This window comes from Streptococcus sp. SN3, assembly GCF_030439905.1.
In genome coordinates this window covers 804,064-852,688 of sequence record NZ_JAQFJF010000001.1, presented here as the reverse complement: position 1 = coordinate 852,688, position 48,625 = coordinate 804,064, and the positions used below count along the sequence as shown (strand labels likewise).

Genomic DNA, 48,625 nt, shown 5'->3' with positions numbered 1-48,625 from the left:
CTTATGTCCTGTGATTCGGAAATGGAAAGGAACGTAATTAGATAAAGTATATTATTTTTTATCATGATATGAATGAATATTTTTGATAATTCATTCAAAAAAACAGAAAGTGAAGAAAAGAATGAATTTACAAAATTATTCATTCACAAACAAAGGAGGTGATGTCTTATGTCCTGTGATTCGGAAATGGAAAGGAACGTAATTAGATAAAGTATATTATTTTTTATCATGATATGAATGAATATTTTTGATAATTCATTCAAAAAAACAGAAAGTGAAGAAAAGAATGAATAAGCAAGGAGGATTTGCCATGAGCGGAATGGCTATTTTAGGTATCTGTCTGGTGCTGATTGGTCTTTTGACCATTGGCTACGGCGGTGCGACAGTTGGTTTTAGTTTAAGTGTGGATTTTCAGTCATTTTTAGTCGGAGGTCTCATTGTTGTCCTAATCGGAGCAGCTTTAATTCCGGGCTTGCCGGCAGTTGCTAAGCTGACGGTACTGGCTTTGACAACTTTATCATTGCTGATGTACATTCACATGATGCCAGATTTAGAGTTCATGCTTATGCTCATCTCAGATGTCGTAGTTTTAGGCTTTGCAGCTTGGGTTGCTATCCTTTTTTTAAGAAAGTAGGTGAAGAAGATGATTGTAGTTTATGATTCAAATACTGGTATTGGAAAACGATTTGCAGAATCACTGGGTTATCCGACCCAGACCATCAAGGAGAAACTGGAAGAGCCTTGTATTCTCATTACTCGAAATGCTGGTGCTGGGAAAATTCCTTGGTCTACCAAACGCTTTATCAAGAAACATCCTGGGCTGATTAAAGGTTTTGTTAACAATGGCGACTCTGTTAAACACGGCCGGACCTTCTGCGGAGCGACTGTTTTGATTATCGAAAAATATGGGCTCCAGCATATCTGTGATATTGACCGAGGCGGTAGTCCAGAAGATGTCAAGACTGTGCAGGCATTTTTGGCGAAGTGCTAGTCTCATCAAGCTTCGCATAAATGGAGGACTCGTATGTCTAGGTTCAAGAACATTGGGAGCTTGTTTCTGTCTCTGATTTCTGTCTTTATCCTAACGGCCTGCGGGCATGTACAGAAAGAGCCTGACACTTCAGATAAGACGGAAAGAAATTCTTCCAAACAAGAAGAAACAAATCAGAATCAGGTAGATGCAACTTCCAGTGCGTCACAGAAAGATTGACTTTTTGTCAAAATAGAAGAGCTGAAGTTGTTCAATGATTTCAGCTTATCTGTTCATTATTTGGCCTGTTTTGCTTACCATAAAGGAGAGAGAAGACTAACATCTTCTTTCTCCTTTTTATGATATAACCCTCTGAGCATTCCTATAGTTTTTTAATAGTCAATATGGTACAATGAATTAGTATTGTCTTTCCAGTGTTTGTCAAAAAGGCAGAAGAACATGAAAAGAGCGTGTTCAACTGGCTTGTCAATACGCTGTACTTTTAAACAAATTTTACTTGTGAGAAAGGAAGATTGCATGAATAAAAAACTGAGAGTATGGTTTCAGCTCATCATTCTCTGTCTAGGCGTGTTCCTGCCTTTCCTAGCCGGAACCCTTAAGGCTCAGGCGGCGGAACTCAATGATGTCATCACTGAGATGCACCTCACCACTAACTCTGGTGAGCAGCTGACCAATGGTGTGGATATCTGGCAGACCTTCCGAGTCTATGCTAAGTTTGCCCTGCCGGACAACCAAGCCCATGCGGGTGATACAACAGTGATTCATTTGCCGAATGAGTTTACCTTTGGGAATTCTTCAGCTATTGAGCTTAAGGATGAAAACGGAGCCCTGGTGGCTAATGGAGTCCTGGATAGCGATGCCAAGACCATCACATTGACATACACAGACTATGTGGAGCAGAAATCTGGTGTCAGAGGCGAGTTTTTCTTCTATTCGCGGATTGACCACGAGGTTGTCACAGAGGAAAGAGATATTCCAGCTACTTTCACTGTAGGCAATAATAGGATTCCTGCCGGCAGCATTCACTATAATGGACCACCGAAAAAGTATGAGTCTCTGTTAGAAAAGAGTGCTTTTCAGTGGGATGCTGATGCTAAGAATGAAATCCGCTACAATGTAGCCATTAACCGTAACATGGGCAACTACAAAAATGTCTCTGTGACGGACAAGCTGGGTGATACAAACGCTAAGATTGTTCAAGACTCTGTACGAGTTTATAAGGTTTCTTGGCGCTGGAATAATGGTGATTGGGCGCGTGATTCGACTGAAGACGTAACAGCTGACTTCCAGTCTAAAATGACCTTCGGCGCTGAAGGTGATAGCTTGACAATCAACTTCGGAGATGTAGAAGGCTTCGGCTACCTAGTTGAGTACAAGACATTAGCCAACTATGATTTGGCTGATGGAGAGGTTGTAGGAAATAAGGCGACTATGAACTACAACAATACCGAGACAGTGTCTGTAACTAATGAATACTCTTATCAAATTGCTGGCGGAAAGTCAGAAGGCTATAACTTCAAGGTGAAGGTTCACAAAACAGATGAGTCTAATGCTTCTCTGAGCGGTGCAGTCTTTGAAGTGGTGCGGAAAGCGACCAATAAGGTGGTTGGCACAATCACGACAGATGCGGATGGGAATGCGGAAGTTGGTAATCTTCTGCGCGACACTTATATCCTACGTGAAACGACTGCTCCAGCTGGTTACGATCGCCTGACAGAGGATATTACCATCAGTCCGACGGATTTTGGTAAGACTTTGAACGTAGGCAATCCGGCATCTGGAGATTCTGGGGACAGCAGATTGGTTGCAGTCAATGTAGTCAATAAGCAAACGCAAACTCCAACAGACAAACAGGTTACTTTCAGCAAGGTCAATCTAGCTGGTGAGGAAATTGCTGGTGCGCAGATTCTGATTTTCAAGGGACAGGAAAGCAAGGGCAGTCCTGTCGCATCTTGGACTTCAGAAGCTGACCAATCCAAGGAAATTAACCTAGAGCCGGGTATTTACACCTTCCATGAAGAAGCGGCTCCGACAGGTTATCTGGCTGTGACAGATATTATCTTCCAAGTTAATGAAGATGGCACTGTAACAGTTCTAGACGCTAATAGCAATGCTGTAGAATATACAGATGGTAAGTTGTTCATTACTGACCAAGCGGCACCTGCTGAACCAAGCACACCGGATAAGTCGGTTCAAGGCGGTATTAAGCCAAATCCATCATCTGATTCTGATAAAGCAGCAGACGGTCAAGGAAAATCTAAAAAAGTTCTTCCTGCGACTGGCTCTGCTGAAAGCCTTGGACTAGTTCTTGCTGGTCTGGTAGTCCTGACTCTTTTAGGACTTTACCGTAAGACTCGACTGAGCAAATAAATAAAGAGAGGATAGAGCAGAATGCTTTATCTTCTTTTGTTTGCACATTTTTGGTCTAGCTTTATTGCAGCTTACTGAGCAATTTCTTCCAGTTACTCATGCAGGGCAGCCACTTACGGAAAAACTCTTGTTTTTAGCTCAGAATCCTCTATAATAAATGGCAAATAGAAAAAGGAGACAGAAGATATGACAGATACAAAAATACAAGAGAAGCTGAAGCCAGGATTGAAGTTAGAGGATCTTCAAAAAGACGGGGACATCTATCTGGCGCTGAATCCGGACTATGTCTCAGGGGACAATGCCAAGTATATGACCATGTACAATCGCTTGGCTCGCTGGTATGATTTTGGTGAGAAATGGATGGGGCCACTTCTCCATGGCAAAGCTATTGACAAGCTGAGAAAGGACCAGATGGCAGAAATAGAATGGCAGGATCATCTATCCGTCCTTTATGTCTCTATCGGGACTGGTCAAGACCTGCGCTACATTCCTGAGAATATTGACCTGAAAAGCCTAGACTTTGTCGGAGCGGATATTTCCATAGGCATGCTGAAAAAATGCCAGAAATCCTGCGCCAAGAAAACAAATCTGCAGCTCTTTCATGCTTGTGCAGAAGACCTGCCCTTTGAGGATAATAGCTTTGACATCGTCTATCATATCGGCGGGATTAATTTCTTTAGCGATAAGGCCAAGGCCATGCAGGAAATGCTGCGGGTAGCTAAGCCAGGGACTAAAATTATGATTTCAGACGAGACGGCAGACTATGTGGACCAGCAATATAAGAAGAATCACTTCAGCAAGAACTATTTTAAGGACGCTACTGTTGATTTAGGAGAAATTGAGGCCGCTATACCGGCAGGGGTTAAGGAGAAGGAGTTGAAACTCCTCTGGGATGGAAAATTTTATGCCCTAACCTTTAGGAAATAAATCAGAAGAACCGGACTTTGTTTTCGGTTTTTCTATGTTATTGAGGACATTGATTGTCAGACGCAATTGACCCTAGCAATAGTGGTCTGATTTGCAAACGAACCATGCAAATCGTCCACCTTTTCTAAATGACAAAAAGGTAAACAAATGTTAAAAAAATCTTCTTTTGTGTATAGCCATTTTTCTTATAGTATGATAAAATGTAGATGTAATGTATCTATAAATGTTCGCTTTCTAGAAAGCGGGCACTGACAAGATGGGGAAGCTCAGTTAGTATACAATTACATTGTACATTTAAAACTGAATATTGTGAGAAAGGAAAATTGCATGAACAAAAGGATTAGAGCATTGCTCCACCTTATTATTCTTTGTTTAGGAGTCATTTTGCCATCAGTAGCTCCTCTTACTCAGGTGCAAGCAGCTGAGTTTGGTGATGTTATCACTGAGATGAGCCTGAAGAATTCTTCAGGTGGTGATTTGACGCAGGGAATTGATATTTGGGAAACTTTTCGAGTTTACGCAAAGTTTGTCTTGCCGGATAACCAAGTACATCAAGGAGATACGACAAAAATTACCTTGCCTTCTGAGTATGCATTTGGGAACTCTTCAGCTATTGAGCTTAAAGACAGCTCGGATAATGTAGTGGCAAATGGATTTTTGGATTCAACCAACAAGACCATTACTTTGACCTATACAAATTATGTTGAGCAAAAGTCTGGTGTCCAAGGAGAATTCTTCTTCTATGCACGAGTTGACCATGATGTTGTGAGACAAGAAGGTGACTTGAATGGTGGATTTACCGTAGGAGGTCGGATGTTGTATCCGGGAATCGTCCATTATAATGGACCACCCAAAAGATATGACTCAAAAATTGAGAAGAGCTCTTATCAGGCAGCAGAAGACGGTAAGAATGAGGTTCATTACAATATTGCGATTAACCGCAATATGGAGCATTATACCGATGTAACGATAACTGACAAAATTACCTCGCCTAATTTTAAAATCATGAGAGACTCAATTCGGGTCTATAAAATTGCTTGGCGCTGGAATAATGGAGATTGGGTGCGGGATTCAACAGAAGACGTGACAGCTAATTTCCAATCAAAAATTACGGAAAATGCCGCTGGTGATGGATTCACGATTGATCTTGGCGACATGGATGGTTTCGGGTATTTGCTGGACTATAAGACAAAAGCAGATTACGATCTTGTTGATGGTGAGCGTGTTTCCAATAGTGCTACCATGACCTATAACGGTGGTCAAACAACGACATCAGCTGAAAATCGCTCTTATCAGATTGCCGGCGGTGTTGGAGAAGGCTATGTTTTCACTATTAAGCTTCATAAGGTTAATGAAAATGGTGAGAACCTGCAAGGTGCAGAATTTGAAGTTGTTCGTGATCGGAGCGGAGCAGTTGTCGGAAAATTAACCACAGATTCTAACGGGAATGCCAACTTGGGTGACTTGTTGCGCGATGATTATACCATCCGTGAAGTGACTCCTCCTACAGGATATGATAAATTAACTGAGGAAATTAAGATTGGTTCCCAGGATTTTGGAACAGACAAATCTGTATCACGCGAGATCGTCAATAAGAAGACGGTAACCGAGCAGGATGTAACTTTCAAAAAAGTAGATCCAAACGGGAAAGAAATTCCTGGTGCGCAACTGAAAATCTATAAAGGTGATCATGTTGACCAGGAAGAAGCTCCTGTTGCAGACTGGACTTCAGAAGAAAATACTTCTAAAGTGATAAAATTGTCTCCAGGAACCTATACACTGACTGAAGCGAATGCTCCTGCTGGTTATCAATATGTAGAAGACATCACATTTACAGTAGGTGCTAATGGCACTGTTGCTCTTGTGAAAAAAGGAGCAGAAGATACTGTTCAAGCAGCAGGCTCAATTCTGACGATTACCGACAAGGAGGACAATAGTCCTAAAGCTATTACCTTCAGTAAGGTTAACCTAGGCGGTACTGAGATTGCTGGTGCTCAAATTAAGATTTTCAAGGGCAACAAAGCGCAGGGTCAAGCTCTTGAAAGCTGGACTTCTGAAGCTAATCAGTCTAAGGACATCAACTTAGCACCCGGTACTTATACCTTCCATGAGGAAGCGGCTCCAACCGGTTACCTCAAAGTGACCGACATCACATTCCAAGTCAAACATGACGGCACAGTAGAAGTGACCAATGTCGGCGAGAAAGACTCCAAAGGAGAAAACAATAAGGTTGTGACTGACGGAGCAATCTTGAAGGTAACAGACAAGGATGACGACTCAGAACGAGATGTGACGATCAAGAAAGTAGATCCAAACGGGAAGGAAATTCCTGGTGCGAAATTGAAACTCTACAAAGGCAGTCAGATTCGTCCTGAAGCTAAGCCTCTTGCAGAGTGGACATCCGAAGCCAACGCATCTAAGGTAGTAAAATTAGCTCCAGGAACTTATTCTCTGAAAGAGAGCCTTGCTCCTGCTGGATTTGTAGCTGTAGAAGATATTAAATTCACAGTTCATTCTGATGGCACCATTACAGTTGATGCTAAAGGAGCAACAGATTCTGTTGAAGCAAATGGCTTGGTTCTTACTGTAACCGATAAAGAGGACAATAGTCTTAAGGCTATTACTTTCAGTAAGGTCAACTTAGGTGGTACTGAGATTGCTGGTGCAGAGATTAAGATCTACAAGGGAGACAAAGCTGAAGGCCAAGCAGTAGAAAGCTGGACATCTGAAGCTAATCAGTCTAAGGACATCAACTTGGCACCAGGTACTTATACCTTCCATGAGGAAGCAGCTCCAACGGGTTACCTTAAAGTTACTGATATCACCTTCCAAGTCAAAACAGATGGCACAGTGGAAGTGACTAATGTTGGCGAGAAAGACGCTAAGGGTGAATCTAACACCGTTGCAACTAATGGTTCAACTGTTACGGTGACTGACAAAGATGATGACCTACCGCGTAAGATTACCTTTAGTAAGGTTAACCTAGGTGGTACTGAAATTGCCGGTGCCGAGATCAAGATCTACAAGGGCGATAAGGCAGAAGGGCAAGCAGTCGAAAGCTGGACTTCTGAAGCTGGTAAGTCTAAAGAATTAAACTTGACTCCAGGTACTTATACTTTCCATGAGGAAGCCGCTCCAACAGGCTACCTCAAAGTGACCGACATCACCTTCCAAGTCAAGCATGATGGTACAGTGGAAGTGACCAATGTTGGCGAGAAAGACTCTAAGGGCGAAACTAACACCGTTGCGACAAATGGTTCGACTGTTACAGTAACCGATAAGGATGATGATCTCCCGCGTAAGGTGACTTTCAGTAAAGTAAACCTAGGCGGTACTGAGATTGCCGGTGCTCAAATCAAGATTTACAAGGGCGAAAAAGCTGAAGGCCAAGCAGTAGAAAGCTGGACATCCGAAGCTGGTAAGTCTAAGGACATCAACTTAGCACCCGGTACTTATACCTTCCATGAGGAAGCCGCTCCAACGGGCTACCTCAAAGTAACGGATATCACCTTCCAAGTCAAACATGACGGCACAGTGGAAGTGACCAATGTTGGTGAGAAGGACGCTAAGGGCCAAGCTAACACCGTAGCGACAAACGGTTCAACTGTTGCAGTGACTGACAAGGACGATGATCTCCCACGTAAGGTGACCTTCAGTAAGGTCAACCTTGGCGGTACTGAAATTGCCGGTGCTGAGATCAAGATTTACAAGGGCGAGAAAGCTGAAGGCGATGCAGTTGAAAGCTGGACATCCGAAGCTGGTAAGTCTAAAGACATCAACTTAGCACCTGGTACTTATACCTTCCATGAGGAAGCCGCTCCAACAGGCTACCTCAAAGTGACCGACATCACTTTCAAAGTGAAAACTGACGGAACAGTAGAAGTGACCAATGTCGGAGAGAAAGACTCTAAGGGTGAAGACAACCGTGTTGTAGCGAATGGTGCAACTCTAACTGTAACCGATAAAGACGATGACAGTCCCAAAGCGATTACTTTCAGTAAAGTAAACCTTGGTGGTACAGAAATCGCAGGAGCTCAAATCAAGATCTACAAGGGCAACAAGGTTAAAGGCACAGCAGTCGAAAGCTGGACTTCTGAAGCTGGTAAGTCTAAGGATATAAATTTAGTACCTGGCACTTACACCTTCCATGAGGAGGCAGCCCCAACCGGTTACCTTAAGGTTACCGACATCACATTCCAAGTCAAGTATGACGGTACAGTGGAAGTGACTAGCGTAGGAGAAAAAGACGCTAAGGGCGAAGCTAACACCGTTGCAACCAATGGTTCAACAGTAACTATTACCGACAAGGACGATGATCTCCCACGTAAGGTGACATTCAGCAAAGTCAACCTCGGTGGTGCTGAAATCGCCGGTGCTGAGATCAAGATTTACAAGGGCGAGAAAGCTGAAGGAAACGCAGTCGAAAGCTGGACATCCGAAGCAGGTAAGTCTAAGGACATCAACTTGGCACCTGGCACTTATACCTTCCATGAGGAAGCGGCTCCAACGGGTTACCTCAAAGTAACGGACATCACATTCCAAGTCAAACATGATGGAACGGTGGAAGTGACCAATGTCGGAGAGAAAGACTCCAAGGGTGAAGAGAACAAGGTCGTAACCAACGGCTCAACTGTTACAGTAACGGATAAAGACGATGATAGTCCCAAAGCGATTACTTTCAGTAAAGTAAACCTTGGTGGTACAGAAATCGCTGGTGCTCAGATCAAAATCTACAAGGGCAACAAAGCCGAAGGCCAAGCAGTCGAAAGCTGGACTTCCGAGTCTAATCAGTCTAAGGACATCAACTTGGCACCTGGCACTTATACCTTCCATGAGGAAGCCTCCCCAACGGGTTACCTTAAAGTGACCGACATCACATTCCAAGTCAAAACAGACGGTACAGTGGAAGTGACAAACGTTGGTGAGAAAGACTTCAAGGGTGAAGAGAACAAGGTCGTAACAAACGGCTCAACTGTTACAGTAACGGATAAAGACGATGATCTTCCACGTAAGGTGACCTTCAGTAAGGTCAACCTTGGCGGTACAGAAATCGCTGGTGCAGAGATTCAAATTTTCCAAGGCAAAGAGGCAACTGGCAATCCTGTAGCAAAATGGACTTCAGAAGCAAATACATCGCACGAGCTTGAATTAGCTCCTGGAGTATATACCTTCCATGAAGCTGCAGCCCCAACCGGTTATCTAGCTGTTACCGACATTGTGTTCCAAGTGAATCTCGATGGCACAGTAACAGTTGTAAATGCCGATGGAAATACAGTAGAATACAAGGATGGGACGTTAGTCGTAACTGACCAAACGAAACCGACTGGCCCAGAAAAGGATCCGTCTAAAAAAACAGATGAACCAGATCCGAAAAAATCAAATCAAGATAAACCTGGAGATAAGGGGAAGACGAAGAAAATTCTGCCTTTCACAGGTACAGAAATCAGCTTTACGCTACTTGCTTTCGGTTTGATTCTGATAGTTGGTTGTGGGGTTTATTTCGGGATCCGTTTCAAAAAATAAAACAGAAAACAAGTGTCAATGAACATTGACGCTTGTTTTTTTATGTGCTTGATGAAAGAAGCCGATAGGTATCGGTGAATTTAGGCCTATTGACGCAGTTTAAGGGAAATCGAAAACTATTTTTCTAAGTGACAAAAATGTAAGTTTAAAGGCTAAAATGAAAGGTTATCTTATGGCAGCTAGTCTGGGAATTCGGTATCCTATAAGTGTAAAGAAAAAGAAGATAAACGTCTTCCAAACTAATAATCAGATTTCAAGAAGGAGGCTCGCTATGAAAATCAATCTTTTTAACCATCGCCAAAGTAAACCCAAAGCTCAAAAGATTTCCAAGCAAGAAATCGAGAAGACTCGCCTAGGCTGTGCTTCCAGTCAATATTATTTCTGGCTGCAGTACAGTCACTGAGAGATTCTAGTATTCAAGGATAAGAGAAAGGTCAGTTGACTTTTCTCTTTATCCGACTTGGAGCACAAGATGACAAAAATGTAAGATTGGCAGGCAAAATGAAAGATTAGGTTATGGAAACTTGTCTGTCTTTCCGGTATGATAGTAGTATCAAGTTAAATAAAGAAGAGGTTTGAGTATGACATTATTAGACGTACAGCACGTGAAAAAGATTTATAAAACCCGCTTTCAGGGCAGCCAAGTGGAGGCACTGAAGGACATTCACTTTACGGTAGAAAACGGCGAATATGTCGCCATCATGGGGGAGTCAGGCTCTGGGAAATCCACCCTGCTCAACATCCTAGCCATGCTGGACAAGCCAACAGAGGGCCGCGTCTTTCTCAACGGAACTGACACGGCAACCATCAAAAACAGCCAGGCTTCCAGCTTCCGTCGGGAGAAATTAGGCTTTGTCTTTCAGGACTTCAATCTGTTGGATACCCTGTCGGTCAAGGATAATATTCTCCTGCCTCTGGTCCTCTCTCGTCGCCCCATTACCGAGATGATGCAAAAGCTGGTTACTACCTGCAACGAGCTGGGGATTAACAAGCTGCAAGAGAAGTTTCCTTATGAGATTTCTGGAGGCCAGAAGCAGCGGGTCGCAGTGGCTCGGGCCATCATCACAGACCCTGAGATTCTGCTGGCGGATGAGCCGACAGGAGCCTTGGATTCCAAGTCTTCAGCGGCGTTGCTGGATGTCTTTGACGACATCAATGCACGAGGCCAAACTATTCTCATGGTGACCCACTCAACTGCAGCGGCTAGCCGCGCCAAGCGGGTGCTCTTTATCAAGGATGGGATTCTCTACAATCAAATCTTCCGAGGCGACAAGACCGAGCGGCAGATGTTCCAAGAGATTTCTGATACTCTGACAGTTATGGCAAGTGAGGTGAAAGACTAGTGTTTCGATTAGCAGCAAAATTGGCGGTATCCAATCTGATTAAGAACCGCCGTCTCTATTATCCTTTTGCACTGGCTACCTGTGTGGCTGTAGCCATTTCTTATATTTTCAACTCCTTGGCTTTTAATCCCAATCTATCCAAAATGACAGGTGCCAGCTCTGTTATCCTCGTTTTGGTCCTAGGGGTTGTTATTGTAAACATCACAGCTGGAATTATTGTCTTTTATGCCAATCAATTTGTTATGAAGAATCGCTCCAAGGAGCTAGGGCTTTATGGTATGCTAGGTCTTAATAAGAGTCATCTCTTTGTTATGACCTTTATTGAGCTACTAATCTTCGGGCTAGTGGCTGTAAGCTTGGGGCTGACTATAGGTCTTCTCTTTGACCAGTTGATTTATGCCTTTTTGCTCAAGCTCATGGGTACCAAGGTGGTTCTAGTTTCGACATTTCAACCTTTTGTATTGGTATTGATTATCATTTTCTATGCTTTTGTATTTTTCTGTTTGCTAATTAAAAACGGCTTTTACTTAAGAAAGTTTGATGCTCTGCAATTAGTCAAAGAAAAAAATAGCGGGGAGAAAAAGAGTCGCTTTTTACTCTTGCAAACTATTATTGGTATGTCTTCTCTCGCTTTTGGCTATTATCTTGCTTTAGGTGTATCTAATCCGATGGCAGCCATTATCATTTTCTTCGTAGCTGTACTTTTTGTTATTCTAGGGACTTATCTACTTTTCAATGCAGGAACAACTGTTTTCTTGCAATTTTTGAAAAAGAAGAAGACGTTTTATTATCAGCCTGATAACATGATTTCAGTATCTAATCTAATTTTTCGAATGAAGAAAAATGCAATCGGTTTAGCGACGATTTCTATTTTGTCGACAATGGTTCTGGTTACTTTATCTGGTGGAGCCAACATTTATGCTGGTGGTGATTATATGCAGAATGCCATGTTCCCGCATGATTTCAGTATTCAAGGAAAAGAAATAACAGGTGAGGTGCTGGACCAAGCTTTGACAGAGTTTGTTCAAGAGCAGCAGCTACAGATTAGTAAAAAAGTTATTTACCAGTATTATACGATAGGGGTTAGCAGCCGAGCTGGTAATCAGCTAGATATTTATTCTAAGGGACAGAAATCATTCACTCCAAATCTTTATATTTTGGCCATTTCTGAGAGTGATTATCAAGGAATGACGGGTCAAAGTCTTCAGCTTAAAGATGATGAAATAGCCATATTTGAGCAAGGACTGGAACTAGACAGCAAAAAAGATTTACAGCTAGCTGATAAAAATTTAAAAATCAAGAAAAAATTAAAAGAAGATTTCGTTTTCGGTAATCTACCCGATCCGATGAATATGATAGTGCCTGAAAAAATCTATATGGTAGCTAAAAATCCGAGTCAAATCTTTTCTTCATTGATGAACGATTACGCTGTCAATGTTAACTATTATGGAGGATTAAATCTCAAGCTTCCAAAAGAAGAACAGAGAAAACTCAAAGAAGCATACCAAGAAAAGCTAAGCAGTTTTAATACCACCTTACCTGAAAATCAAGGTATTTATGGTTCGGTGACAGCCTTCGATAAGCAAGAAATAAAAGGAATGCTAGGTGGTATGTTCTTTATTGGAATTTTCTTATCAATCGTTTTTATGCTTGGAACTGTTCTTATCATCTACTACAAGCAGATTTCTGAAGGCTATGAAGATCGAGAAGGCTTTGTTATTTTACAAAAGGTTGGATTGGACGAAAAACAAATTAAGAAAACGATTCGTAGGCAAATTCTGATAGTCTTTTTCCTACCACTAATCTTTGCTTTTCTTCATTTGGCATTTGCCTATCACATGTTGAGCTTGATTTTATCTGCTTTAGGGGTGCTGAATGCCACACTCATGTTAGTGATGACTCTGGGTGTTTGTGCTTTGTTTATTGCAGTATATGTTGGTGTTTTTCTCATTACATCTCGCAGCTATCGTAAAATTGTGGCCATGTGATAGCAGAGACAGGCATCATATACCTTTCATCTATTTTAAAGACTTAGGCTGAGATTTCTCTCAGCCTTTCTTTTCGGTAAATTTCTGAGAAGGATTCCTAAAAGGGAGGAAATATGATAAAATAGGGCGTTAATGCAATTAGGAGAGTAAAAATAGATGAATATTTTTAGAAAAAAAGATGCCAGCAAGGATAGAACGGGCATGCGCCGTCATTTGAAAATTCCTGATCTGATTTTGCTTGGTATTGGTGCCATGGTAGGAACTGGGATTTTTACCATCACAGGGACTGGAGCGGCCAAATATGCTGGGCCTGCTCTGACAGTTTCGATTGTCATTTCAGCTCTTTGTGTGAGTATTTCAGCTCTTTTTTACGCTGAGTTTGCTTCACGGATCCCGGCCAATGGCGGAGCCTATAGTTATATTTATGCGGTTCTGGGAGAATTTCCTGCTTGGCTGGCTGGCTGGCTGACCATCATGGAGTTCATGACCGCTATTTCAGGTGTTGCCTCTGGCTGGGGTTCTTATCTGAAGGGCTTGCTGAGCGGCTTTGGCATCCAACTGCCGGCAGCTCTGAATGGCACCTTCAATCCCAAAGCAGGTACTTATGTGGACTTGCTGCCCATTCTGGTCTTGGCCTTTGTTACGGGAGTTGTCCTTCTGAACTCCAAGGCAGCCCTGCGCTTCAACTCAGCTTTGGTGGTCTTGAAATTCTCAGCCTTGGCACTTTTTATCATTGCAGGATTTTTCTTCATCAAACCAGAAAATTGGTCTAACTTTGCACCTTTTGGCTTTGGAGAAATTTATGGCGGCAAGATCGGCATCATGGCTGGGGCTTCACTCATGTTCTTTGCTTTTCTGGGCTTTGAGTCCATTTCCATGGCGGTCGATGAAATCAAAGAGCCTCAAAAGAATGTTCCGCGTGGGATTGTCTTATCCTTGAGCATCGTGACCATTCTCTATATTTTGGTGACCTTGGTCTTGACTGGGGTTGTCCACTATAGCAAGCTGGATGTCTCAGATGCGGTGGCCTTTGCCCTGCGCAGCATCGGACTTGGCTGGGCAGCCAACTATATCTCTGTCGTCGCTATTTTGACTCTGATTACGGTCTGTATCTCCATGACCTATGCTCTGTCGCGGATGATTTACAGTATTGCGCGTGATGGTCTCTTGCCCCGCTCTTTCAAGAAATTGACAGAGAACAGTCGGGTGCCAAAGAATGCCACGATTTTAGTAGGGATTGCCTCAGCTGTTTGTGCAGGTATTTTCCCCTTGGCTAGCATCGCCTCTTTCCTCAATATCTGTACCTTGGCCTATCTGATTTTATTGGCACTTGCTGTCTTGAAATTGCGGAAAGATCAGGGAATGCCAAAAGCTGGAGAATTCAAAACGCCTCTGGTACCTCTGACACCGATTTTGTCCATTATCATCTGCCTGTCCTTCATGACCCAGTATACCAAGGAAACCTGGCAAGCCTTTGGAATTGCCCTAGCGCTGGGAAGTCTCATCTATGCCTTCTATGGCTATAGAAACTCAGAAATCGCTGTAAAAGAGAAGTAGCGAAGAGATTAGTTGAGAAGATGTAATGTAGAAACTTGGTAACTATAAACAAAGCAGAAAGAGTTTTATGAAGAAAAATTGTATAAAAGGACGATGCTATAATATCTCTTTGAATGGTAAGAAAGCTTTTCTCGGATGGTTCTTAATAATTTCTGATAATGGACAAGAATATCTCGTGGAGAGAAATGGAACAATGTCCTGTGGCTGTTTTAGAAAGGTTTATCAAACAGACTATTCTTTCATACCGCATACTGAATTTTTAAACAAATCAAATAATCTACCTGCTATTGCAGGAACTTCCATAGGTCTTATCTTGGCTAGAATGCTGAGAAAAATAATTCCGCTAAATTTTTTCTTTGGGCCAATAAATCGACCAATGAATATCGGAACTGGTCTTGTAAATATTGGTGTGGCAATAGGATCGATGGTTCTTGCTATGTTTCTTGTAAAATATTATAGAAAGAAACGACTTGAATCTTTTCTAAATAAAAAAGGTTGCAAACTTAGCTTGATTGGAAAAGTAAGAACAAAAGAGCCTATTAAAAAATTGGCCAATGGAATAGAGGTGTGGTAAATGAAACGGTTTAGCATTCGCCAATTATTGGTAATAGGCATTTTGTCAAGTGTAGTATTATTTGTTATGTTTTTTACTCAGCCCAGATTCTTTCTCTTAATACCTATTTTTATTGGAATAGTCTTGTTTTTCAGAGGTATAGAAGTTAGTGGAGACAAAGAGATAGAATTTGAACTAATAGAAGGAGAAAAGAATGAAAAAACTTAACCTAAGCCAAAAGAAGAAAATCTGGCTCTTTGTCCTTGCTTTTATCGCCCTGATCTTACTGGCGATTGTGATCAATATCCAACTGAACCAGCCTGAAGATATGCATGCTGATTATGTTCGGCTTTGGAAGACAACTTGGCATGAGGAAAATAAAGACTGGCTCTATCCACTGAAAAATATCTGTCTTGTTATTCTAGCAGTTCTAGCTGGGTCTGGTTTAATGATTGCATTCTCTAAGAGTGAGAGATGGAAATAAACAACTGTAGATTTAAATGAAATCATCTTACAAAAATGTAAGATTAGCTATGATAAATGTAAGGTAGAGACATGGAAAACGTGTCTCTATTTTGCTATAATCAGCTCAGAAATCCTAACAAGAAAGGTTGTGCAATTATGAAAAAAGTCCTTTTAGGTTGCTTGGGAACAGTACTGGTTTTGCTTGCTCTTTTAATAGGTTTTCTGGCCTACTTTGGTCCAGACTATGGAATTTTTCTTTTTCCACCTAGTCCGCAGGACTACGCCCGCTCGGTTGTGAAAAAGCTTGATTTCGGTCTTTATACGGGCAAAGACTGGGAAAATGAGAAGAAGAAAGCCTTAGAGAAGCTTGAATCTGCCAAGACTTATCAAGATACCTATCCTGTCTTGGAAAAATTAACCAAAGAGGCTGGCGGGAAACATTCTTATTTTTTAAGTCCACAGGATAATCCCGAAAATAGTCCGGAAAGCAAAAATCAGCCTGAAGTGCAGAATCGGGAGGGGATTCTCTATTTAAAAGTTCCTGCTTTCACTGGTGACGCACAGGCAGCGAAGGCTTATGCCAACAAGCTATCAGCAGCTCTTAAAAAGGGTGACTATCAGGCGGTTGTAGTGGATTTGATAGATAATACCGGCGGGAATATGTATCCGATGATTGCGGGCCTGTCCTCTCTTTTGCCTGATGAAGATCTCTTCCAATTCGTTGAAAAAAATGGAAGCAAGAGCGCGGTTTCTCGATCAGATATTCTGAAGCAGTTTGGTCTGGAGCAGACTGATGAGAAAGCAAAGAAAGTGCCAATAGCCGTCCTTACCAATGAACGTACAGGAAGCTCAGGAGAAATGACTGTTTTAGCTTTTAAGGGACTGGAAAACGTTAAAATATTTGGTCAGCCAACGGCAAGCTATACTACGGGAAATAATTATTATCAACTGTATGATGGAGCGGTTTTGCTCTTGACTACCTCGAGTATCCTAGATCGCACGGGCAAGCTTTATGAGAATGAGGCAATTCAGCCCGATGTCCTAACAGACCAGCCTTTAGAAGAGGCGGAGTCTTGGTTGAAGGGACAGATAGGAGAATAGTTCATTGAAAGCAGTCAAAGAGACTGCTTTTCTGCTATAATAAAGAGAAGAACGAGGTGACAAATGATTCGTAAAGTAAAACTAAGTGACGCCGCAGCCATTCAGCGGCTCAATGCTGAGTGTCTGGGCTATGACTTCGATAGGGAAGCGACGGAGGCTCAACTGAAGAGGCTGCTAGAGAATGACCAGCATTTGATTTTGGTAGTTGAAGAAGACGGTCAGGTCATAGGCTACGCTCATGCTGCTAGCTACGACTGTCTCTATTTTCCGTCCTTGCTCAATCTCTTGGCTTTGGCCGTCGCTCAGGATTTTCAAGGGCAGGGACATGGCAGAGCGCTGATGCAAGCTTTGCGTGAAGAGGGAAAAGCAGCAGGCTACACAGGAATTCGGATTAATTCAGGCATTTCCCGCTCATCAGCCCATGAATTTTACCACAGCCTTGGTTGCAGTGAAAAAGCAGACCAGAAACGATTTTATTGGGAATTTTAGAGAATTTAAGGAGAAAAAAATAGACGGTCATGAGAAAAAAGAAGATAGTGTATGTTTTATTGAGTATTCTTTTGTTGGGAGCTTTAGGTCTGCTCACCTTATGGGTTATTAGAATAAATACTAAAGTTTATGTCAATAGACAAGAAACAAAATTCAAAAGCATTCAGCTTTTCGATAATAATAAGTTTGTATTGGTTGCTGTAGGGGAGAAAGATAATTATGGTCATATTTACTATGGACAAAATTATGTTTCAACCATAGCTGTCCATTCACTTGATGTAAAATCAGGTCAAGAATCTCCGCCAATTGAAAAAGATGAATTTTATAAAATCATTAGCTATGATTTAAACAGTACTGAGCTAGATAAAAAGGAAATAGATTTATATTCTTTTATTAATCCCTCTGAGGGATATCGTAATGACGAAGTGCTGACTGACTACTATGGGAACGGGAAAGATTATTTTTCTAGAGAATTAAGGAGTTATCAAAATCATAGTTATAGTGAGAAAGAATTTTGGTTTGATGTAGAGAAAGAAAAACTAAGTACGGAAGATATAGAGGCGAAAATAATTTCTACGATAAAAGATGATCCATATAGAAATGAAGTGAGTTTTCTTCCAGGTGGTCTTTCTGATAGTCTGGAAAATCAGCTAGCTAAGCACCATCTTTGGGAAAGTGATGGAGCTATTATGCCAGATGATTATCATTATCGAAATAAAATTGATATTTCTGATACCAATTTTGCTCAGCTATATCCAGAAGTAGCTAAGAATATGAAGGATATGACTCAACTTTATTTCCGGCCTGAGCAGTATAATCAGAAAGAATGGTTTGACAACCTTTTGCATTGGTTTGCACCTAAGGGACAGGATGTTATGGAGGTGTATGCGACAGATTCTGCAACAGGTGAGAAAACACAAATTAAATCATTTGATGATTATTTGGCATGGCGAGAAGCCCACCCTGAGGAGGTGAAAAAATATGAGCAATAAAATTGAACCACTAACCCAGCAGCATGCTTTAGAAATTGCCAATGATTGGCACTATGAGGCGCCTTATGATTTTTATGATATGAAAAATGACCTGGAGGATTATGAAGAAATGGTTTCTCCTGAAGCGCGTGGGGACCGTTATTATCAAGTTATGCGCGATGGGGAACTCTATGGATTTTTCTGCTTGGAGCAGAAAGGAGAGCGCACTTTGGAGCTTGGTTTGGGGATGAAGCCGGTGCACTGTGGAAAAGGTCAGGGCGCTGCATTTCTGCAGGGAATTCTGGACTTTATCATGGAAAAATTTGCGCCCCGAGTCATAATTCTATCCGTGGCTGACTTCAATCACCGAGCCCAGCAGCTTTATATCAACATGGGCTTTGAAGTGGTGAGGCGCATCCCGCAGGAAAGCAATGGTGATATTCATCTCTTTGTGGAGATGGAGAAAAACACCTAATTTTAGACTTTGTTGCAAAGCAACAGAAAAACTTGTTGACAGTCAAGAAAAAGTCGTCCAATATACTTATGACTGCTGGTGGCTAGCAGGGAATTTGTCAAAGATTACCAATAAACAAAGGAGAAAACCATGACATTTGAAGAAATTTTACCGGGCCTTAAGGCCAAGAAAAAATATGTGCGTACAGGCTGGGGTGGGGCAGAGAACTACGTCCAGCTCTTTGACACGATTGAGCAGAATGGAGTGGCTCTTGAAGTGACACCTTATTTCCTTATCAATGTTTCTGGTGAGGGGGAGGGCTTCTCCATGTGGAGTCCGACTCCTTGTGATGTCCTCGCGACAGATTGGGTGGAAGTAGATGACTAAGACGGTGCTGGTGACGGGAGCTAGCTCTGGCATCGGCCGAGCTCAGGCTCTGACCTTTTTGGAAAATGGCTATCGGGTTTACGGGGTGGACAAGGATGAAAACCCTGGCTTTCTCAATGAGCTTCGTTTTGTCAAGATGGATTTGACAGGTGATTTGACACCACTCTTCACTAGCTTTCCTGAGGTGGACATTCTCTGTAATACAGCAGGTATCTTGGACGATTATCGTCCCCTGCACGAGACCAGCGATGAGGACTGGGAACAGATTTTTGCCCTTAATCTGACCGCGACTATGAAAATCACTCGCTTTTACTTGCAGAAAATGCTAGAGAAAAAGTCTGGTATCATCATTAATATGTGCTCGATTGCTAGTTTTCTGGCTGGCGGTGGTGGTTCTGCCTATACAGCCTCTAAGCATGCTCTGGCTGGCCTGACCAAGCAGATAGCCTTGGACTATGCGGATAAAAATATCCAAGTCTTTGGCTTGGCGCCAGGCGCTGTCAAGACAAACATGACTGCCGCAGATTTTGAGCCAGGCGGACTGGCAGACTGGGTTGCTGAGGAAACGCCTATCAAGCGCTGGCTGGATCCTCAGGAAGTAGCTGATGTTAGTCTCTTTCTAGCCAGTGGTAAGGCAGCTGCTATGCAGGGCGAGATTATCAAAATAGACGGTGGCTGGAGTTTGAAGTAAGGAAATAAAATGTTTAAATGGTAAAAACGCAAGAAGATTTATCTGTTTTGTCTAGCCCTGCTATTTCTTATCTGGTTAAACAATACAAGCCTCTTTTCTAATAAAGATGGGAAAGAATATAAAATCCTAGCCCATCGAGGACTCGCACAGACCTTTGATGAGTCTAAAGCGGACTGGGACAGCAATACGGCAGCCATGATTGACCCTCCTACACATCCCTATCTTGAGAACACCATTTCTTCAATGCAGGCGGCTTTTGACCTGGGAGCAGATGCAGTGGAGTTTGATGTGAAATTGTCCAAAGACCAGCAACTGGCAGTCTTTCATGATGCAACTCTGAAATTCAAGACTGGCATTGAGGGAGAAATTCAGGACTATACGATGGCTGAGCTCAAAAAGATGGATATCGGTTACGGTTATACGGCTGATGGCGGAAAAACCTATCCTTTTAGAGGAAAAGGAGTCGGCCAGATGCCCACAATAGATGAGGTTTTTGAGGCCTTTCCAGACAAGGAGTTTGTGATTGAGGTCAAAGACGGGAAATTAGAAACCTATAAAGTCTTGTGGGAAAAGCTAAAAACGCTCTCGCCCAAAAGGTTAAACAAACTCAGTGTTTGTGGGGCAAGCGAGGAAGGCGTTCATTGGTTGCGCAGTCAGAGCAGCAGTCTCAAGCTCTTGTCCAAAAATCGCATGCTTAATGCTCTTATCCAATATGAATTATTGGGCTTTACGGGCTATATCCCTGAGGAAATGAAAAATGCAGAGCTGCGCATTACTTTGAAATATGCCAAATTCTTATGGGGTTGGCCAAACAAATTTATGGAAAGAATGGAAGCAGTCAATACACGGGTTGAGCTAACAGCTGGCGGCAGCGATTTATCAGAAGGTTTCGATCATATCCATAGTCTAAAAGATATTCCCGAAGGCTTTGACGGCTATATCTGGACGAATAAAATCAATGAACTGCATCTGAAAGAAGATAAAGAATGAAGGCAAAGAATACTTTTTTCCAATCCTGGACTAAAAATATGGTACTTTACGGTTTGGATGCTAGTCTAGGGCAGTTCTTTATGAATGCGCCTGAGACATCCTGCCTTTACCAACTAGGAAATTTCATCTTTCCGTCTGGTCAGGTGGATCCGAATTTGTGGCAGGAATTTAGCAAAAAATATAGTTTAGCTGACAAGGTCATTATCTCCGAGGAGTCCAGCTGGCAAGAGTTTCTGGATGGTCAGAGTGAGCTGGGCCAGTTTACTCGCTATGCTTTTGCGGACAAGGTTGCCTTTGACACAGATGCTTTGGAGAAATGGCAGCGCAGGCTACCAGCAAACTACCATCTTTGTCCGATTGATGAGGAGAGTTATGAGCGTTTGGCTGAGGAAGCCTGGTCTCAAGATTTGCAGGGTGATTTTTCCGGTTTTGACCATTTTCAAGCGGCGGGTGGCTTTGGCTTTTTACTTTATTCAGGAGAGGACATCATCGCTGGCGTATCGACAGGATTGGTCTATCATGGAGCTTTTGAGATTGAAATTGCTACCAAGCCAGCCTACCAAAGGCAGGGCTTGGCCAAAATCTTGGGTGCCCAGATGATTTTAGAAGCCCAAAAACACTCACTCTTTCCTCTCTGGGATGCGCACAATGAAGCTTCCAAGAAGGTTGCAGAAAGCTTGGGCTATCAGTGTCTAGGCGCTTATCCGGCCTATGAATGGAAAGGGACTTTTGACCAATGAAGAAAAACCAAACCTATGACTTAAAAGATATCATTGAGGCTGTAAAATCGGAAGAGCTAGATGATGATTTCTGTTTGTATGCTAAGGAAAATGGGGAACTGAATTTTCAGGACAGATACTTGCTTGCTGATTATCCTCAAGTGGTGGGTAATAGGGATGTTTACCCTAGACAAGTAAGCGAGCAAGAGCTGGATCTGATTTATTACGGTGAAGATTTTGCGGATGTTCTCTTGTCAGTCATGGAGCAGATAGCAGAAGCAACTGATGAAGAGTGTTTACAGGCTCTGCTTTACTATTATGAGCATGATGATTTCATGGATTTTGATAAAGATACAGTTTTGTAGGAAGATTTTTTATAAACAATAATTTTCATTTTAGAAAGATAGGAGAAAAGATGACCCCAAAAGAAATGTGGCAGGCATACAAGAAAATCAATCCAAAGATTGGCGACGATATTGACGCCTGGGCCTTCGGTGACTTGGCAGATGAGCTTGCTGACTTAGTGCTGCGTGGTGAAAAGACAGCGACGGCTTCTGCCTATGAGCTCTATAAGCTTGAAAATGAGCCCTTGCCGCAGGCAGGAAGCTTTGATGTCATTTTAGACAGTCAGGACAAGGCAGTCTGTATCATTGAAATCACCAAAGTCTCTGTGGTACCTTTTAATGAGGTTTCAGCCGAACACGCCTTTAAGGAAGGAGAAGGAGACAAATCCTTGGCCTACTGGCAACAAGTCCATCAGGAATTTTTTACGGAGTGTCTGGCGGAAGCCGGTTTGGAATTTTCGCAAGAAACGGGTGTCGTCCTAGAAGAATTTCGCAAGGTCTATCCGCTGGATCAAGCTTAAGTCTATTTTTGAATAGGCTTTTTGTTTGCCCTTGATAAATCGAAATAAAAGTGTTGCTATTAGGTATATAAAAATCGTGATTTGGAGGAGAAATGGATAAATTAATTTTAGGCTTACTCATGATAAAGCGTTTTACAGTTTATGAAATTCGTCAGGTGATGCGGCAAAATTTCAGCTCTATGTGCAGCGATAGTCTAGGCAAGTATCCAAGCAGCCTTAAAAAAACTGTCCCAGCAAGGAGCAGTGACTTATTCGGAGTACGTAGAAAAAGGAAAAATGAAGAAGGAATATGCGATTACAGCTTCGGGACGAATCTTGTTTTTGGAGTGGCTTAAAACGCCTATCAACATGAGCAAGAACAAGAATATGGACTTGGGGAAATTCCTCTTTATGGGATATCTTCCTAAGAGAGAGCAGCTTCAGATGCTGGATTTGACCATTGAGGGACTGGAAGTTGAAGTCCAAGAGTTTGAAGCTGTCAAAGACGCGATTCGTTTTACGGAGGAACAAGAAAAGGTAAAAGCCTATCTAGAGCAGAACAGCCATCTGGCTACAGAGCTGATAGAGACCAGTCAGGCGGCTGATTTAGCTGAAAGTATTTCCCAGATTGGCTATTTTGAAATGAAGACGCTCGAATTTGGGCTTGATTCTGCTCGCTTTCAGTTAGACTTGTTTACCAAGCTTCGCCAGCAGTTGGCTGAAAATGAGAAAGAGGGCTGAGATACTAAGTATTCAAAAAGCAGCGGCTACTTGCCTAGTTGATACATTTGGCAATGACTTTGAAAGTTTGAAAAACAAATTAGCCTTTCTTCCGCTACAGTCTTCAAAGACCGTTTCTGAAAAAGATTGAAAATAGCTCTAAAAAAGCTTATAATATAAGCTATAAAATGACAGAAGGCTTTTAGGAGGATTGATTTTGAAGAAGGTTCATTTTTTTATCATTTACGGCTGTGTCTGCTTTGTACTGATTGGAGGAACCTTTCTCTATACTTACTTTAAGCCTGGAGGAATCGCAGAAGCTCTTGAATCCCGCTTTAAGCTGTCTGCTGTAGTGGATGCATCCTTGAAGAAATTCGATCATGATAGTTTCTACATGGATCGGCTGTCTGAGTCGACCTTTCTAGAAGGTTACAAAAAAAGAAAAGCCAAGACGGTTAAACAGCTGACTGTCTCAGATTCACCTTATTTAGCTAAGCTTTACGAAACCTATGATGATCAAGAACTGACCCATTATTTCAGCGAGGATCGGATGTACTTGGAAGAAAAGGATGGATTTGAGACCATTGATGACACGGAGTCACGGAAACATATTGATGGCTATTCGGGCATGTCCTCCTTTAAGGCTTTGCTGCAGGTCATGGTAGATAATGAGTCAGAACTAACTAAGAAAAAAGTGGACGGCGGCTATGAGTTTTCGGTGGCAGCAGAAGGTGATTTGGCCTATGACCTTATCGATGCCTTCTACTATGCTTATAATGATGAGCATTATGATACGACCATTGATATTGAGAAGTGTCAGGTTGCCTTTGTGGTTGACCCTAAGACTCGGACCATCCGCTCTATTGATATGATCATGGATTTGGACGAAGATACAGCTTTAGATGGAGAATTGATTTACTTCAAGCAGCGGGCGGTCTTCAAGGACTATGGCAAGGCTAAAGTCCATCTTCCAAAGAAAATCAAAGAAAAAGAAGCAAAATCAGCTGTTTAAAGGCTGATTTTTTTGTGCGAAAGGCTTTTATTGTAGCATTTTCTCTGGTATCTTGATTTTAATTTTTAAAAATTACCTTTTAGTGATATAATAAAGGTGATATCCTACAGAAAAGAGATAATTGATGACAAATTACGCGATTATTTTGGCTGCGGGTAAAGGTACTCGCATGAAGTCAGATTTACCAAAAGTGCTGCATAAGGTTGCAGGAATTTCCATGCTGGAACATGTTTTTCGTAGTGTCAATGCCATTGATCCAGAAAAGACAGTGACAGTTGTTGGGCACAAGGCGGAGCTAATTGAGCAAGTCTTGGCAGGTCAGACAGACTTTGTCCGTCAGACCGAGCAGTTGGGAACGGGTCATGCCGTTATGATGGCAGAGCCTGTTTTGGAAAATCTGACAGGTCAGACGCTGGTCATTGCTGGCGATACTCCTCTGATTACAGGAGAAAGCCTGAAAAATCTGATTGACTTTCATATCAACCACAAGAATGTTGCGACTATCCTGACGGCAGAAGCAGATAATCCTTTCGGCTATGGCCGTATCGTTCGCAATCAGCACGACGAAGTCTTGAAAATTGTTGAGCAGAAGGATGCTTCTGATTTTGAGCAGCAAATCGAGGAAATCAATACGGGAACTTACGTCTTTGACAATGCCCGTCTCTTTGAAGCCCTCAAAAATATCAATACCAATAATGCTCAAGGCGAATACTATATCACAGATGTGATTGGTATTTTCCGCGAAAATGGTGAAAAAGTCGGCGCTTATACGCTGAAAGACTTTGATGAAAGTCTGGGGGTTAATGACCGTGTAGCTTTGGCTACAGCTGAGAGTGTTATGCGCCGCCGGATTAACCAGCAGCATATGGTCAATGGTGTCAGCTTTGTCAATCCTCATGCGACCTATATCGATGTGGATGTGGAAATTGCGCCTGAAGTTCAAGTTGAAGCAAATGTGACCCTGAAAGGTCAAACCAAAATTGGGGCAGAGACGATCCTGACCAATGGTACCTATATCGTGGACTCTGTCATTGGAGAGCGGACTATTATCACCAACTCTATGATTGAAGAGTCAAGTGTGGCAGATGGAGTGACGGTCGGGCCTTACGCTCACATTCGTCCAGGTTCTAGTCTGGCCAAGGATGTCCATGTCGGCAACTTTGTAGAAGTTAAAGGATCATCAATTGGCGAAAATACCAAGGCTGGTCATTTGACCTACATTGGAAACTCTGAAGTTGGCGCTAATGTCAATTTTGGTGCAGGTACGATTACAGTCAATTATGATGGTCAGAAGAAGTACAAGACTGTCATTGGCGACAATGTCTTTGTTGGTTCCAACTCGACCATTATTGCCCCAGTTGAGCTGGGTGACAATTCATTGGTCGGTGCAGGTTCTACCATCACGAAGGACGTACCAGCAGATGCCATTGCTCTGGGACGTGGCCGTCAGATTAACAAGGAAGATTATGCTAAGCGTCTTCCTCATCACCCTCAAAATAAGTAGGTTTAGTCATGGAATTTGAAGAAAAAACCGTCCAACGGACGGAGATTTATCAGGGACCGATTTTTAAAGTGGTTCAGGACCAGGTGGAGCTGCCAGAGGGCAAGGGTCAAGCCCAACGGGATTTGATTTTTCATAACGGAGCGGTGGCTGTGATTGCTATCACCCCGGAAAATAAGATGATTTTAGTCAAGCAGTACCGCAAGGCAATTGAAGCGACTTCTTACGAGATTCCAGCTGGTAAGCTTGAGGTAGGAGAGAATGCAGATCCCCAAGCGGCTGCCCTCCGAGAATTAGAAGAAGAGACCGGCTACACTGGACAGCTGGAGTTGGTCTATGATTTCTACTCTGCCATCGGTTTTTGCAATGAAAAAATCAAGCTCTACAGCGCCAGCCATTTAACAAAGGTCGAAAACCCTCGTCCCCAAGACGAGGATGAAACATTGGAACTTTTTGAAGTCAGTCTGGAGGAGGCACATCAGTTGCTGCAAAACGGTGACATCTGCGATGCCAAGACCATCATGGCCCTTCAGTACTGGGAACAAAAAAATCTGAATAAATAGGAACGTAGATCAATGGGAAAAGCTTTATTAACAGATGAAATCATTGAGCGCGCTAACCGCGGTGAGGATATTTCGGGGCCGCCTCTCATGGATGACGAGGAAACCAAGATTCTTTCAACTGGCAGAAGCTCCTTTAACTCGCAGCAGTCTAGCCGACAGGATACTCAGTTTGGCTATCAAAGCCCTCAAAACCGCTTTGGTTATGAAGAAGCTCGGTCTCAGCAGAATCAGAGTCGTTTTGGTTATCAGACTGCTCAAAACCAAGAGGAGTTTACGGATGAGACTCTCCACATTGAGGTAGATCCGACCGTGACTAAGAGCCGTCGGATTGAAAATCAGAAGCGGAGCCTCTTTCAAGCCAAACTTAATAAGATTCTCCTTTGGGTGGTTATCCTGCTGATTGGTTTGATTGCTGCTATTATTTGGTGGCCTTAAAAACCTGCTCTATTGCACTTAAAAGGAAGCCTAGCCTGTCTAAGCTTCTTTTTCATCAGATGATTTGAGGTATTATATGAAAATTGGAATTATCGCAGCCATGCCTGAGGAGTTGAAGATTCTGCTGGAGCATTTGAAAAATCCTCAGAAGCACTTGCGTTTGGGTCATGTCTATCATACGGGCACCATCGGCTACCATGAAGTAGTGTTGGTCGACAGCGGGATTGGCAAGGTTATGTCCGCTATGAGTGTGGCTGTTTTGGTCAATGACTTCAAGGTCACAGCTGTTATTAATACAGGCTCAGCTGGAGCAGTAGCAGAAGGCCTGGCTATCGGCGATGTGGTGGTCGCAGACCGTCTGGTCTACCATGATGTGGACGTGACGGCCTTTGGCTATGACTACGGTCAGATGGCGCGACAGCCACTCTATTTTGAAGCGAGCCGCTATCTGGTTGCTGAGATGAAGAAAATTTTGGAAAAGACCCATCAAAAGGCAAAGGTAGGTTTGATTGCGACAGGTGACAGCTTTGTTGCCGGTCAAGACAAGATTGATCGCATCAAGGAGCATTTTCCAGATGTCCTGGCTGTCGAGATGGAGGGTGCAGCTATTGCTCAAGCTACACATTCGATTGGCCTGCCTTTTATGGTTATTCGCGCTATGAGCGATACGGCAAGTCATGATGCTAATGTCACTTTTGATGAATTTATTCTTGAAGCTGGTAAACGCTCGGCAGAAACCCTGATTCAATTTCTAAAAGAGTTGGTTTAAAGGGGGAGATAGTATGTACAAAGAGTCTTATTTTGATGGTGGTCTCTTTTCCTACATCGGTCATGTGATTTTGGCTACCTTGATTACCGTTTTTACACTGGGAATTTGTGCACCTTGGGGCATGTGTGTTCTGTATAATTGGAAGATAAAACATACAGTTATTGACGGACACCGTCTTTACTTTGACGGTACTGCCATGCAGCTTTTTGGAAATTGGATCAAGTGGTGGCTCCTGACCATTGTTACCTTTGGTATTTATGGCTTTTGGCTGAAGATCAAACTGACCCAGTGGATTACCAAGCATACGCATCATGCGAATTGAGAACAAACAAGCGAGACTTAAGTGGCTCGCTTTTACTTTTCTTCTGTCTTGCCAAAAAATCCCTTTTGATGGTATAATCAAGGAACTGCAATCAATGATAGAGGAGAAAAAATGAGTATCTTAGAAGTAAAAAATCTCAGCCACGGTTTCGGAGACCGGGCTATTTTTGAGGATGTATCCTTCCGCCTGCTCAAGGGTGAGCATATCGGTCTGGTCGGTGCCAATGGCGAGGGAAAGTCAACCTTTATGAGCATTGTGACGGGTAAAATGCTGCCAGACGAAGGTAAGGTCGAATGGTCCAAGTATGTGACGGCTGGCTATCTGGACCAGCATGCTGTTTTGGAGCAAGGCCAGTCTGTCCGCGATGTCTTGCGCACGGCCTTTGACGAGCTTTTCAAGACAGAGGCTCGTATCAATGAAATCTATATGAGCATGGCTGAGGAAGGGGCCGATGTTGATGCCCTGATGGAAGAAGTGGGCGAGCTGCAGGACCGCTTGGAGAGCCGAGATTTCTATACCCTAGATGCTAAGATTGACGAGGTCGCACGGGCACTAGGTGTCATGGACTACGGTATGGAGAGTGATGTGACGGAGCTATCTGGTGGGCAGCGGACTAAGGTTCTCTTAGCTAAGCTGCTTCTGGAAAAACCGGATATCCTGCTCTTGGACGAGCCAACAAACTATTTAGATGCTGAGCACATTGATTGGCTCAAGCGTTACTTACAGAACTATGAAAATGCCTTTGTTCTAATCTCGCATGATATTCCTTTCTTGAATGACGTGATTAATATCGTCTACCATGTGGAAAATCAGCACTTGACCCGCTATTCTGGCGACTACTATCAGTTCCAGGAAGTCTATGAGATGAAAAAATCTCAGCTGGAAGCGGCCTATGAGCGTCAACAGAAAGAAATTGCGGACCTTAAGGACTTTGTAGCTCGTAATAAAGCCCGTGTGGCAACTCGTAATATGGCCATGTCCCGCCAGAAAAAGCTGGATAAGATGGATATTATTGAGCTACAAAGTGAGAAGCCAAAGCCTACCTTTGACTTCAAGACTGCCCGGACACCTGGTCGCTTTATCTTCCAAGCCAAGGATTTGCAGATTGGTTACGACCGACCGCTAACCCAGCCACTTAACCTGACCTTTGAGCGCAATCAGAAGGTGGCTATCATCGGGGCAAATGGGATTGGGAAAACGACCCTGCTCAAGAGTTTGCTAGGGATTATCCCGCCTATCGCAGGTCAAGTCGAGCGTGGGGACTATCTAGAGCTGGGTTATTTCGAGCAGGAAGTCGAAGGCGGCAATCGTCAGACACCGCTGGAAGCAGTCTGGAACGCCTTTCCGGCTCTTAATCAGGCGGAAGTCCGAGCGGCTCTGGCCAGATGTGGTCTGACTTCCAAGCACATCGAGAGCCAGATCCAGGTCCTTTCAGGTGGAGAGCAGGCCAAGGTTCGCCTTTGCCTCCTCATGAACCGAGAAAATAATGTTCTGGTGCTGGACGAGCCGACTAATCACCTGGATGTAGATGCCAAGGAGGAACTCAAACGGGCGCTGAAAGAATACAAGGGCAGTATCCTCATGGTCTGTCACGAGCCTGATTTCTACGAAGGCTGGATGGATCAGATCTGGGATTTTAACCAGTTGACTTGATAAAATTTAATAAAAGAAAAGAGACGGTTCATTGAGAATCGTCTCTTTCTGCTGCTAATAATTCAAAAACTGCTCGATTTCCTGCTTTTCAATCTGTTTGCCATGCTGGCAGACAGGGCAGGTGAGGTAATGTTTTCTACCGTAAGGAAAGGTTGGAATCCAATAGAGTGTAAACTTTCGGCCGGTTTCAATAATGTCCCAAGGTGCGACGTTGTGGCAGTTGGCACACTCGATATTGCTTTGGGTCTGTCCTACGTTTTTCTGATAACCTTTATATCCCCAGATAATCATATTGATTTCCCTGCTTTATTGGTTGGGCAGCAAGCTTATTTGCTGAAGTCATAGTCCTTGATAATCTCGATTTTTTCAATCTTGATATCTTTTTTAGGCTTGTCGTTGTCGTCTGTTTCTGCGGCAGCGATTTTGTCCACCACATCCATACCTTCCAGCACTTGGCCGAATACGGTATAAGCTCCGCCATCTAAAGTAGGATTTCCACCGTTTTTATAGGCTTCGATGATTTTAGCTGGGAAAGAATCCGTAGACATTTGGCTAGACAGGTCTTTCTTGCTTTGGTTGATAAAGAACTGACTGCCATTGGTATCAGGGCCTGCATTGGCCATGGATAGGGCGCCTCGAATATTATAGAGATATGGAGAATACTCATTTTTAAAGCCGTTTCCAGAGTCTTTAGACTTGTCTTTGCCCTTCCAGATAGACTCGCCTCCAGTGCCATTGCCTTTAGGGTCTCCGGTCTGAATCATGAATTCATTGATAACACGGTGGAATAAAACGCCATCATAGTAGCCTTCCTTGGCATGGGTCAGGAAGTTTTCGACAGCCAGTGGAGCTTGTTTTGGAAAGAGCTTGATGCGGATATCGCCTTCAGTCGTTACCAACTTGACTTCTGCCTCATCTTCAGCAACTTCTGTAGATAGCTGCGGGAAGTTGGCATTTTCGTTGGTCATGGCATCCTTGAATTGCTCACGGAGTTTGCTGGTTTCCTCTGGGTCAGAGCTAGAGCTCACTAGCGAAGAACTGCTGGATGAGTTGGAGGAGCTAGTAGTCTCCTCTTTCTTACCTTTACCAGAGCAGCCAGCCAAGACAAGTCCTGATAAGAGGCTGATAAGAAGAATTTTTTTCATATAAAACCTTTCTCACATTAGATTGTAAACTACTGATATTTTACTACAATTAGGCTAGTTTTTCAAACCCTCCTGTGTCAGACAATCCAGGAGCAGATTTTTAAGTCCTGCTGGCCGTAAGTTTAGTCCGAAAATTGCTTCTATGTCTAGCCATTCAGGTTGATAGATATTCTGGGCATGACTGCGAAGGGCTTCCTCGCCCTGAATCATTGGGGCTGATGTATGGCTGATAGTGGCACGAAAATAGATTTCTAAGCGGTGGCCATTTCTGAAAGTAAAGGCTGTCTGCAGCTGCTTTTTAGACAAGTTCCAACCCAGCTCTTCCTGAATTTCTCTCTGAGCTGCTTGGACTGCAGTCTCACCTGACTCGGCTCCGCCGCCCGGTATCACAAAATACTCTTCTCCATTTTTCCAGCGGTGGATGAGCAGTATTTGCTTGGTTTGGGGATTGAAAAGAATGACTCCGGCTCGCATTATTTTCCTCCTGAAATTTTTTACTGTTAATTAGAATTTCTCTCTATTCTACCACAAGAACAAGAGTTTTGCTGGGACTTGTTAAAAGTAAGGTAGAGTGAACAAATTCATCTTGATGTAATTAAATTTTATCTGAAGAGAGGGTTCAATAGCAGGCGAACTTGTGCATTGAGAGATGTTATGGTAAAATAAACAGTGTAAAAATAATAAGGAGTGTTTTCCATGGAGAAAAGACTGACAAGAGATGTCAACAACAAAAAAATCGCTGGTGTATGTGCTGGTATCGCAAACTACTTTGATTTAGATCCAACCTTGGTCCGTATTCTTTGTATTGTTTTTTGCTGTGCAGCAGGTACAGGTGTCTTGGCTTACTTGATTGCCTGGGCGGTTATGCCAGAGGCTTAATAAGAATTTTGTGATAGTGAAATGAGAACTGGTTAGTCCAGTTCTTTTTGCGTGGATAAATAAGTTTTTTGTTTTTGATCTAGATAAAAGATTTCTCATCTATGGCTCAAATATGGTATAATAAGGGTTATGGCAACTAAGAAAAACACGAAAAAAGGCCGGACAACTCGCCGGCCGACAAAAGCAGAATTAGAAAGACAAAAAGCAATAAAGAGAATGATTGCCACCTTTGTGCTGGCTCTTATTCTTTTGTTTGCAGCTATAAAGCTGGGCGCCTTTGGGGTTACCATTTATAATATGATTCGCCTCTTGGTGGGAAGCTTGGCTTATCTGGCTATTCTGGCCAGCTTTGGCTATCTCTTTTTTTTCAAGTGGCTGCACAAGCACGAGGGGACGGTTTCAGGATTTATCAGCCTCTTTTTAGGGTTGGAGTTGATCTTCCAAGCTTATTTTGTCAGTGTGTTGAAGCTAGAAGGGGCAGCAGTCTTATCTACAACTTTAGGCAGGGTCTTGACTGATTTGACAGCCTTTAAGGTTAGCTCCTTCGCGGGAGGCGGCCTGCTGGGCTCTCTCTTATACGCACCTATCTCTTTCCTTTTTTCAAATATCGGTTCTTATTTCTTCGGCCTGCTGCTCATTCTTTTGGGCGGTCTCCTTATGAGCCCGTGGTCTATCTATGATATTTCAGAAAAGGCTATGGCAGCCTTTCAAAATTGGAGAGAAAAGCAGGAAGAAAAGCGACAGCTTCGTTTCTTGGAGCAGGAAGAGAAAGCTGCACAGGCAGCTATGCAAGCCATTGAAGTAGAGCAAGAAGAAGCTGAAGTGGATCCTGAAACGGGAGAGATTTTAGATGACGAGGACTTGTCAGATACAGCTGTGGACTTTGACGAGGCAGACTATGAGGAACTAGGAGAGTATGACCCTCATGAGCCTCTGGACTTTGGTCGCGAAGAAGAGACGGATGAGGCGGACGTAGACGTTGAAGTGGACTTTACCGCCAAGGAAAGTCTGGACTACAAGCTGCCGACCATCAACCTCTTTGCGCCCGACAAGCCTAAGAATCAGTCCAAAGAAAAGCGCATTGTTCGAGATAATATCAAAATTTTGGAAGAGACCTTTGCTAGTTTTGGGATAAAGGCTGCTGTTGAGAGGGCTGAAATCGGACCTTCCGTCACTAAGTACGAGGTCAAGCCAGCTGTTGGTGTTCGGGTCAATCGGATTTCCAATCTGGCTGATGACTTGGCTCTTGCCCTAGCTGCCAAGGATGTACGGATTGAAGCGCCGATTCCTGGAAAATCCCTAGTCGGGATTGAAGTGCCCAACTCTGAAGTTGCGACCGTGACTTTCCGAGAACTCTGGGAGCAGTCTAAGACGGATGCTAGTAAGCTTCTAGAAATCCCACTTGGTAAGGCTGTCAACGGCTCCGTTCGCTCCTTTGACTTGGCTAAGATGCCCCATCTCTTGGTGGCTGGCTCTACTGGCTCTGGTAAATCTGTGGCCGTCAACGGTATTATTGCCAGCATTCTCATGAAAGCCAGACCTGATGAAGTCAAGTTTATGATGGTGGATCCTAAGATGGTGGAGCTGTCCGTTTATAATGACATTCCCCACTTGCTTATCCCTGTTGTGACCAATCCACGCAAGGCCAGTCGTGCATTGCAGAAGGTTGTAGACGAAATGGAAAATCGCTATGAACTCTTCTCTAAGGTCGGTGCCCGTAACATTGCTGGCTACAATGCTAAGGTTGCTGAGTACAATGCCCAGTCAGAGTACAAGCAGGTGCCCCTGCCTTTAATCGTTGTTATCGTGGATGAGCTGGCTGACCTCATGATGGTGGCCAGCAAGGAAGTGGAAGACGCCATTATCCGGTTGGGACAAAAAGCGCGTGCGGCTGGGATTCACATGATTCTGGCTACCCAGCGGCCATCAGTAGATGTTATATCGGGTCTAATCAAGGCTAATGTGCCCTCTCGGATTGCCTTTGCTGTGTCCAGCGGGACAGACAGTCGGACCATTCTGGATGAAAATGGAGCAGAAAAGCTCTTGGGTCGTGGGGATATGCTCTTTAAGCCTATTGATGAAAACCATCCGGTTCGTTTGCAGGGCTCTTTTATCTCAGACGAAGATGTGGAGCGAATCGTAGCCTTCGTCAAGAATCAAGCTGAAGCTGATTATGATGATAGCTTTGATCCTGGTGAAGTATCTGAAAGTGATTTGGATACTGGCGGGGGCGACGATGAAGGTGATCCTCTCTTTGAAGAAGCCAAGGCCTTGGTTATCGAGACTCAGAAAGCTAGCGCATCTATGATTCAGCGGCGACTCTCAGTCGGCTTTAACCGGGCCACTCGTCTCATGGAAGAACTTGAAGCAGCGGGTGTTATCGGACCAGCCGAGGGAACCAAGCCGAGAAAAGTTTTGCAGACGAATTGATCCTAATTTCACTAGTCTGCCAGCAAGAAAATCATTTGATAAAAACAAATCTGCCAGCAGTCAGCCGGCAGATTTTCTCTACTTACCAAGGAAAGGAAAAAAGTATGAAACTAGACACCATTCACCATATAGCCATCATTGGTCATGATTATGCCAAGACCAGGGAGTTTTATGTGGATAAGCTAGGCTTTGAACAGCTGGATGAACACCATCGGCCGGACAAGCAGGATATTCTCTTTAATGTTCGCAAGGGAAATCTGACTCTGGAAATTTTTATCAAGGAAGAAGCTCCTAAGCGGCCAGCCTTGCCTGCTCCAGAACATACTGGTTTGCGGCATCTGGCCTTCCGAGTGACAAATGTCGAAGAAATGCTAGTGGAATTTGACCGTTTGGAGATTCCCCATACCGAGCTGCGCTATGACGACTTCGACGGCCGTAAGATGGCTTTCTTCTTTGATCCGGATGGCCTGCCTTTGGAGATTCATGAATAAGGCTAGGAAAATCGGGAGGTTCTTCTTTCACGGCAAAAGAAGGACTTGTAAATCTCACATATGAAAAACCCATCGGCTATCTGATAACCGATGGGTTTTGTTTTACATTATTACAAAAAGAGACCGATGACCATGGCTAGGTACATGAAGAAGGTCAGAAGAAAACCTGCTCGCCAGAAGAACTTAAAGAACTTAGGGTAGTAGAAGCTCCGTTTTTTCTTGAGAAAATAGATGGTGATGGCGATAGCGAGAACTGATAGAGCTAGAGTCAGCTGGGGCAGCAAGCTATGATAGTAGGCCTTGTCTGAAATGATATAAAATTCCACAACAAAAAGCGGAAAAGCCAAGTCCGCAAAGTTTAAACCGTATTTTCTTAATTGAAAAACTCGCACTGTAATAGTGGTTAAAATCAAAGTTAAAAAGATAAATAAAATCGAAGCAATCTTTAATAGTGTCATAAGATTATTTTACCACAAAAAATTCAAAAAAGAAGATAAAATTCCTTGCATTTAACAAAGTTTAGTGTATAATAGAAAGGTATGCGAAAAGCATACTTGTGGGAGGTAAAAATCTTTATTTACCGCCAAAACCACAAAGGAGGATTTAAAAATGGCTAAAAAAATCGAAAAACTTGTAAAATTGCAAATCCCTGCTGGTAAAGCTACTCCAGCTCCACCAGTTGGTCCTGCGCTTGGTCAAGCCGGTATCAACATCATGGGATTCACTAAGGAGTTCAACGCTCGTACAGCTGATCAAGCTGGTATGATTATTCCAGTTGTTATCTCAGTATACGAAGACAAATCATTCACTTTCGTGACTAAGACTCCGCCAGCTGCTGTTCTGTTGAAGAAAGCTGCAGGCGTTGAAAAAGGTTCTGGTGAGCCAAACAAAACGAAAGTTGCAACAGTTACTCGTGCGCAAGTACAAGAAATTGCTGAAACTAAGATGCCAGATTTGAACGCTGCAAACATCGAGTCTGCAATGCGTATGATTGAAGGTACTGCTCGTTCTATGGGATTCACTGTTGTTGACTAATCAATAACGCTCGTCCCATTTGCCCGCACTACACTTGATCAGATTGACGAGTGACGTGGGAGATGAAAATCGATTGAACCACTTACAAGGAGAAAGATAAAATGGCTAAAAAAAGCAAACAACTTCGTGCTGCTCTTGAAAAAATCGACAGCACAAAAGCATACAGCGTAGAAGAAGCTGTAGCACTTGCAAAAGAAACTAACTTTGCAAAATTCGATGCAACTGTAGAAGTTGCTTACAACTTGAACATCGACGTTAAAAAAGCTGACCAACAAATCCGTGGCGCAATGGTATTGCCAAACGGAACTGGTAAAACTTCACGTGTTCTTGTTTTCGCACGTGGTGCTAAAGCAGAAGAAGCGAAAGCTGCTGGTGCAGACTTCGTTGGTGAAGATGACCTCGTTGCAAAAATCAACGACGGTTGGTTGGACTTTGACGTAGTAATCGCTACACCTGACATGATGGCTCTTGTAGGTCGCCTTGGACGTGTCCTGGGACCTCGTAACTTGATGCCAAACCCTAAGACTGGTACTGTAACAATGGACGTTGCAAAAGCAGTTGAAGAGTCTAAAGGTGGTAAGATTACTTACCGTGCAGACCGTGCAGGTAACGTACAAGCTATCATTGGTAAAGTTTCATTTGAAGCTGACAAGTTGGTTGAAAACTTCAAAGCTTTCAACGACACAATCCAAAAAGCGAAACCAGCTACTGCTAAAGGTACTTACGTAACCAACCTGACTATCACTACTACACAAGGTGTTGGTATCAAGGTTGACGTAAACTCACTTTAAGAATTAAATTGAACTGCCTTCGGGTAGTTCTTTTTTTGAAATAAAAATGCTGATAACGATTACAAACTCATAGAAACATGTTATAATAATATCGAATCAATTTATTTTATAATAAAAGGAGACGGTGTCATGAAAAAAGATCAGAACCAGCTAACCTGGCTGATGGTATCTCTGATTGCTTTTAATATGGTCTGGGGTCTGGGCAATGTAGTTAATAACTACTCCCAGCAAGGCATTTCTGTAATTGTTTCTTGGATTCTTATCCTAGCTATTTACTTTATTCCCTATGCCCTCATCGTGGGGCAGCTAGGCTCGACTTTTAAGGAGAGCGGAGGCGGTGTCAGTGACTGGGTGGAGAAAACCTCTACCAAGCGGCTGGCTTATTTCGCGGCCTGGACTTACTGGGTGGTGCATATTCCCTATCTAGCTCAGAAACCTCAGGGAGTTTTGATCCCGTTGGGCTGGGCAATTCAGGGAAATGGAGACTTTTTGAGCAGTCTTGATATTCACTGGATCGTTATTCTTAGCTTGCTGATTTTCGGTGCCTTTCTCTATTTGTCTACCAAGGGGCTGTCCACGCTCAAGGTGATTGGGGGCTTGGCAGGAAGTGCCATGCTCATCATGTCTTTCCTCTTTGTCCTCTTAGCAGTCGGGGCACCTTTTATCAAACCTGACATGCAGTTTGCGACGGCTAATATGGATAAGCTTAGCACTTACATTCCCAACTTTGACTTCTCTTATTTCACGACTATCTCCCTCTTAGTCTTTGCGGTCGGCGGGGCTGAGAAAATATCTCCTTACGTTAACCAAACACGCAATCCAGCCAAGGAATTTCCAAAGGGGATGATTGTCATGGCTGTCATGGTTGGTGCATCTGCTATCCTAGGCTCTATAGCTATGGGCATGCTTTTTGATGGCAGCAATATTCCTGAAGACCTGATGAGAAATGGTGCTTATCAAGCCTTCCAAAAGCTGGGCAACTATTGGGGAGTGGGCAATGTACTAGTAGTCATCTATGCCCTGACCAATATGGTTGGACAGATTGCAGCACTGGCTTTCTCTATTGACGCGCCTCTGCAAATCATGCTCAATAATGCTGATGAAGAGTTTGTCCCAAGTTGGCTGCGCAAGAGAACATCAAAAGGAGTCCTCATTAACGGTTACATCCTGACAGGGATTTTAGTTAGCTTCTTGATTATTCTGCCTATCTTTGGAATCAAAGAAATTGACGGCCTAGTCAAATGGATGACCAACCTCAACTCCATTGTTATGCCAATGCGGTATCTCTGGGTATTCCTGGCCTACATGATGTTGAACAAGGCCTGGAAGAAGTACAAGGATGCCGAGTACAAGTTTACCAAAAATCCCAAAGTTGGCTTTGCCATCGGAGCTTGGTGCTTCCTCTTTACAGCCTTTGCCTGCATTTTAGGAATGGTTCCGAAAGTGGACTTTGCCAAAGACCCAGCTGGCTGGCAATTCTCTCTCTTGACAAATATCCTGACGCCAATCGTCCTAATCAGTCTGGGTGTTATCCTGCCGCTCTTAGCTAAGCGGGAAAAGAAACAGTCGGTCAAGCAGTGAGTAGACCTTGTAAAAGATGATTGAAATATTCATTCCCAGTCCTATCTGATGATGGGGCTGGTTTTTCTGTGAAATGAGCTTGCCTGCTCTGCTATTTTACTAAAAGGAAAAAAGAAAAATTTCAGTGATTTAACTATATAAAAATCACAAAATGTGGTAAAATAGTACAGATAAAATAAGGAGTAAAAAAATGGTAGAACCTAAGTATAAGCGTATTTTGATTAAGTTGTCAGGTGAAGCTCTTGCCGGTGAAAAAGGCGTTGGTATTGATATTCAGACTGTTCAGAAGATGGCGGAAGAAATCAAAGAAGTTCATGATTTGGGAGTTCAAATTGCTCTGGTTATCGGAGGTGGAAACCTTTGGCGGGGTGAGCCAGCAGCAGAAGCGGGCATGGACCGCGTGCAGGCCGACTATACTGGTATGTTGGGCACTGTCATGAATGCGCTGGTAATGGCGGATTCGCTGCAGCAAGTCGGTGTAGATACGCGCGTGCAGACTGCGATTGCTATGCAGCAGGTTGCTGAACCTTACATCCGTGGTCGGGCCCTTCGTCATCTGGAAAAAGGTCGTATCGTCATTTTCGGTGCAGGTATTGGTTCTCCTTATTTTTCAACCGATACAACCGCTGCCTTACGGTCCGCAGAGATTGAAGCAGATGCGATTCTCATGGCTAAAAATGGCGTGGACGGTGTTTACAATGCCGATCCTAAGAAAGACAAAACCGCTGTTAAGTTTGATGAGCTGACCCACCGGGATGTCATCAGCAAGGGACTGCGGATTATGGACTCAACGGCTTCGACTCTGTCTATGGACAATGACATTGACTTGGTTGTCTTTAACATGAATGAGCCGGGCAATATCAAACGCGTTGTTATCGGTGAGCAAATCGGAACAACAGTATCAAATAATTTATAAGAACGGAGATTAGAAACTCATGGCAAATGCAATTGTAGAAAAAGCAAAAGAAAGAATGACCCACTCGCACCAAAGTCTGGCTCGTGAATTTGGTAGCATCCGTGCAGGCCGCGCCAATGCCAGCCTTTTGGACCGCATCCATGTGGAGTACTATGGAGTAGAAACTCCTCTAAACCAAATCGCTTCGATTACGATTCCGGAAGCGCGTGTTCTTTTGGTGACACCTTTTGACAAGTCTTCTATCAAGGACATTGAGCGTGCGCTTAATGCTTCTGACCTCGGGATTACGCCAGCCAGCGATGGCTCTGTGATTCGGCTGGTCATTCCTGCTCTGACAGAGGAAACTCGCCGGGACTTGGCTAAAGAAGTGAAAAAGGTCGGTGAAAATGCTAAAGTTGCCATCCGTAACATCCGCCGCGATGCTATGGACGAAGCTAAGAAGCAGGAAAAAGCCAAAGAAATCACTGAAGACGAATTGAAGACCTTGGAAAAGGATATTCAAAAAGTAACGGATGATGCTGTCAAACATATCGACGAGATGACAGCAAATAAAGAAAAAGAACTTTTAGAAGTTTAACATTTTTATCAGAATCAAAACTCAGTTGGCTTTGGCTGACTGAGTTGTTTTAACATCAAAAATCCTTGCCTAGTTTGAAGAAGCAAGGTAGAAAATAGGTCTATATGAATACAAATCTTGCCAGCTTCATCGTGGGTATCATCACGGATGAAAATGATCGCTTTTACTTTGTTCAAAAGGATGGTCAGGTTTATGCTCTTTCTAAGGAAGAGGGGGCGCATGAGCTGGGTCAGTCTGTCAAAGGCTTTGCCTATAGCGATATGAAGCAGAAGCTTCGCCTGACAACCCTTGAAGTCACGGCTACTCAAGAGCAGTTTGGCTGGGGAACAGTAACGGAGGTCCGCAAGGATTTAGGCGTCTTTGTTGATACCGGTCTGCCGGATAAGCAAATCGTTGTGTCACTTGACATCTTGCCAGAAATCAAGGAACTCTGGCCTAAGAAAGGCGACCGCCTCTATATTCGTCTCGATGTGGACAAAAAAGATCGTATCTGGGGACAACTGGCTTATCAAGAGGATTTCCAGCGTCTGGCTCATCCTGCTTACAATAACATGCAAAATCAAAACTGGCCAGCCATCGTTTATCGGCTCAAGCTTTCTGGCACTTTTGTCTACCTGCCGGAGAATAATATGCTGGGCTTCATTCATCCGAGCGAGCGCTATGCAGAGCCTCGTCTCGGTCAGGTCTTGGACGCACGGGTGATTGGCTTCCGTGAAGTAGACCGCACCCTTAACCTCTCCCTCAAGCCTCGTTCCTTTGAAATGCTGGAAAACGATGCCCAGATGATTCTGACCTATCTGGAGAGCAATGGGGGCTTCATGACCTTGAATGATAAATCTTCACCAGACGACATCAAGGCTACCTTTGGCATTTCCAAAGGCCAGTTTAAAAAAGCTCTGGGTGGGCTGATGAAAGCTGGTAAAATCAAGCAGGACCCGACTGGAACAGAGTTGGTGTGAGGATAAAGAATCACGTATCTAGAGCTGATGCTTGGAAGGATACTGTCTTAAAGAAATGAAAGGAACCTATGAGAAAGTCTTTTTACAGCTGGCTGATGACAGAGCGCAATCCTAAGAGCAAGGAGCCCAAGGCTATTTTGGCGGATTTGGCTTTTCAGGATACGGCCTTTCCCAAGCATACGGATGATTTTGATGAGGTCAGTCGTTTTCTAGAGGAGCATGCAAATTTTTCCTTTAACCTTGGTGAGTTCGATGCTATTTGGGAAGAGTATCAGGCCCATTAAGTGGATAGTGGCTAGGGATAGTCATTTTCTGCTTGCTTTGATATAATAAAGATAATTCATTCAAAAAAATAAAATAGAGAGGTTCTTTGTTTGCAGGAACATTCAGTAGAATTGAAACTGGGCCATCCAGATGATGCCTTTCATCTCTTTGGCTCTAATGAACGCCATCTGCGCCTAATGGAGCAGGAATTGAAGGTAACTATTCACGCCCGAACCGAGATTGTGCAGATTTTAGGTACGGAAGCTGCCTGTGAAGAGACTCGACAGGTCATTCAGGCTCTGTTGGTCTTGGTCAATCGTGGCATGACCATCGGGACACCCGATGTTGTGACAGCCATTACCATGGTCAAAAATGATGAAATTGATAAGTTTGTAGCTCTTTACGAAGAAGAGATTATCAAGGACAGCTATGGCAAGCCGATTCGGGTCAAGACACTTGGCCAGAAAATCTATGTAGACAGTGTTAAAAATCATGATATTGTTTTTGGTATCGGGCCAGCCGGAACAGGGAAGACCTTTCTGGCAGTGACTTTGGCGGTGACAGCTCTTAAACGTGGTCAGGTCAAGCGAATCATCTTAACGCGGCCGGCAGTAGAAGCTGGTGAGAGTTTGGGCTTTCTGCCTGGTGACCTTAAGGAAAAGGTGGATCCATATCTGCGTCCGGTCTATGATGCCTTGTATCAGATTTTGGGTAAGGACCAGACGACTCGCCTTATGGAGCGAGAAATCATTGAGATTGCTCCCCTAGCCTATATGCGGGGGCGGACGCTGGATGATGCCTTTGTGATACTAGACGAAGCTCAGAACACCACCATCATGCAGATGAAGATGTTTCTGACACGTCTCGGCTTTCAGTCCAAGATGATTGTCAATGGAGATATCAGTCAGGTTGACCTGCCTCGCAATGTTAAGTCGGGCCTCATTGATGCTCAGGAGAAATTAAAGAACATCTCCCAGATCGACTTTGTGCATTTCTCAGCTAAGGATGTCGTTCGCCATCCAGTGGTGGCGGAGATTATCCGAGCTTATGAACCAACTCCTGTTAAAGAGGCAGCAACTGAGCCAGAAGAAATGGAATAAGAGAACTAAATATCAGTTCACATCGGCCATGATATAGAATTTTTAAGGTTTATAAAATGATTAAAAGTGATTATCAGGAAAGATAGAATTTTAAAAAGAGGTAGAAGATGGATTGGTATGATTACATGATTAATGCTTCTAGGCAATCAAGGTTTAACGCCAGTCATTGGTTTCGTTACCTTAGAAAGGTTATTTTTGAAGATAGTTCTTATTTGACTGACAAAGATGTGGAACGTTTGTTGTCTTCAAAAGAGTTGACAGATTTTCAAAAGGTTAGTCTGAAATATGCTCTACAAGAACACACTCCAACGCATGAGTATGTAGTTTCTTTAAACAAACCTGCTAAGTTAACAAATGTTCAAGAGCTGATGGAGAGATATAAGCATGGATAAAATGAAACCAGTTTTTGAAGCCTTAAATCAAGAATTGGCCCAAGCCAATCTTACTTTAACTATTATCTGTGTTGGGGGCTATGTCTTGGAACATCATGGCTTGCGAGCAACGCAAGATGTAGATGCTTTTTACCAAGAAAACCAAAAAATCAATGAGATTATTGCGAGAGTAGGACAACGATTTAACCTCAATACTCATGAAGAACTTTGGCTCAATAATAATGTAGCGAGCATGAACAAGCAACCTGCGGTTGACTTATGTGAGACCTTATATACTTTTAGTCATTTAACGGTTTTAATGGTTCCGATTGAATATGTTTTAGGGATGAAAATGATTAGCATTAGAGAGCAGGATTTGAAAGATATCGGAGCTATTATCAAATACAAAGATTTTCATTCCCCATTCAAAACCTTTGAGGACCTGAGAAAGTTGGGCTTTGATACGATTGATTTTTCTGTTCTTTTAGAAGGTTTTAGTCATGCCTATGGTATGGAATGGCTAGAGGAATTTTTCAAAGAAAATCAAGAAAAGCTAAAGAGGTATTACTAAAGGAAGAATTTGATTTTTATCTAATAACATACGAAAAGAGCAGATTTATTTCTGCTCTTTTTGTGCGATTGATTTTAAAGTCGAAATGTTCGACTAAACGAGTTCGTCAATAGATGTGTAGTCCTTGTTGAGGCCTTCTGCAACTGGCTGACTGGTGATGTGGCCTTGGTAGGTTGTGACACCTTGACGCAGGCCTTGGTCATCTTCAATGGCTTGTTTGAAGCCTTTCTCTGCCAAGGCTTCAATATAAGGAAGGGTGACATTGGTCAAGGCGATAGTAGAAGTGCGGGCTACGGCACCAGGAATATTAGCAACTGCATAGTGGAGAACACCATGTTTTTCATAGACAGGCTCGGTGTGAGTCGTTACGCGGTCGGCTGTTTCAATGACACCGCCTTGGTCAACGGCTACGTCTACAATGACAGAGCCTGGACGCATTTGCTTAACCATATCGTCTGTCACCAGTTTTGGAGCCTTCGCACCAGGGATGAGGACGGCACCGATCACGACATCTGCCTCTCGAACGCTAGCTTCGATATTGAAAGGATTTGACATGAGGGTCTGGATTTGATGGCCGAAGACATCTTCTAGGACAGACAGACGCTTAGCGCTGATATCCAGAATAGTCACTTGAGCACCTAGTCCTAGAGCGATGCGAGCGGCATGAGTTCCAACGACACCGCCACCGATGATGGTTACTTTTCCTTTCGGAACACCCGGAACACCGCCAAGAAGTACACCAGATCCACCTTCACGCTTAGTCAGGAAGTGGGCTCCGATTTGGACCGCCATCCGACCAGCCACCTCACTCATAGGTACCAAGAGTGGCAGTTGTCCATCTTGATCGCGGACAGTTTCGTAGGCCAGACCAGTCGTCTTGGCACTGGTCATAGCATCTGCTAGCTCAGGAGCGGCAGCCATGTGCAGGTAGGTAAAGAGCAAGAGGTCATCACGGAGGAATCCATATTCAGCTGCCAGAGGTTCTTTGACCTTGACCACTAGCTCAGCTGCCCAAGCTTCTGCAGCAGTAGGGACGATTTTTGCACCTTGCTTTTCATAGTCTGCATCTGTAAAACCAGATCCCAGCCCTGCATTTGTCTCAATCAGCACTTCATGGCCTTTACCAACGAGGCTGTGAACACCAGCTGGTGTCAGAGCGACACGATTTTCATTGTTTTTGATTTCTTTTGGAATACCGATTAACATAAAAAATATGCTCCTTTTTTAAGATGTTTTTATTGTATATGAAAACGCTTCAAAAATCAAGAAAAAATCGGAGTGGTTTGCTTTCATTAGTGAATTGTGCTATTCTGTTAAGAAAAAATAGGAGGCCCCGATGGAAAATATCTATGTCAAGCTGGCCCGTCATGCAAGACTGGAAACTGAGCGGCTGATTCTGCGTCCAGTGACCTTGGACGATTCCTCGGCGATGTTTGAGTATGCTTCGGATGAAGAAAATACTCGCTATACCTTTGAGACTAACAAAAGCCTGGAAGAAACACGCAATAATATCGCTCTCTTTTATCTGGCCAATCCTCTGGGGCGCTGGGGAATAGAAATGAAGGAAAGCGGCAAATTCATCGGGACTATTGACCTGCATAAGATCAGGCTGGACTTGAAAACAGCGGCTATCGGCTATGTAATCAATAAAAAATACTGGAATCAGGGCTATACGACAGAGGCCAATCGCGCAGTCATCAAGTTGGCTTTTGAGGAAATCGGGATGAACAAACTTGTAGCGCTGCACGATGTGGATAATCCAGCATCTGGCCGGGTTATGGTCAAGTCTGGTATGAAATATTCCCACGAAGAGCCTTATGCATCACTAGATAAACATGAGAAAGGCCGCATTGTGATGCGGGTCCATTACTATCTGACTAAGGAAGATTATTTTGCAAAAAAATGAGAAAGGATATTGACAAGCACCTATCTACATGATATATTAGATAGGTACGCTGATTTAGCTCAGTTGGCAGAGCGCATCCATGGTAAGGATGAGGTCGCCGGTTCGATCCCGGCAATTAGCATCTTGTAGGACAAGGTTGGGTTTTCCCAGCCTTTTCTTTTTGTCAACGATAGCTGGTCGTGGAATGCAAAGTTTCGGGAAGAAACATAATAAAAATAGCTGCTTTTGTCTTTGCGGTGAGAGGTTGACAAATCTGCTCTGCTATTTTCCAAAACCCTGCCCTTGGTTCCCTAAAGTGAGTCAAAATATGATATAATAAGGTAATACTAGCAAAGCGGGTAAGATATGTATATCGAAATGGTAGATGAAACAGGTCAGGTTTCGGAAGAGATTCTTAAACAGACTCAGGAAATTTTGGAGTTTGCGGCCCAGAAAACGGGCAAGGGAAATAAGGAAATGGCTGTGACTTTTGTCAGCAATGCGCGCAGTCATGAACTCAACTTGGAATATAGAGATACGGATCGGCCAACGGATGTGATTAGCTTGGAGTACAAGCCTGAGCTGGACATTGCTGTTGACGAAGAGGATTTGCTGGACCACCCTGAGCTAGCTGAGATGCTGGAAGATTTTGACGCCTATATCGGTGAGCTGTTCATTTCAGTGGACAAGGCGCGTGAGCAGGCTGAAGAATACGGCCACAGCTTTGAGCGGGAGATGGGCTTTTTGGCAGTGCATGGTTTTCTGCATATCAACGGCTATGATCACTATACGCCTGAAGAAGAAGCAGAAATGTTTGGTTTACAGGAAGAAATTTTAACTGCTTATGGACTCACAAGGAAATAACAAACGCAAATGGAAAAATCGAGATGTCGTCTCGAGTCTGGAATTTGCTTTAACCGGTATTTTTACAGCCTTTAAAGAGGAACGCAATCTGCGTAAGCATGTTCTTTCGGCTCTGGCAGTGATAGTTGCGGGACTGATTTTTGACTTGTCCGCTATAGAATGGCTCTTTCTCTTTTTGAGCATTTTTCTGGTCATTGCCTTTGAGATTGTCAATTCTGCCATTGAAAATGTCGTAGATCTGGCCAGCGATTACCACTTTTCTATGCGGGCAAAGAATGCCAAGGACATGGCGGCGGGAGCTGTTCTGGTCGTGTCTGGCTTTGCTGTTGTGACGGGACTGATTATTTTTGTTCCCAAGATTTGGGATTGGATTTTTTAAAGACTTGAAAATCGGGGGAGACTGCCGATTTTCTGCTGTTTTAATGGAAATAATAGAGGTGGAATAATGACTTTTAAATCAGGTTTTGTAGCTATTTTAGGACGTCCTAATGTTGGGAAATCAACCTTTTTGAATCATGTTATGGGGCAAAAGATTGCCATCATGAGCGATAAGGCTCAGACCACACGCAATAAGATTATGGGGATTTACACGACGGATAAGGAGCAGATTGTCTTTATCGATACGCCGGGAATCCATAAGCCTAAGACGGCTCTAGGCGATTTTATGGTGGAAGCAGCTTACAGCACCCTGCGTGAGGTGGATACCGTCCTCTTCATGGTGCCGGCTGATGAGCCGCGTGGCAAGGGCGATGACATGATTATCGAACGCCTGAAAGCGGCTAAAGTACCAGTTATTTTGGTAGTTAATAAGATTGATAAAGTCCATCCAGATCAGCTTTTAGCACAAATTGATGATTTCCGCCAGCAGATGGACTTCAAAGAAATCGTGCCGATTTCAGCCCTGCAGGGCAACAATGTGTCCCATCTGGTTGACATCCTCAGTGAAAATCTGGAGGAAGGCTTCCAGTATTTCCCAGAAGACCAGATTACTGACCATCCGGAGCGTTTTCTGGTATCTGAGATGATTCGGGAGAAAGTTTTGATGCTGACAAGGGAGGAAATTCCCCACTCAGTCGCGGTGGTTGTTGACAGTATGAAGCGAGACGAGGAGACGGACAAGATCCATATTCGAGCGACGATCATGGTGGAGCGCGACAGCCAAAAAGGCATTATCATCGGTAAAGGTGGTTCCATGCTGAAGAAAATCGGATCCATGGCTCGGCGCGATATTGAGCTCATGCTGGGGGACAAGGTCTTCCTAGAAACTTGGGTCAAGGTCAAGAAAAACTGGCGGGACAAGAAGCTGGACTTGGCGGACTTTGGCTATAATAAGAAGGAGTATTGAGGTTTTCTAAGCTAGTAAGTGAGGTGATGGAGATGCCGTCATTATTCATTGATGAAAGAGGGGAGCAAAATCCAAAAAGTATTATCTTTTTGCATGCTTCAGGCTCTAGCAGTCAGATGTGGCGACACCATGTTGCTGCGCTTGAGCAAGATTTTCATTGCATTCTTTTGGATTTACCTGGTCACGGAGTCAGTCATAATATTGAGTGGACAAACTTTGATGATGTCGTGGAAATGATTGTGGCTGTCATTAACAGCAAAGCACATGGCAAGCCGCACTTGGTTGGGCTTTCATTAGGCGGTTCCCTCATACTTAAGTTGTTGGAAAAACATTCCAGTCTTATAGATAAAGTCATTGTGGATGGGGCAAGTCCTCAGCCAATTAAGGGCTATCGCAAGATCATTGCCATTGTCTATCTGATGTCTTTCTTGAAAAATACTAAATTTGTAGCTAATTTCCTGACAAAGATGATGCAAGAGGACGGAGCACCTGTCCAAGACGTTCAGCGCTTTGTTGCAGATTTCCAAAGAGCTGAACAGCGCTCATTTCGCCATGCGATGTCACAGGCAAATCTGTTGAGACTTGACTTGCAGTTTGATAATCCTGCTTTCTTTGTCTCAGGTGGAAAAGAAGCTGAGACCATTCATGACTGGCACCACAGGTTGGCGCAGAAAAATGCTAGGTCTGAATGGGTCTATTATCATGACAAAGGGCATGCTTGGCTTTTTAGTGATGTGGATACGCATATTCAGCTACTAGGCTATTTCTTTCAAAACGCTGCCTTTCCAGATAAATTGAAAGGATTTTGATATGGACTATATTTCCTATATTCGCTCCAAGGTGGGGCATGATAAGGTTATTCTGAATTTTGCTGGTGGAATTCTAGCAGACGAGGACGGTCGTGTGCTTCTGCAGTTGCGAGGCGATAAGAAAACATGGGCGATTCCTGGAGGAGCTATGGAGCTTGGGGAGACTTCTCTTCAAGCAGCCGTGCGTGAATTTTACGAAGAGACAGGCATTGCTGTTGAAGCTAAGCGCTTGCTGAATGTTTATACGAATTTTGATGAATCTTATCCTAATAGTGACAAAGTGCAGACGGTTGTCTTTATGTATGAATTCCAGGCGCTGGAGAATGTTGATATCTCCAATTTTCATAATGAGGAAACACTGCGTTTAGGCTTTTTTTCTAAAGAAGAAATAGCAGAACTGGAAAATGTATCGGATAAACACCGCCTGATGCTGGATGAGTATTTTTCGGACAGCTTTGCTATGGGGCTTTGATATTAGGAAGAATAAGAAAGGAGCTTTATGCCTGAATTACCTGAAGTGGAAACGGTTCGGCGTGGTTTGGAGCGTCTGGTGGTTGGTAAGACAATTGATCAGGTGCAGGTCCGCTATACTAAGATGATTGGTACGGGAGTGGACAGCTTTGTCCACGACTTGCCAGGCCAGACCATTGAAAGGATTGGCCGTCGGGGCAAGTATTTGCTCTTTTACCTGACAGGCGGAGTGCTGGTTTCCCATTTGCGAATGGAAGGCAAGTATCTTTTTTATCCTGATGCGGTGCCTGAGCGCAAGCATGCCCATGTCTTTTTCGAAATGACGGATGGTGGGACGCTTGTTTATGAGGATGTCCGCAAGTTTGGGACCATGGAGCTGTTCAGAAAGGATCAGCTGGAGGCTTATTTTGCTGCCAGAAAGCTTGGTCCTGAGCCGACAGAGGCGGACTTTCTTTTGTCGCCTTTTGCAGCAGCTTTGAGTCGTTCCAAGAAGCCCATCAAACCCTATTTGCTAGAGCAGACCTTGGTCGTTGGTCTGGGCAATATCTATGTAGATGAGGCCCTTTGGCGGGCGCGGATTCATCCGGCAAGGCCAGCAGCTAGTCTGAAGCCTGCTGAAGTGAAGCGACTGCGTGAGCAGATTATAGAAGTTTTGCAGCTTGGGATTGAAAAAAGAGGATCGACCATTCGGACCTACCGCAATGCTTTGGGTGAGGATGGCACGATGCAGGATTTTCTGCAGGTCTATGGAAAGACTGGTCAACCTTGTGCTAGATGCGGCAGCCCGATTGAGAAAATTAAGC

General features: G+C 43.5%; 54 protein-coding genes, 1 tRNA gene and 1 pseudogene (1 of these 56 cut by a window edge). 51 read left to right on the top strand and 5 right to left on the bottom strand.

The window, feature by feature from the left end; all coding sequences use genetic code 11:
* Nucleotides 1–286 precede the first annotated feature (286 nt).
* The 30 genes and pseudogenes from PCY71_RS03970 to PCY71_RS03820 all read left to right on the top strand — a co-directional run bounded on the left by PCY71_RS03970 (nucleotide 287) and on the right by PCY71_RS03820 (nucleotide 29,338).
* On the top strand, nucleotides 287–634 hold the full coding sequence (locus tag PCY71_RS03970) for a hypothetical protein (protein ID WP_125340994.1): 348 nt from the start codon (nucleotides 287–289) through the stop codon (nucleotides 632–634).
* Nucleotides 635–991 (top strand): class Ib ribonucleoside-diphosphate reductase assembly flavoprotein NrdI, encoded by a 357-nt coding sequence (locus tag PCY71_RS03965; protein ID WP_185760195.1) that lies wholly within the window; start codon nucleotides 635–637, stop codon nucleotides 989–991. It begins immediately after the preceding gene.
* A gap of 33 nt (nucleotides 992–1,024) precedes the next feature.
* Nucleotides 1,025–1,210 (top strand): hypothetical protein, encoded by a 186-nt coding sequence (locus tag PCY71_RS03960; protein ID WP_125340992.1) that lies wholly within the window; start codon nucleotides 1,025–1,027, stop codon nucleotides 1,208–1,210.
* Nucleotides 1,211–1,507: 297 nt separating this feature from the next.
* A complete protein-coding gene (locus tag PCY71_RS03955; protein WP_185760194.1) occupies nucleotides 1,508–3,361 on the top strand; it encodes a SpaA isopeptide-forming pilin-related protein in 1,854 nt (617 codons plus the stop codon).
* Between the two features lie 186 nt (nucleotides 3,362–3,547).
* Nucleotides 3,548–4,288 (top strand): class I SAM-dependent methyltransferase, encoded by a 741-nt coding sequence (locus PCY71_RS03950; protein WP_301412448.1) that lies wholly within the window; start codon nucleotides 3,548–3,550, stop codon nucleotides 4,286–4,288.
* A 327-nt stretch (nucleotides 4,289–4,615) separates the two neighbouring features.
* Nucleotides 4,616–9,811: a SpaA isopeptide-forming pilin-related protein gene (locus PCY71_RS03945; RefSeq protein ID WP_048774311.1), complete on the top strand. Its 5,196-nt coding sequence runs from the start codon at nucleotides 4,616–4,618 to the stop codon at nucleotides 9,809–9,811.
* A 271-nt stretch (nucleotides 9,812–10,082) separates the two neighbouring features.
* Nucleotides 10,083–10,214, top strand: a complete 132-nt coding sequence (locus PCY71_RS03940) for a hypothetical protein (protein ID WP_260425620.1) — start codon at nucleotides 10,083–10,085, stop codon at nucleotides 10,212–10,214.
* 178 nt (nucleotides 10,215–10,392) lie between these two features.
* On the top strand, nucleotides 10,393–11,154 hold the full coding sequence (locus PCY71_RS03935) for an ABC transporter ATP-binding protein (RefSeq protein ID WP_002923715.1): 762 nt from the start codon (nucleotides 10,393–10,395) through the stop codon (nucleotides 11,152–11,154).
* Nucleotides 11,154–13,142, top strand: coding sequence for an ABC transporter permease (locus PCY71_RS03930; RefSeq protein ID WP_002934248.1), 1,989 nt, complete (start codon nucleotides 11,154–11,156; stop codon nucleotides 13,140–13,142). The genes PCY71_RS03935 and PCY71_RS03930 overlap by 1 nt, the downstream gene beginning before the upstream one ends.
* A 156-nt stretch (nucleotides 13,143–13,298) precedes the next feature.
* Nucleotides 13,299–14,699: an amino acid permease gene (locus PCY71_RS03925; RefSeq protein WP_002923732.1), complete on the top strand. Its 1,401-nt coding sequence runs from the start codon at nucleotides 13,299–13,301 to the stop codon at nucleotides 14,697–14,699.
* 67 nt (nucleotides 14,700–14,766) lie between these two features.
* Nucleotides 14,767–15,273 carry a hypothetical protein gene (locus PCY71_RS03920; RefSeq protein ID WP_048774307.1) on the top strand — a complete coding sequence of 169 codons (507 nt, stop codon included), beginning with the start codon at nucleotides 14,767–14,769 and terminating at the stop codon, nucleotides 15,271–15,273.
* 193 nt (nucleotides 15,274–15,466) lie between these two features.
* Nucleotides 15,467–15,736, top strand: a complete 270-nt coding sequence (locus PCY71_RS03915; protein ID WP_002899854.1) for a hypothetical protein — start codon at nucleotides 15,467–15,469, stop codon at nucleotides 15,734–15,736.
* Nucleotides 15,737–15,807: 71 nt separating this feature from the next.
* Nucleotides 15,808–16,818 carry a S41 family peptidase gene (locus PCY71_RS03910; protein WP_002899855.1) on the top strand — a complete coding sequence of 337 codons (1,011 nt, stop codon included), beginning with the start codon at nucleotides 15,808–15,810 and terminating at the stop codon, nucleotides 16,816–16,818.
* 63 nt (nucleotides 16,819–16,881) lie between these two features.
* Complete coding sequence (locus tag PCY71_RS03905) at nucleotides 16,882–17,307, top strand: GNAT family N-acetyltransferase (protein ID WP_002899856.1); 426 nt, start codon at nucleotides 16,882–16,884, stop codon at nucleotides 17,305–17,307.
* A 29-nt stretch (nucleotides 17,308–17,336) separates the two neighbouring features.
* A complete protein-coding gene (locus PCY71_RS03900) occupies nucleotides 17,337–18,299 on the top strand; it encodes a hypothetical protein (protein ID WP_002909223.1) in 963 nt (320 codons plus the stop codon).
* A complete protein-coding gene (locus tag PCY71_RS03895) occupies nucleotides 18,289–18,753 on the top strand; it encodes a GNAT family N-acetyltransferase (RefSeq protein WP_048774304.1) in 465 nt (154 codons plus the stop codon). The genes PCY71_RS03900 and PCY71_RS03895 overlap by 11 nt, the downstream gene beginning before the upstream one ends.
* A 129-nt stretch (nucleotides 18,754–18,882) precedes the next feature.
* Complete coding sequence (locus PCY71_RS03890; RefSeq protein WP_002899859.1) at nucleotides 18,883–19,119, top strand: DUF2829 domain-containing protein; 237 nt, start codon at nucleotides 18,883–18,885, stop codon at nucleotides 19,117–19,119.
* Complete coding sequence (locus tag PCY71_RS03885; RefSeq protein ID WP_002909225.1) at nucleotides 19,112–19,810, top strand: 3-oxoacyl-ACP reductase; 699 nt, start codon at nucleotides 19,112–19,114, stop codon at nucleotides 19,808–19,810. The genes PCY71_RS03890 and PCY71_RS03885 overlap by 8 nt, the downstream gene beginning before the upstream one ends.
* A 195-nt stretch (nucleotides 19,811–20,005) precedes the next feature.
* The gene (locus tag PCY71_RS03880) at nucleotides 20,006–20,800 is read left to right on the top strand and encodes a glycerophosphodiester phosphodiesterase family protein (protein WP_366223325.1); all 795 of its coding nucleotides are present in this window, start codon (nucleotides 20,006–20,008) and stop codon (nucleotides 20,798–20,800) included.
* On the top strand, nucleotides 20,797–21,540 hold the full coding sequence (locus PCY71_RS03875) for a GNAT family N-acetyltransferase (protein ID WP_048774299.1): 744 nt from the start codon (nucleotides 20,797–20,799) through the stop codon (nucleotides 21,538–21,540). The genes PCY71_RS03880 and PCY71_RS03875 overlap by 4 nt, the downstream gene beginning before the upstream one ends.
* Nucleotides 21,537–21,884 (top strand): hypothetical protein, encoded by a 348-nt coding sequence (locus tag PCY71_RS03870; protein ID WP_048774298.1) that lies wholly within the window; start codon nucleotides 21,537–21,539, stop codon nucleotides 21,882–21,884. Before PCY71_RS03875 ends, PCY71_RS03870 begins: the two co-directional genes overlap by 4 nt.
* A 50-nt stretch (nucleotides 21,885–21,934) precedes the next feature.
* A complete protein-coding gene (locus PCY71_RS03865) occupies nucleotides 21,935–22,384 on the top strand; it encodes an ASCH domain-containing protein (RefSeq protein ID WP_048774296.1) in 450 nt (149 codons plus the stop codon).
* Between the two features lie 92 nt (nucleotides 22,385–22,476).
* A pseudogene (locus PCY71_RS03855) lies at nucleotides 22,477–23,104 on the top strand (PadR family transcriptional regulator).
* A 196-nt stretch (nucleotides 23,105–23,300) separates the two neighbouring features.
* Nucleotides 23,301–24,095, top strand: a complete 795-nt coding sequence (locus PCY71_RS03850; protein WP_048774294.1) for a hypothetical protein — start codon at nucleotides 23,301–23,303, stop codon at nucleotides 24,093–24,095.
* Between the two features lie 124 nt (nucleotides 24,096–24,219).
* Nucleotides 24,220–25,599 carry a bifunctional UDP-N-acetylglucosamine diphosphorylase/glucosamine-1-phosphate N-acetyltransferase GlmU gene (gene glmU / locus PCY71_RS03845; RefSeq protein WP_048774293.1) on the top strand — a complete coding sequence of 460 codons (1,380 nt, stop codon included), beginning with the start codon at nucleotides 24,220–24,222 and terminating at the stop codon, nucleotides 25,597–25,599.
* Nucleotides 25,600–25,607: 8 nt separating this feature from the next.
* Nucleotides 25,608–26,159, top strand: coding sequence for an NUDIX hydrolase (locus tag PCY71_RS03840; RefSeq protein ID WP_002894822.1), 552 nt, complete (start codon nucleotides 25,608–25,610; stop codon nucleotides 26,157–26,159).
* A 12-nt stretch (nucleotides 26,160–26,171) separates the two neighbouring features.
* Nucleotides 26,172–26,594, top strand: a complete 423-nt coding sequence (gene macP, locus PCY71_RS03835) for a cell wall synthase accessory phosphoprotein MacP (protein WP_002894824.1) — start codon at nucleotides 26,172–26,174, stop codon at nucleotides 26,592–26,594.
* 76 nt (nucleotides 26,595–26,670) lie between these two features.
* Nucleotides 26,671–27,363 carry a 5'-methylthioadenosine/adenosylhomocysteine nucleosidase gene (locus tag PCY71_RS03830; protein WP_048774292.1) on the top strand — a complete coding sequence of 231 codons (693 nt, stop codon included), beginning with the start codon at nucleotides 26,671–26,673 and terminating at the stop codon, nucleotides 27,361–27,363.
* A gap of 13 nt (nucleotides 27,364–27,376) precedes the next feature.
* Nucleotides 27,377–27,685: a DUF898 family protein gene (locus PCY71_RS03825; protein ID WP_048774291.1), complete on the top strand. Its 309-nt coding sequence runs from the start codon at nucleotides 27,377–27,379 to the stop codon at nucleotides 27,683–27,685.
* Nucleotides 27,686–27,796: 111 nt separating this feature from the next.
* Entirely contained in the window at nucleotides 27,797–29,338 is a 1,542-nt protein-coding gene (locus tag PCY71_RS03820; protein ID WP_002909238.1) for an ABC-F family ATP-binding cassette domain-containing protein, read from the top strand.
* Between the two features lie 54 nt (nucleotides 29,339–29,392).
* Here PCY71_RS03820 and PCY71_RS03815 read toward each other — a convergent pair whose 3' ends face one another.
* Genes PCY71_RS03815 through PCY71_RS03805 form a run of 3 tightly spaced genes read right to left on the bottom strand, consistent with a single transcriptional unit; the run spans nucleotide 29,393 to nucleotide 30,957 of the window.
* On the bottom strand, nucleotides 29,393–29,629 hold the full coding sequence (locus PCY71_RS03815) for a zinc-ribbon domain-containing protein (protein ID WP_002897142.1): 237 nt from the start codon (nucleotides 29,627–29,629) through the stop codon (nucleotides 29,393–29,395).
* Between the two features lie 35 nt (nucleotides 29,630–29,664).
* A complete protein-coding gene (locus PCY71_RS03810; protein WP_002899874.1) occupies nucleotides 29,665–30,483 on the bottom strand; it encodes a peptidylprolyl isomerase in 819 nt (272 codons plus the stop codon).
* A gap of 54 nt (nucleotides 30,484–30,537) precedes the next feature.
* Entirely contained in the window at nucleotides 30,538–30,957 is a 420-nt protein-coding gene (locus tag PCY71_RS03805; RefSeq protein ID WP_002909239.1) for an NUDIX domain-containing protein, read from the bottom strand.
* Nucleotides 30,958–31,179: 222 nt separating this feature from the next.
* Between PCY71_RS03805 and PCY71_RS03800 the strand changes: the two genes are divergently transcribed.
* The 3 genes from PCY71_RS03800 (at nucleotide 31,180) to PCY71_RS03790 (ending at nucleotide 34,283) form a co-directional block, all read left to right on the top strand.
* Complete coding sequence (locus tag PCY71_RS03800; RefSeq protein ID WP_002897145.1) at nucleotides 31,180–31,362, top strand: PspC domain-containing protein; 183 nt, start codon at nucleotides 31,180–31,182, stop codon at nucleotides 31,360–31,362.
* Between the two features lie 129 nt (nucleotides 31,363–31,491).
* The gene (locus tag PCY71_RS03795; RefSeq protein ID WP_002909240.1) at nucleotides 31,492–33,792 is read left to right on the top strand and encodes a DNA translocase FtsK; all 2,301 of its coding nucleotides are present in this window, start codon (nucleotides 31,492–31,494) and stop codon (nucleotides 33,790–33,792) included.
* A 104-nt stretch (nucleotides 33,793–33,896) separates the two neighbouring features.
* The gene (locus tag PCY71_RS03790) at nucleotides 33,897–34,283 is read left to right on the top strand and encodes a VOC family protein (RefSeq protein ID WP_048774329.1); all 387 of its coding nucleotides are present in this window, start codon (nucleotides 33,897–33,899) and stop codon (nucleotides 34,281–34,283) included.
* 110 nt (nucleotides 34,284–34,393) lie between these two features.
* Here PCY71_RS03790 and PCY71_RS03785 read toward each other — a convergent pair whose 3' ends face one another.
* Nucleotides 34,394–34,741: a DUF3397 domain-containing protein gene (locus PCY71_RS03785; RefSeq protein WP_002897148.1), complete on the bottom strand. Its 348-nt coding sequence runs from the start codon at nucleotides 34,739–34,741 to the stop codon at nucleotides 34,394–34,396.
* 151 nt (nucleotides 34,742–34,892) lie between these two features.
* Between PCY71_RS03785 and rplK the strand changes: the two genes are divergently transcribed.
* The 10 genes from rplK to PCY71_RS03735 all read left to right on the top strand — a co-directional run bounded on the left by rplK (nucleotide 34,893) and on the right by PCY71_RS03735 (nucleotide 42,448).
* Nucleotides 34,893–35,318 (top strand): 50S ribosomal protein L11, encoded by a 426-nt coding sequence (gene rplK, locus PCY71_RS03780; RefSeq protein ID WP_002909242.1) that lies wholly within the window; start codon nucleotides 34,893–34,895, stop codon nucleotides 35,316–35,318.
* A 101-nt stretch (nucleotides 35,319–35,419) separates the two neighbouring features.
* Nucleotides 35,420–36,109, top strand: a complete 690-nt coding sequence (gene rplA, locus PCY71_RS03775) for a 50S ribosomal protein L1 (RefSeq protein WP_002894855.1) — start codon at nucleotides 35,420–35,422, stop codon at nucleotides 36,107–36,109.
* A gap of 129 nt (nucleotides 36,110–36,238) precedes the next feature.
* Nucleotides 36,239–37,690, top strand: coding sequence for an APC family permease (locus tag PCY71_RS03770; protein WP_002909243.1), 1,452 nt, complete (start codon nucleotides 36,239–36,241; stop codon nucleotides 37,688–37,690).
* A 190-nt stretch (nucleotides 37,691–37,880) separates the two neighbouring features.
* Nucleotides 37,881–38,606, top strand: coding sequence for a UMP kinase (gene pyrH, locus PCY71_RS03765; RefSeq protein ID WP_002894857.1), 726 nt, complete (start codon nucleotides 37,881–37,883; stop codon nucleotides 38,604–38,606).
* A 19-nt stretch (nucleotides 38,607–38,625) separates the two neighbouring features.
* On the top strand, nucleotides 38,626–39,183 hold the full coding sequence (gene frr / locus PCY71_RS03760) for a ribosome recycling factor (RefSeq protein WP_002894858.1): 558 nt from the start codon (nucleotides 38,626–38,628) through the stop codon (nucleotides 39,181–39,183).
* A gap of 104 nt (nucleotides 39,184–39,287) precedes the next feature.
* On the top strand, nucleotides 39,288–40,142 hold the full coding sequence (cvfB, locus tag PCY71_RS03755) for an RNA-binding virulence regulatory protein CvfB (protein ID WP_048774289.1): 855 nt from the start codon (nucleotides 39,288–39,290) through the stop codon (nucleotides 40,140–40,142).
* A gap of 68 nt (nucleotides 40,143–40,210) precedes the next feature.
* On the top strand, nucleotides 40,211–40,426 hold the full coding sequence (locus PCY71_RS03750; RefSeq protein ID WP_002894860.1) for a YozE family protein: 216 nt from the start codon (nucleotides 40,211–40,213) through the stop codon (nucleotides 40,424–40,426).
* A 90-nt stretch (nucleotides 40,427–40,516) separates the two neighbouring features.
* The gene (locus PCY71_RS03745) at nucleotides 40,517–41,506 is read left to right on the top strand and encodes a PhoH family protein (protein WP_002909245.1); all 990 of its coding nucleotides are present in this window, start codon (nucleotides 40,517–40,519) and stop codon (nucleotides 41,504–41,506) included.
* 107 nt (nucleotides 41,507–41,613) lie between these two features.
* Entirely contained in the window at nucleotides 41,614–41,898 is a 285-nt protein-coding gene (locus tag PCY71_RS03740) for a hypothetical protein (RefSeq protein ID WP_002909246.1), read from the top strand.
* Nucleotides 41,891–42,448 (top strand): DUF6036 family nucleotidyltransferase, encoded by a 558-nt coding sequence (locus PCY71_RS03735; protein ID WP_002909247.1) that lies wholly within the window; start codon nucleotides 41,891–41,893, stop codon nucleotides 42,446–42,448. The genes PCY71_RS03740 and PCY71_RS03735 overlap by 8 nt, the downstream gene beginning before the upstream one ends.
* 93 nt (nucleotides 42,449–42,541) lie before the next feature.
* On the opposite strand, the gene ald is transcribed toward PCY71_RS03735, so the two are convergent.
* Nucleotides 42,542–43,654, bottom strand: coding sequence for an alanine dehydrogenase (ald, locus tag PCY71_RS03730; RefSeq protein ID WP_002909248.1), 1,113 nt, complete (start codon nucleotides 43,652–43,654; stop codon nucleotides 42,542–42,544).
* 130 nt (nucleotides 43,655–43,784) lie between these two features.
* Between ald and PCY71_RS03725 the strand changes: the two genes are divergently transcribed.
* From PCY71_RS03725 to mutM, 8 genes are all read left to right on the top strand, one after another.
* Nucleotides 43,785–44,354 (top strand): GNAT family N-acetyltransferase, encoded by a 570-nt coding sequence (locus tag PCY71_RS03725; protein WP_002909249.1) that lies wholly within the window; start codon nucleotides 43,785–43,787, stop codon nucleotides 44,352–44,354.
* Between the two features lie 48 nt (nucleotides 44,355–44,402).
* A tRNA-Thr gene (locus PCY71_RS03720) sits at nucleotides 44,403–44,475 on the top strand.
* 224 nt (nucleotides 44,476–44,699) lie between these two features.
* The gene (gene ybeY, locus PCY71_RS03715; RefSeq protein WP_002909250.1) at nucleotides 44,700–45,197 is read left to right on the top strand and encodes an rRNA maturation RNase YbeY; all 498 of its coding nucleotides are present in this window, start codon (nucleotides 44,700–44,702) and stop codon (nucleotides 45,195–45,197) included.
* On the top strand, nucleotides 45,178–45,576 hold the full coding sequence (locus PCY71_RS03710; RefSeq protein ID WP_002894866.1) for a diacylglycerol kinase family protein: 399 nt from the start codon (nucleotides 45,178–45,180) through the stop codon (nucleotides 45,574–45,576). The genes ybeY and PCY71_RS03710 overlap by 20 nt, the downstream gene beginning before the upstream one ends.
* A 66-nt stretch (nucleotides 45,577–45,642) precedes the next feature.
* Nucleotides 45,643–46,542, top strand: a complete 900-nt coding sequence (era, locus tag PCY71_RS03705) for a GTPase Era (RefSeq protein WP_002909251.1) — start codon at nucleotides 45,643–45,645, stop codon at nucleotides 46,540–46,542.
* A gap of 26 nt (nucleotides 46,543–46,568) precedes the next feature.
* Nucleotides 46,569–47,351: an alpha/beta fold hydrolase gene (locus PCY71_RS03700; RefSeq protein WP_048774275.1), complete on the top strand. Its 783-nt coding sequence runs from the start codon at nucleotides 46,569–46,571 to the stop codon at nucleotides 47,349–47,351.
* Nucleotide 47,352: 1 nt separating this feature from the next.
* Nucleotides 47,353–47,823, top strand: a complete 471-nt coding sequence (locus PCY71_RS03695; protein ID WP_048774273.1) for an NUDIX hydrolase — start codon at nucleotides 47,353–47,355, stop codon at nucleotides 47,821–47,823.
* A 27-nt stretch (nucleotides 47,824–47,850) separates the two neighbouring features.
* Nucleotides 47,851–48,625, top strand: the 5' portion of a protein-coding gene (mutM, locus tag PCY71_RS03690) for a DNA-formamidopyrimidine glycosylase (RefSeq protein ID WP_048774271.1). Its footprint extends 50 nt past the window's final position; 775 of the gene's 825 nt are visible here — the first part of the coding sequence; its start codon is at nucleotides 47,851–47,853; its stop codon lies off the right edge, out of view.

Coding starts and splice junctions, on each gene's coding strand:
- PCY71_RS03900 (WP_002909223.1), top strand. CDS start 17,337: ATGAGAAAAAAGAAGATAGTGTATGTTTTATTGAGTATTCTTTTGTTG.
- PCY71_RS03935 (WP_002923715.1), top strand. CDS start 10,393: ATGACATTATTAGACGTACAGCACGTGAAAAAGATTTATAAAACCCGC.
- pyrH (WP_002894857.1), top strand. CDS start 37,881: ATGGTAGAACCTAAGTATAAGCGTATTTTGATTAAGTTGTCAGGTGAA.
- PCY71_RS03735 (WP_002909247.1), top strand. CDS start 41,891: ATGGATAAAATGAAACCAGTTTTTGAAGCCTTAAATCAAGAATTGGCC.
- glmU (WP_048774293.1), top strand. CDS start 24,220: ATGACAAATTACGCGATTATTTTGGCTGCGGGTAAAGGTACTCGCATG.
- PCY71_RS03880 (WP_366223325.1), top strand. CDS start 20,006: ATGATTGACCCTCCTACACATCCCTATCTTGAGAACACCATTTCTTCA.
- PCY71_RS03740 (WP_002909246.1), top strand. CDS start 41,614: ATGGATTGGTATGATTACATGATTAATGCTTCTAGGCAATCAAGGTTT.
- PCY71_RS03750 (WP_002894860.1), top strand. CDS start 40,211: ATGAGAAAGTCTTTTTACAGCTGGCTGATGACAGAGCGCAATCCTAAG.
- PCY71_RS03970 (WP_125340994.1), top strand. CDS start 287: ATGAATAAGCAAGGAGGATTTGCCATGAGCGGAATGGCTATTTTAGGT.
- ybeY (WP_002909250.1), top strand. CDS start 44,700: ATGTATATCGAAATGGTAGATGAAACAGGTCAGGTTTCGGAAGAGATT.
- PCY71_RS03925 (WP_002923732.1), top strand. CDS start 13,299: ATGAATATTTTTAGAAAAAAAGATGCCAGCAAGGATAGAACGGGCATG.
- PCY71_RS03955 (WP_185760194.1), top strand. CDS start 1,508: ATGAATAAAAAACTGAGAGTATGGTTTCAGCTCATCATTCTCTGTCTA.
- cvfB (WP_048774289.1), top strand. CDS start 39,288: ATGAATACAAATCTTGCCAGCTTCATCGTGGGTATCATCACGGATGAA.
- PCY71_RS03790 (WP_048774329.1), top strand. CDS start 33,897: ATGAAACTAGACACCATTCACCATATAGCCATCATTGGTCATGATTAT.
- macP (WP_002894824.1), top strand. CDS start 26,172: ATGGGAAAAGCTTTATTAACAGATGAAATCATTGAGCGCGCTAACCGC.
- era (WP_002909251.1), top strand. CDS start 45,643: ATGACTTTTAAATCAGGTTTTGTAGCTATTTTAGGACGTCCTAATGTT.
- PCY71_RS03810 (WP_002899874.1), bottom strand. CDS start 30,483: ATGAAAAAAATTCTTCTTATCAGCCTCTTATCAGGACTTGTCTTGGCT.
- PCY71_RS03905 (WP_002899856.1), top strand. CDS start 16,882: ATGATTCGTAAAGTAAAACTAAGTGACGCCGCAGCCATTCAGCGGCTC.
- PCY71_RS03865 (WP_048774296.1), top strand. CDS start 21,935: ATGACCCCAAAAGAAATGTGGCAGGCATACAAGAAAATCAATCCAAAG.
- PCY71_RS03895 (WP_048774304.1), top strand. CDS start 18,289: ATGAGCAATAAAATTGAACCACTAACCCAGCAGCATGCTTTAGAAATT.
- rplK (WP_002909242.1), top strand. CDS start 34,893: ATGGCTAAAAAAATCGAAAAACTTGTAAAATTGCAAATCCCTGCTGGT.
- PCY71_RS03920 (WP_048774307.1), top strand. CDS start 14,767: ATGAAGAAAAATTGTATAAAAGGACGATGCTATAATATCTCTTTGAAT.
- PCY71_RS03885 (WP_002909225.1), top strand. CDS start 19,112: ATGACTAAGACGGTGCTGGTGACGGGAGCTAGCTCTGGCATCGGCCGA.
- PCY71_RS03890 (WP_002899859.1), top strand. CDS start 18,883: ATGACATTTGAAGAAATTTTACCGGGCCTTAAGGCCAAGAAAAAATAT.
- PCY71_RS03710 (WP_002894866.1), top strand. CDS start 45,178: ATGGACTCACAAGGAAATAACAAACGCAAATGGAAAAATCGAGATGTC.
- PCY71_RS03800 (WP_002897145.1), top strand. CDS start 31,180: ATGGAGAAAAGACTGACAAGAGATGTCAACAACAAAAAAATCGCTGGT.
- PCY71_RS03910 (WP_002899855.1), top strand. CDS start 15,808: ATGGAAAACGTGTCTCTATTTTGCTATAATCAGCTCAGAAATCCTAAC.
- PCY71_RS03825 (WP_048774291.1), top strand. CDS start 27,377: ATGTACAAAGAGTCTTATTTTGATGGTGGTCTCTTTTCCTACATCGGT.
- PCY71_RS03950 (WP_301412448.1), top strand. CDS start 3,548: ATGACAGATACAAAAATACAAGAGAAGCTGAAGCCAGGATTGAAGTTA.
- PCY71_RS03945 (WP_048774311.1), top strand. CDS start 4,616: ATGAACAAAAGGATTAGAGCATTGCTCCACCTTATTATTCTTTGTTTA.
- PCY71_RS03815 (WP_002897142.1), bottom strand. CDS start 29,629: ATGATTATCTGGGGATATAAAGGTTATCAGAAAAACGTAGGACAGACC.
- PCY71_RS03770 (WP_002909243.1), top strand. CDS start 36,239: ATGAAAAAAGATCAGAACCAGCTAACCTGGCTGATGGTATCTCTGATT.
- PCY71_RS03725 (WP_002909249.1), top strand. CDS start 43,785: ATGGAAAATATCTATGTCAAGCTGGCCCGTCATGCAAGACTGGAAACT.
- PCY71_RS03960 (WP_125340992.1), top strand. CDS start 1,025: ATGTCTAGGTTCAAGAACATTGGGAGCTTGTTTCTGTCTCTGATTTCT.
- PCY71_RS03875 (WP_048774299.1), top strand. CDS start 20,797: ATGAAGGCAAAGAATACTTTTTTCCAATCCTGGACTAAAAATATGGTA.
- rplA (WP_002894855.1), top strand. CDS start 35,420: ATGGCTAAAAAAAGCAAACAACTTCGTGCTGCTCTTGAAAAAATCGAC.
- PCY71_RS03785 (WP_002897148.1), bottom strand. CDS start 34,741: ATGACACTATTAAAGATTGCTTCGATTTTATTTATCTTTTTAACTTTG.
- PCY71_RS03870 (WP_048774298.1), top strand. CDS start 21,537: ATGAAGAAAAACCAAACCTATGACTTAAAAGATATCATTGAGGCTGTA.
- PCY71_RS03805 (WP_002909239.1), bottom strand. CDS start 30,957: ATGCGAGCCGGAGTCATTCTTTTCAATCCCCAAACCAAGCAAATACTG.
- PCY71_RS03830 (WP_048774292.1), top strand. CDS start 26,671: ATGAAAATTGGAATTATCGCAGCCATGCCTGAGGAGTTGAAGATTCTG.
- PCY71_RS03700 (WP_048774275.1), top strand. CDS start 46,569: ATGGAGATGCCGTCATTATTCATTGATGAAAGAGGGGAGCAAAATCCA.
- PCY71_RS03820 (WP_002909238.1), top strand. CDS start 27,797: ATGAGTATCTTAGAAGTAAAAAATCTCAGCCACGGTTTCGGAGACCGG.
- PCY71_RS03940 (WP_260425620.1), top strand. CDS start 10,083: ATGAAAATCAATCTTTTTAACCATCGCCAAAGTAAACCCAAAGCTCAA.
- PCY71_RS03795 (WP_002909240.1), top strand. CDS start 31,492: ATGGCAACTAAGAAAAACACGAAAAAAGGCCGGACAACTCGCCGGCCG.
- PCY71_RS03915 (WP_002899854.1), top strand. CDS start 15,467: ATGAAAAAACTTAACCTAAGCCAAAAGAAGAAAATCTGGCTCTTTGTC.
- PCY71_RS03840 (WP_002894822.1), top strand. CDS start 25,608: ATGGAATTTGAAGAAAAAACCGTCCAACGGACGGAGATTTATCAGGGA.
- ald (WP_002909248.1), bottom strand. CDS start 43,654: ATGTTAATCGGTATTCCAAAAGAAATCAAAAACAATGAAAATCGTGTC.
- PCY71_RS03695 (WP_048774273.1), top strand. CDS start 47,353: ATGGACTATATTTCCTATATTCGCTCCAAGGTGGGGCATGATAAGGTT.
- frr (WP_002894858.1), top strand. CDS start 38,626: ATGGCAAATGCAATTGTAGAAAAAGCAAAAGAAAGAATGACCCACTCG.